Raw genomic sequence first — 57671 nt, 5'->3', positions numbered from 1 at the left:
GGGAGGGGTATGGTTGCCCCAAGGCGTGAGGTATGGTTGCCTCAATCTCTTTTCGGAGTGAAGAGACGACCTGGCAGGTCGTCTGTACTTTCGCCAATGTTTTAAGAGCTTGTTAGGTTGAAAGCACTGTTCCTGTTACCTGAGAACTGTTTAACTCTCAACGACAGAGCAAAGGACTAGCTACGCATCCCAGGGTGTCGTGACTCGAAAAACGTAGTCAGTTAAGACTGAGGCCCGTCAGAACGGCTTGTTAGATTTCTCCTTCAAGCCTCATGCCTTTAGGCTGAGGTTCCTGACAAAAAATCTCTGTGCGCTTCCGCAACAAATTATAACTTGCTTGTCCCCGATGGTGCTTGTTCCCAAAGTAAGGAAGTTTGGGGGAATTGACACTCCCACCCCGAGTGTCGGGGATGGGATTCTTGAGAGTTAGAAGAGGCTAACGCGCCACGGGTTAGCCCAAAAGCCTCGCTAACACTCGCTCCAATTCGAGGTAGGGGTTGCTTTGTACCTAAAGGTTTGCAGCTTGGCAGTATTAATACGCGACATCACACAACCTCAGCGCCGCGCACATATTCTAACATAATTTAAATCAAAATAGAAAACAGTGCTGCATTTTTGGGCGGGCATTTGGATAGCAGAGGCAATAGGAAATATTCGATAAACTCAGACGGCGACTGTTGGGATTTTCAGATTCGATCGAAAGTTTTGCGAAATAGTCGTTGGCGAGGAAGGCATTATTATCTTCACTACCGAGGGGATATTTGCTGACTTATAAAACCAAGTATTTGTCCGATCTTTTAAGGAACAAAAACAATACTAATTTGTCGCAGGTTCGGGAAAAGGCACCGTGGGATCTGCCACAGGGGGTGGCGAATCAGGTGCGATCGAACTATCTGAATTGTTGCCACTGGGACTTGGTATCGCAGGCTCAGGCGATCGCTCGATCGGCGACGCTATTACTGGCGACGGGGATTCCGACGGCGGCAGGGTTTCAGCGCTAGCACTCTCAGGAGCAGGCGGGGCGGGCGCGGCGGGCGGTTCTGCAGGCAGGGGCGCAACTTCCGGTACTGGTGCGGCTTCTGGTTGGGGAGCTGGCTCGATTTCTGTTTGAGGCTCTGGAATGGGGGACTCAGAAGGCTCCTCTGCGGGTTCCGGCGTCGGCGATGGCTCCGGTTCCGCTTCGGGTTCTGGGGCGGGAGTTTCCTGGCTTAGAGACTCAGAAGGTTCTGCGCTAGTTTCTGAGGGATCTATCTGTTCGGGAATGTTGCTGCTGTCTAAGGGGGGTTTGGGACGCTTGTTGAGTTCGATCGGGTAGAGAGGGCTGCTTTCGACAGATGGCTGCCCGAACATCGGCCCTGACAAATCGCGGGATTTGAGCAAATCTTCGAGAGATGGGAAGGACTCACTTTTGGGCCGATTACTGAGAGTCGTGCTGTTGTAGTGCGATGCTAAGTCAAAACCCATCCAGCCTGCAATTGCAGCCGTTACCACAAACGCCACAAAAGTCAACTGCGGCGGGGGAGGTGCGGGTAATCTTAGAGTTTGCTTGCCTTTTCTTTTTACTGATACTCGCTCTGTTTCTTGCAGCATGGTGAGCCAATTTTCCACTGTCTGAGGGCGGTTGTGGGGGTCGATTTCGAGTCCTTGAAGGATGGCTCGCTCGATTCCTGGGCTGAGGTTGGGCTGAAATTGCCGTAACTCAGTCAAGGGAATACGATCGCGCAGGGGTGCTGCTACGGGCGCCACGCCGGAGAGTAAGTAGTAGAGGGTGGCGGCGATCGCGTAGATGTCAGTGGCCGGTGTACATTTACCCTCATAGAGGTATTGTTCGATCGGCGCGTACCCAGGGGAGAGCAAGTTAGTGTGGGTTTGTTTGGTGCCGGCGGTAAAGCCGCGGGCAATTCCGAAATCTATTAACATTACTACGTGAGAATCGGCTCGCCGGATAATATTTTCTGGATTGATATCTCCGTGCAGCAATCCGCTGTGGTGCACTGTACTTACGGCTGAGGCTATTTGCCGAATATAGTGCAGTGCCTGGGCTTCTGGCAGTGGCTGATCGGTTTCGACTATTTGGGCGAGAGTTTGACCCGGAATGTAGTCCATTGCAATAAAAGACTGTCCGGCTTCTTCAAAAAAGTCGATTACCCTGACTATGTTGGAATGCTGACACCGCGACAGGCGTTGGGCTTCGGCAATAAACTGCTGCTGAAATTGGGCAGATTCTGGGTGTTGGCGCAGACTTTCGTTGAGGGTTTTGAGTACGACGGTTTGGTTTAAATGGGTGTGGATAGCTCGGTAAGTGATGCCGAACCCTCCTATCCCTAAAGTCGCGTTAATTGTGTATTTGCCCTGTTGCAGGACTGTTGCTGGCGCTAAGTTCATCTTCAGTTGATGCCGTTTCCCAAACTATGCTACCGCCTTTGGGTTATTTCGCAGAGTTAGGGGTGAGGTTCGATCGGCGCCCTAGTTTGAGCTTTAGCTCTGCTATATCTTTAATCTTGGCATCCCCACGTCATTTTATCTGTAGTTGGTATTGTGAAACTTAACGCTCCGGCTTTGCAATAATAAAAATCCCGCTCTTGTGGAACGGGAAAGCCATCAGGGTGCATCTATAATGATCAGACTCTAACTTATGGGGGGTACAACCCCTCATTGCTTTAGCAAGTCTTTAAAATTAGCCGATTTTTGTAAAAATTTAGGTTTTATGTTGACTTATGAGCAATCTTATGATCACTAAGATTGCCGGATGGCGATCTTGAGCTTGGGGAATTGACACTCTCAGGTCTGATGTTGCTCCCAGAGTCAAAGCTTAGAGACCAGATTACCTTTTTGGCTCAGATGAAGTTCAGGCGAGCGGCATAAAATAACAAAGAGGCATCGTATCGGGCTTAATCTTGAGACTGCAAATGGCTCAAACCTTGTAAATAAAAAGGCTGTAAGCATTCTCCAGACATTGGTAGCCCATAGCCATAAATGCTTCAATCGCTGTTCGGGTTACACACCAAGGTCTGGAGGCAAGCTCAACTTCCCCCCTGCGGGGAACTTGAGCTTAAGTTGTCACCAATGGGGTCTTGCTGGTAACGAGAAGCGATCGATTAGCAATTAGCAAATTAGTAATTACTTATTCTTTGGTTTGAATATGTCTGTTAAACAATCACATTACGAGACTTTACTAGCAGAGTACAGCGAATCTTCGGCCGCGATCGCCCTGCTGAAAAAATATCGGGTTTACATGGAAATGATTCCGAGTATCCGCCGCGCCCATGAGAGTTTAATCACAATTCCTTTGCCAATTGCGCGCTTGCGGGACGGGGTTTCTTATGCGGGAAGCAGCGGCACTAGCATATCGCCCGGACAGGCAGTTTGTTTGCCCTGCGATTTGGCGATTTTGATGTGCGATCCTGAATGGAAAGTTAAAATTGGAGTGGAAATTTTGATTTTCATTCATCGTCCGGGCGAAGAGTTTTCTGAGTTGCTCGGCCGCTGGCGGCAGTCTCAGGTTTGGCTGGATAAAGGTTACGAATGGGTGATGCCGCAGCGCTACAGACATATTTACAGCGATGAAGCTGAGGCTGTTCATCCGCTATTTGTTTTGTTTGAGGAAACGCCGGAACTGGTTCAACGGGGTTTGATGGCGGCTGGTTTGCCGTTTGTAGTGGAAAGTTTCGAGTCTGGGAGTGACGAAGTAGAGGAGGAAGAGTTTCTGGGTAGCGGGGAACTGGGAAGTATTGGTGAAGAGAGTTTTGATTTGTAGGGTGGGTGCGATCGCCTATAGCCATCGTATTGCTTGAAGTAAAAAAGTAGATATTTTTCAACGAACCGCAGAGGGCGCAGAGGGCGCAGAGAAAGAGGAAAGAGAGAAATATTGATGTTTTTGAATCCCGAATCGGGTTGTTATATGCAGATATTTAAAAATATTTTGGGTGAGGAAAGGAATGTTTATGCTCTCCCTAGATTCAGGGAGTAACTCTAAAATCTACAATCTAAAATCGAATGACCCATCTAGCTGGGCCGGAAATGTTAGCTCTCATGCTGGCTGCGTCGCCTAATGTAAAGGTGTGTCTTGATATTTTCCCCTCCAGCATGATATCATCAGGCTGCTCTATTTGGTTTGTTAATTTAGATGGGTTGTTAATAGAGAATTTACTAAATGAACCGCAGAGAACGCAGAGAGCACAGAGGGGAGAGAAAGGGCAAATTAGAATTTATTGATATGAGTATAATTTTCTATTAAACGGGAGCTATTGAGATGAGATTGTTAAAACCCTGGCGTTTAGTTTTATTAGGTATAGTTTTTGGGATGGCTGTAATTTTATCAAATTGCGGCACTCCTTCAAACACGGTTAGCAATAATTCTCCAACTCCGACAACTCCTGCGGCGGTTCCGGCTGGGGCTTTAGTTTACGGTGCGGGCGGGCAGCCGGTGAATCTGGAACCGGGAAATATTACTGATGGCAATTCGGTGATTGTTATCGACCAAATTTACAATCGCTTGACTGATTTCAAACCGGGAACTGTGGAACTTGAGCCGAGTCTCGCTACTGAATGGTCAAGTTCTAAAGATGGTAAAACTTGGACTTTTAAGTTGCGTTCTGGGGTAAAGTTTCACGACGGTACGGATTTTGATGCGGAAGCTGTTAAGTTTAATGTGGAGCGCTGGTGGGATGCGAAAAATCCTAACGGTTTTCGAGAAGCGGGCAAGACTTATCCGATTTGGAAAAATTTATTTGGCGGGTTTAAGGGAGAAAAAGATTCTTTAGTAAAAGATGTGGCGGTAGTTGATAAGTCTACAATTAAATTTGTTTTGAATCGACCTTTTGCTGCTTTTCCCTCGGCGATTGGGTCTGCTTATTTCGGGATGGCAAGTCCGGCGGCGGTGAAAAAAGCGGGTGCTAAATACGGCACTCCGGGGTCGCTGGCGGTGGGTACGGGACCTTTTGTGTTTCAGGAATGGCGATCGGGCGAGCGCATTGTTTTGGAGAAAAATCCGAATTATTGGAAAACTGGGACGCCAAAAGTCAATCAATTGGTAGTTCGTTTTGTTGACGATCCGGCGGCGAGACTGGCTCAGTTGCGTTCGGGACAACTTGATTTTACTGTGGATTTAACGCCGGATCAACTGCAAGAAGTTCAGGGAGATTCTAATTTAGAAGCTGTTGTGCGACCTTCTTTTAATGTCGGTTATTTAGCCTTAAATCCGAGTTACGAACCTTTGTCAAAACCGGAAGTCAGGCGGGCGATCGCCCAAACAATTAACAAGCCAGCAATAGTCCAAGCTTTCTGGGGAGAACTCGGAAAACATGATTCGCAATTTATCCCGCCTGCGCTGAATTGGGCGGCGTCTGATCAAGTTAAAGATTATGAATTTAACCCGCAGCAAGCTAAAGCAATGCTGGCGAAAGCCGGTTATCCGAACGGTTTTGATTTGGATTTGTGGTATATGCCCGTCAGTCGTCCCTATTTTCCCACGCCGAAGCCGATTGCTGAGGCTTTTGCGGCGGATTTGAGCGCGATCGGGATTCGGGTAAAATTGCTGACAAAGGATTGGTCTGCTTATTTAGCCGATCGCCTCAAACCTCCTGGGTTTCAAGCTTTTATGATGGGTTGGACAGGAGATTATGGCGATCCCGACAATTTTTATTATCCTCACTTCGGGCCGGGTTCGACGGCGGATTTGGGAAACTGGAAAAATCCGAAAGTTCTGGAACTTTTGGATCGGGGGAGGGCGAGTGGCGATAAAGCAGCTAGGGCGAAAATTTATGCGGAAGTTAGCGAGATTTTGCATGCGGAAGCTGTGCGTTTGCCGATCGTACATTCGCAGCCGCTTTTAGGGAAACGCAAGAATATTCAAGGTTGGATTCCGAGTCCTTTGGGGTCTGAGTCTTTTGAGGATGTTAGTAAGTCTTGAAAACGGCGGGTTTTACCTGCATATATTGGTGTAGGGGCGGGTTTTACGAGAAATATATGAAATAATTTAGTAGATTCATAAACCCGCCCTCTTCTCTTCGCGGTTCCCTAATAAAAGGCGGGTTTATCCATATCCTTCGTTACTACAAATATTTTTCGTAAAACCAGGCCCTACCAACCATATAACGATATGTGAAAATGCAGCCAAATCCGAGCAGAGCGAATCTCTATTAAAAAAATGATTAATTACATTATTAAACGTTTGCTGGGACTATTGCCCGTCCTTTTCGGAATCACTCTGCTAGTATTTATATTTTTGCATTTGATACCAGGAGACCCAGCTACAGTGCTTTTGGGAGAACGGGGAACTCCCGAACAGGTGGAAATTTTGAGAGCGAGATTAGGTTTAAATCAGCCTTTGCCTGTGCAATATTTGGCGTTTTTATGGAGTTTGCTGCGCTTGGATTTGGGAAATAGTATTATTAGCGGTATTCCGATAATTGATGAAATTACAAGTCGCTGGCCTGCTACTTTTGAACTGTCTGTGGTGGCGATGTTGGTGGCACTTGTTATCGGAATTCCGGCCGGGATTTTGGCTGCTGTTCGGAAAAATAGCTGGCTGGACAATCTCGCAATGAGCGGTTCCTTAATTGGCGTATCTTTGCCGGTTTATTGGTTGGGATTGATGTTGATTTATTTGTTTGCTGTTTATCTGAAATGGCTGCCTCCTAGCGAGCGAATTAGTGTAGATTTGGGGTTTGGTTTTAAGTCGATTACGGGTGTTTATGTTTTGGATGCGTTGCTGAGGTGGGATTTGGCGGCTTTGCGGGATGCGATCGCCCATTTAATCCTGCCAGCTTTGACTTTAGGAACTATTCCTCTGGCTATTATAGCTCGCATCACTCGTTCTGCGATGCTGGAAGTCCTTTCTCAAGATTACATCCGCACTGCGAGGGCGAAGGGATTGCCGGAATATTGGGTGATTTTGAAACACGCTTTGAAAAATGCGTTTTTGCCGATCGTCACAACTATAGGTTTGCAGTTCGGCACTCTTTTAGGCGGCGCTATTCTGACTGAAACGATTTTCTCGTGGCCGGGAATTGGTTCTTGGATTTATACGGGTATTCTGACGCGGGATTACCCCATTGTCCAAGGAGGAGTAATTTTTGTGGCTGTAACTTTTGTACTAATTAATCTGGCGGTTGATATTTCCTATGCTTTTTTCGATCCGAGAATTCAGTACCGTTAATGAAAAGAAAATCAGACACGAAATGCTTGTTTAACATCCGGCTGCAGCAGGTAGTAAATGCTAGCCACTGCAAAACCCAGAGTTAAAAAATTGACTGCTGTACCGCCGCTGCCAAACATTTTGACAATTTGCGCGAGGGTGGCAAGGATATGAACCATTAACGTTCCCGTCCAAGCCCAATTTTTGAGTTGAAACAAACCCCAAGTTAAGAGTAAGGAGAGGAGGCCTAAAATAAAACTTATCGCAGCAAAAATTGCAATGAAACCACCGATTACCGTGCCAACTTTTGCTCCGCCGAAAGCTGCACCAAGACCGCCAAAAATGCCAGCAAAAAGTAAGATGAACAAGCCATCAAGGAGGCTGAAGACGCCGCTAATTAGCTGCAATATTGCCAAAACAGTAACGCTTTGAGGACGATTCATTGTTTGGATTTTCCATTTTTAACGGATTTGAAAAATATTTTAACCTGTTGTGGGCACCGGGCGGATATGTATTCAGGACTTACGCACCGCTACCCGTGAAACCGGGTTTATGAGAATAAGTGTGTCCATACTGTCTCGTTGCGAGATTCGCACTGGCAGATCCCGCAGCGATGGGCTCGCGAGTCCGCAATGACCGAGTTTAGTCGATCGCCCGCTGCCCGATCGGCCTTTGTTGCTGCTGAGGAGCACGCCCCGATCTCCCAAAAATGATATTATTTATTAAAATATATTTTTATTTGCCAGCAGCCGGGAGCGATTTTGTTTAGATCCACCTCTTTTGGCTGAAAAAACTTAACATTTGTTAATAAATTGCAAAGATTAGCTATAATTGTTTACAGGTGCGGGTTGGGGAACTTTTTTAAATTCACCCGATCGGATGAGTCTGAAAGACGATGCCGAGCATCAGCAAAAATTTTACCTTTAAAGGTAATCCTGAGATTAAATTAGGTGAGTCGGTATGATCGTTAGCCCTAAAAAGCAAACTGCTCAGGTCAAGGTGGAAGATACTCAGACTGTAGACACCAAGACCGCAGAGACTAAAATTGCAGATAAAAAAACCGCCCAAAAGCAGTCTCCGAAGAAACCCGCGCGCAAACCGCAGCGGTGGGCGATTGGGTTGGTTGCAGCCGGGTTGCTAGCTGTACCGACCACCATATATATAGCAAAAAGTCGATCGCAGCCGAAAGTAGATGCGATCGCCACTATGACAGTGCCGGTGGAAGCGCAAAACCTCACGGTGCGGATCACATCGAGCGGCACGGTGCAGCCCGTACAGCGCGTCAATCTCAGCCCCAAAGGCTCCGGCAGGATCGCAGAATTATTTGTCGAACAGGGCGATAAAGTCGAAGCAGGACAGATTGTTGCCCGCATGGAAAGCCGCGATGTAGAAGCGCAACTAGCTCAAGCTAAAGCCCGCGAAGCCAGCGTGCGAGCAAAACTGGCCAAAATCGAAGCCGGGAATCGATCAGAAGATATCGCCAGCGCCCGAGCGCGCTTAGAGCAAGCCGAAGCCAGTCTCGCGCAAGTCCAAGCCGGCAGCCGCGTGGAAGAAGTTGCAGGAGCCAGAGCCCGCTTGCAGCAAACTCAAGCAGGTTTGCAGCGACTGCGAGCCGGCAGCCGCGTTGAAGAAGTCAGCCAAGCGCGAGCTCGTTTAGCCCAAGCTCAAGCTCGTTTAGCAGATGCTCAAACCGGCAGTGTCAAACAAGAAATTGCCCAAGCACAAACCCAAATTGACTCGAGTAAAGCCCAAGCCGAACTAACCGCTCAACGGGTAGAACGCAATCGGCCGCTAGTGGAAGAAGGTGCTCTGGCTAAAGATAAACTGGATGAATTAATTAAAGAAAATCGTACTGCCCAAGCTAAATTAATAGAATCCCAAAAACGCCTGCAACAACTGCAAGAAAGTCGGGAGTCGCAAATTCAGCAACTACAAGCTGCTGTGCAAGTCGAGCAGCAAGCATTGAACCAATTGCAAAACGGCACGCGATCGGAAGAAATTACCAGAGCCGAAGCAGAAGTTGCCGAAGCTAGAAGCAAATTAGCGCAGCTAGAAAACGGCAACCGTCCAGAAGAAATTGCCAAAGCCGAAGCAGCAGTTGCTGAAGCAAAAAGCCAATTGGCCGCACAAGAAAACGGTTCTCGCCCAGAAGAAATTGCTCAAGCTCAAGCTGAATTAGCCGAAGCTCAAGCTCAAGTCCGCTTTCAAGAAGTGCAGTTAGAAGATACGAAAGTTCGGGCTCCTTTTGCTGGAGTAATTACCCAAAGATATGCCATCCAAGGAGCTTTTGTAACTCCCGCAACTTCGGCCTCGGAAGCTACTTCGGCAACTTCGACATCGATTGTGGCTTTAGCTAGAGATGTGGAAGTTTTGGCGAAAGTCCCGGAGGCAGATATCAGTCAAATTAAACCGGGTCAAGAAGTTGAAATAGTGGCTGATGCTTATCCAGATAAAGTGTTTAAAGGCCGCGTTAAGTTAATTGCGCCGGAAGCAGTTAAGGAACGGGATGTGACGCTATTTCAAGTGCGAGTTGCAATTGATACGGGCAAAGACTCGCTGCAATCGGGAATGAATGTAGATTTGAGATTTGTCGGTCAAAAGCTGAGCAATGCTTTAGTTGTGCCGACGGTGGCAATTGTGACTAATAAAGGTCAAACGGGTGTGCTAGTTCCCGATGAGAAACAACAGCCGAAGTTTAAGCCTGTTACGGTTGGCTCGACTATTGGCAACAAGATTCAGATTTTAGAGGGTGCAAAAGCGGGCGATCGCGTTTTTACCGAACTTCCTCAAGGTAAAAAATTAGAGGATATTATCAAGAATCAGAAATAGGGCATGGGGCAGAGGGCAGAAGGCATTACCAATTGTGAATAGCAAATTGGTTGTTTCTTCTTTGTTATTTGTTATTTCATGATTGCTCCTTTTTCCCTCTTCCCTCTTCCTTCTTCCTTCTTCCTTCTTCCTTCTTCCTTCTTCCTTCTAAAAATTATGGATATTGTTGAAAGCGTCAAAATGGCCGTCACAACTTTGATGGCAAACAAGCTTCGCAGCACCTTGACGATGTTAGGAATTATCATCGGCAATGCTTCTGTCATTTCGATGATCGGTATCGGGGAAGGAGCTCAAACATTTATCGAGGGACAAGTTAACTCTCTGGGTTCAAACTTGCTATTTATTATTCCCGGCAGTCCTGAAGCGCAAACCCGCCCGGTGATTCCGCCCCAGACTTTAGTAGTGGAAGATGCAGAGGCGATCGCATCTCAAGTTGCTTCTGTCCAAGAAGTTGCACCAACTCTCAATGACAGTCAACTCGTTACCTACCGCAACAAAAATGTCTCATCTTCTATTGTTGGAACTACGCCAGAGTTTCTGACAGTCAGAAGCTTTGATGTTGCCCAAGGTCGATTTTTAAACAAATTAGATTTAGAAAGACAAGAAAATGTGGTGGCTTTAGGATCGGAAGCCGCAGAACAATTGTTTGGCAATACACAGCCAATTGGTCAATACATTCGCATCAAAAACTCGACTTTTCAAGTGATTGGTGTCATGCAGGCGAAAGGCTCAAGCTTTGGCGACAATCAAGATATGAATGTTTATTTGCCGCTGACAACAATGGCTAACAGAATTGTTGGTCGCTCGTCTCCCTACGGTACAAAAGTAACATTTATTTCGGTTGCTATCAAAGATGAAAGTATGATGAAAGCCGCCCAATTTCAAATAGAAAATTTGCTCAGGTTGCGGCACAAAATTACTAAAGAAGATGATTTTACGGTTCGCAACCAGAAAGATTTAATGAATACTTTGGGCAGTATTACTGGTGCTTTGACGTTGATGTTGGCTTTCGTGGCGGCAATTTCGCTGTTTGTCGGCGGCATCGGGATTATGAATATCATGCTGGTTTCGGTTACTGAACGCACGAAGGAAATTGGATTGAGAAAGGCGATCGGAGCTTCTCAGCAAGATATCCTGATTCAGTTTATGATAGAGTCTGTGATTTTGTCAGCGGCAGGCGGGGCGATCGGCACTGGATTCGGTATCGGCGGCGTGCTTTTGGTTGGTGCTTTTACTCCCCTGCAAGCTAGCGTTTCCCCAGTGGCGATCGCACTTGCAGTCGGTGTTTCCGGCAGCATCGGCTTATTCTTCGGCATTGTACCTGCAAAACAAGCGGCTAAACTAGACCCGATTGTAGCATTGAGAAGCGCTTAATTAGTTTGTTGACGGTTGACGGTTGACGGTTGACTGTGGACTGTAGTAATTAATTATTAAGTGTGTCATTTTCGCTGTGCGCCGCAATCCCAATGCCCTGGGATGGTGACGCACAGCAAACAATGACATAGGGCTTTTTTCCTTCTTCCTTCTTCCTTCTTCCTTCTTCCTTCTTCACAAATTATGAATTTTATTGAAAGCGTCAAAATGGCTGGTCAAACGCTGCTAGCAAACAAAATACGCAGCAGTTTAACAATGATTGGTATGATTGTCGGCAACGCCTCAGTAATTGCCATGATTGGAATTGGAGAAGGAGCTCAAAAATTTGTAGCAGGACAAGTTCAATCCCTGGGTACAAACGTATTAATCGTGAGGCCGGGAGTTCCCAACGCTAGGCGAAGTTCGCTCGCAAGTGCGCCTCAAACACTGATAGTAGAAGATGCTAAGGCGATCGCCACTCAAGTCCCCTCCGTCCAAGGCGTGTCAGCAGAACTTAACAGTTCAGAGATTGTTCGCTACAGCAACAAAAATGTTTCTGCTCTAATTTTTGGCACGATTCCAGAATTTCTAGAAGTCAGAAGCTTTGAAATGGCAAAAGGCCGGTTTTTGACCGAACTAGATGTTAAGCAAAGTAACCAAGTTGTGGTTCTCGGTTCAGAATTAGCGGAAAAACTTTTTGGCAATACAAATCCCTTGGGCGAACAAGTGCGGATCAAAAATGTCAGCGTCAAAGTAATTGGAGTATTGGCGCCCAAAGGCACATCTTTTGGTACGAATTTTGACAATTCCGCCGCTGTGCCGATCGCCACAATGGCCAATCGCATTGTCGGGCGCCGATCTCCCTACGGTTTGGCTGTCACGTCGATATTTATTTCGATTAAAGATGAATCGCAAATGGACGCGGCGCAATTTCAGGTGGAAAACCTGCTGAGATTGCGGCACAAAATTACCAGCGAAGATGATTTTACTGTCAGAAATCAGAAAGATTTAATGGCAAGAATGGGGGCAATTTCCGGCGCTTTGACTCTGATGTTAACTGCTGTGGCCAGCATTTCCCTATTAGTCGGCGGCATTGGCATTATGAACATTATGCTTGTTTCCGTTAGCGAACGCACTCAGGAAATTGGGCTCAGAAAGGCGATCGGCGCATCCCAACAAGATATCTTGTTTCAATTTATTGTCGAAGCTGTAATTTTGTCGGCTGCCGGAGGGATAGTCGGTACTTGCGTAGGTGTTGGCGGTATCTTGCTTGTAGGTAATTTCACGCCCTTGCAAGCTGGTATTTCGCCCGTGGCGATCGCTCTTGCTGTCAGTGTATCCGGTGCAGTAGGCCTCTTTTTCGGCGTTGTCCCCGCCCGCCAAGCCGCCAAACTAGACCCGATCGCAGCTTTGAGAAGTGCTTAATCAATATATACTTACTCAGTTACACAATCCGCACCTTTTATGCTGGTAAAAATTATCTTGCTCTAAATATTAAAAAAAACTGTTTTTTTGTAAAATTTTAACAAAGTTGTAGTAGCTGAAGTAGTTTTAATAACTGTATTTTTACGCACATTCAGAGCAGAAAACTTCATAAAAAGTCGGTTAAATATTAAAGATTCAATAAAGCGGGGTTGTGGTGTTTACTTCCCCGCCAGAAAGTTTAATAATATTCAACTAGGGGTAAACACACTTAAGCATCTACCGACTTTACGAAATCTTTGCGATTTAATCAAAATATCCAATAAATAAACATGGCATCTCTGATCCCCAGTCCTAAATTTGACTATCTCGAAGGAACCACCCAACCAGACAGCTTTAACGCCTTGGATGGCAACGACATCATTTATGCCAACAGCGGAGACGACAATCTCGAAGGCGGTGCAGGTAAAGACAAAATCTGCGGCGACCAAGGCAACGATACGATTCTTGGCGGTGCGGACAATGACATCCTCTGGGGAGGCAAAGGCAGCGACCTAATTGGTGGCGATTCCGGCAACGACATCATCTACGCGGGCGCAGGTAGCGATACCATGAGCGGCGGCACAGGCGATGATATATTTGCCATTGCTAAAGGCAGCGGCGGCCCCACTGTAGCCACAGCCGACTACATCGCCGACTTCGGCAACGGCAATGACAAAATTCGATTGTTAGACGGCCTCAGCTTTGAAGATTTAAACATCCAGCAAGGCACCGGAGTCAACAGCAACACCACCGTAATTCAAGACAAACTCACGGGCGAGTATTTAGTAGTATTGCAAGGAGTCAACAGCGGCACAATCAACCGCGAGCAATTCACAAATCAGCTATCGGGAAACCCTGTCATCGAGTGGAACGGAGTCATGCTGAATGCAGTGCGGACAGGCAACACCGCGCCTCCCCTCGCTTCCCGCAACATGGCAATGGTTCACGCAGCCATTTACGATGCTGTTAACTCCATCAGCAAAAAATACACCCCTTACCTCGTGGAAATAGACCCACCCGCAGGTACATCAGCAGAAGCAGCCACCGCCGCAGCCGCCCACCGCACCCTAGTCAGTCTCTACCCGGCACAAGCAGCCACATTTGACGAAGCATACGCATCGTCTCTAGCTAAAATTCCCGACGGCCAAGCCAAACAAGACGGGATTGCCCTCGGACAGCAAGTTGCCGACCAAATTATCAGTTCGCGGAGTACAGACGGCATCACGAATGTAGTGCAGTACACCCCCTCAACCGACCCCGGCAGTTGGGCGCCGGCTCCCCCCGCCCTTGCCGCCGCGCTGGCGCCACAGTGGCCCCAAGTTACTCCCTTTGCCATGACTAGCGGTTCTCAGTTCCGCCCGGACGGCCCGCCCGCCCTTGACAGCGCCCAGTACGCAGAGGAACTTAACTACGTCCAAGAAATCGGCAAAAGTGACAGTCTTACGCGCACCCCAGACCAAACAGCGATCGCCAAATTCTGGGCCAACGGCGCTGGGACGTTTACGCCTCCGGGTCACTGGAACCAAATCGCCGAAGAAACAGCGACTCTCACGGGCCAATCCTTAGAAGATAGCGCCCGCTTGTTCGCCCTGCTGAATATTGCTCTGGCCGATGCAGCTATTAGCTGCTGGGATGCCAAGTATGAGTACAACTTCTGGCGGCCGGTGACAGCTATCCGCCAAGCTGACACAGACAACAATCCCGAAACGACAGCCGACCCCCTGTGGACTCCGCTGCTAACTACTCCGCCGTTCCCTGAGTACACGTCGGGCCACAGTACCTTTAGCGGTGCCGCAGATCCTGTTATGAGTTCTGTATTTGGTTGGGATTACGGCTTTGCCGATCGGGGAGACAGGAGTGTCAACACTTTGCGAACCTATGAAAACTTTAGCCAAGCCGCCGATGAATCGGGCATGAGTCGCATTTACGGAGGCATTCATTTCATGAGTGCTAACGTAGATGGTTTGAGTGCGGGTAGAAATGTGGGGAATTATGTTGTCGAGAATTTCTTAGTCTAGGAAAGTCGGGGGGGTTTACAAGATTATGGGTTTGAGTTTACATCTTTCATCATTTTCAATAACGGGCAAGATGCCCGTTCCACAAGAAATCAATTTTCTTGTGCAATGGGCATCTTGCCCCTTCCGCAAGATGCCTGTTCCACAAGAAATTAACTCTTTGTGGAACAGGCCGAAAAGCCTGTTCCTAATTATTCCAGCAATTCTACAGTGCCGAGATACCCATCTACTCGGACTTTTTGACCGTCTCGCAAGCGAGTTGTAGCTTCAGCAATATTCATAACGGCAGGAATTTTGTACTCGCGAGCGATAATTGCTCCGTGAGATAGTTGACCGCCAACTTCGGCGATAATTGCTGTTGCTCCTAATAGCAGCGGTGCCCAACCTGCATCGGTGTAAGGAACTACTGCGATCGCATTTTCTCCTAAATCTGTGCTCGCGGTGCGGCAAATCTTGACAAAGCCTTCGACACGACCAATACTTGCTGGAATTCCCTGGATGATATTAGTTTCTGATGTTGCGGAGTCGATCGCCCTTGTCTGAGAATTTGGCAGCAAATTGCCGTAGACTACAGGGGGAATCGGACGATCGCGATCGGCTACCAGGCGATCGCGCCTTTGGCTAATTGTATCCTTAAACGAAACACTTGCACCGCTACGAATCCACTGCTGAATTTCCCCAAATTCCAGATAAAAAATATCCCCGCTTTCCTGAAACACCTGCATTGCCAAGCCGCAAGCTTCAATCTCCACAAAAGTCCAGCGCAGGTGAGCCAACAACCGCGCGTAAATTTCGCTAATTTCGTTTTTGACAATCGCTCTTTCTTGACATTTATCTAATCGCCACTTCTGCGAAAAACTCAATCCTATTTCACGTTTTTCAACTAAATTAATTTCGGCTTTTTGAGCCATATTTATTAGCAACTTTTGATAAACTTCCGGTTGTTCTCGCCAAGTAGGAACAGCAATATCCGTTCCCACCTCGCTCAAATATCCGTAGATATCAAGCCACTTTTCAAAATCTGCTTGTAAAGCCGGAGTTTCCGCAAATGTCTGTGCTAAATCTGCGACTGAACCAGTTTCGTCAGACTGCGAAACACCAGCTTGTCGCAATTTCTGAGCCAACTGCTGTAAAGCTCGCACCGAAGCAATTTCAGGAGCGCTGTCATTAGCCAGCCAGTCATCATCAACGCGAAAAATTGCCTTGCGAATAGCCAGCCCGATCGGCCCTAATATATTATAGTAAGTAATCGGTTTTAGCCACTCCTGAATTTTCTCGGATCTCTCCAACAATTCCAACAAATATTGATAATGGGGCATGGGTAATTGGGCATTGGGCATTAATATTTCTTCTTCCTTCTTCCCTTTTCCTTCTTCCTTCTTCCCTCTTCCTTCTTCCTTCTTCCCTCTTCCGACTTCCTTCTCCAAACTTTGCAGTGCCGGGAGGAAAATCGAAGTACGATCGCCCTTAAATTCTGCATTCAGCGCCCTCTCCCGCTGCACCAGACGCCACAAACCAGGCAAATTCGGCAAAATCTTCCCCAAAGGCGGCTTGCCCATTTTTTGCCCTCTCAGCAAAAATTCCAAACCCTGCTCCGGCAATCCCATCATCCGAAAAATTTCGCCCAACAAAGTCGCATTAAAATAGGCGTGAGAACCCAGCAAAGTTGCCGTTTCATTAAAGTTTAAGCCGATCGCGCGATCGCCCAAAACAACCTGAAAAATCTCTCCCCAAACCCCGCAAGTTAGCGGCCGATTAATCGACCAAGTTAGGGGGCGAATTGCACCTGGAATCACTTCTGCTGCAATAGTGCGCGTCCAAAAAGGCTGTAAATTAGTAATTGGGCGGCTTTGCAAAATCCAAACTTTTTCCCCGTCCCAACTCCACTCAATATCCTGCGGGATTCCGTGAAAAAATGCTTCAATCGCTTGGGCTTGTTTCACCAATTCTGCTAAAATCGATTGAGCAATAATTGAATTACTTTGAAGTTCAGTTAATTTTTTTTCTAAGGATTCAGGTTGACTAAAATCAATTTCTAAATGAACCGGAGTAGATTGTCCGCCGACAACAGATTCAGCCCCTCCCGGTAAAGCTTCAATAATAATCTGGGAACCGCCATCTAAAGGATTGCGACTGAACATGACTCCCGCAAATTCGCTGTCAATATAAGGCTGAATTAATACAGCCATTTGGGTGTCTGGCAATTGTCGCTGTCGGCGGTAAGCCACAGCTTCGGAAGTCCAATAAGACTGGCGGCAGCGATTAATTGCATCGAGTAATTCTGCTTCGGTGAAAACAGGGCCAATAGTTTGATATTGTCCGGCTGCAGAACTCGTATCGCCATCTTCTCCCGCAGCAGAAGAACGCACAATCATTCGATTTTGGATTTTGGATTTTAGATTTTGAATGAAAGCATTGGAAATTGACAATTCATCACTATTTCCTCGATGCCCGATGCCCGATGCCCGATGCCCGATGCCCGCTTCTGGTGATAATATCCAACCAGAGGGTACATTAAACCCGGCTCGTTTGAGTTGAGACAATTTAGCAGCTTTATCGCCGCAGATTGCAGCATCTAACGAATCATCAAGAGAAAACAATTGCTCTGATTTAGATAAAGCCATATCATCACCCTGACGAAGACTAATTGTGAAGAGTAAAAAGGCTAATCCTGCTGCTGCTAAAAATTCGGGCATTGATTGTCGCCACACCCAAACCCAGATTGGGGTACACAGACACCCGCAACGGGAAGCAAAGAGTCTCGCCCGATCGCCCTTACCCCACCACCGCTGTGCCAAACCCCACACCAGCAGCCCCCAAATGCCCGATGAAACAGCCATCGGCGGCGAAAATACCAAAAGACCCCAAACAGCGTTTGTCACCCCTCCACCTCGGGTGATCGCATATCTGCCCGCAACTAGCGGAATTAACAGGGCGATCGCGATCGCAGGTGCATCCGGGAAGCAAAATCGCCCCGCCAAAACCGGCAAAATTCCCCTGGCAATTTCCGCCAACACCGCAGCAATTCCCGCTAATTTGCCCCCGTGAATGAAAGCTGCCGACACGCCCACATTCCCCGTTCCCAGCGCCCTCAAATCTCGGCGGCTAAACACTCGCACCGCCCATCCCGTTAGCGGTAAAGCACCCAGGCTGAAACTCGCAGCCAACAGCAATGCTATTGTCCCCAACGGCATAAAATCTGCTCTCCTATTTTCAACCTCTAACCATTATGACCGCAATTCTGTCACTTTTTCTGTCTTCAGATATATCAACAAAACGGCATTAGCACTTAAGATAATGTAAAAGTAGAGTAGATAAGGATTTAGCCTAATGATAGATATCAGCTTGACCACTCCCATAGCAGTTGTTGTTGCACCCATCAAGCGAGTAATGATTGAGCTGCTGATGCAGCAGCCAGTGCCGGAATCAAGTGTCAGCTTGAGCACTCCAATATTAGTTCTTGTTGCTGGCTTTATTGCTGCAGCTACGATCGGCTCGATCGCCTGGTACAACTCCAAGCGCCCACCCGGTTGGGAAGCCAAAGAACGCCCGGATTTTGTACCGAAAGTTGATAAAGACGATTTGATTGCTGAAGTTTCTGAGTCAAAGAAAAAATAGAATAAAGCTGTTTTAGCTCGGAAAAAGCTTTGAGAGGAATAGGAATTACCCTTGCAGATCGCTCCGGTAGGGTGCGCCTTGGCGCGCCTTACGCTATTTAGAAAGGCTTTGAGTGAATAGTTTTAATTGACCGAAAGCACTAATGTCAATAAAGGGAGCGCTCATCCCGCGATCGATCGCTTTCTTTACATTGATGCCAGATATCATTAGATAGATTTAATCATAGACAGTTAGAAGTTGACTACGGCTTGGGAGTTCTCTTGAGATTAAGCCTCTTTTGGGGGGCGGCGTTTGAGATATCTCACCACTTTTTCGTAAATTTGACTGCTAATGCGATCGCCCCGCCGACAATTTTCCCGTTTCATGTCATCAGTTTATTGTTTTGAGGTATTGGCGATCGCTCTCCACCAATGCGGCTGCTTGAGGCTGTGACTCTGTTTCTACGCCTAATTCCGTCCGCTTCAAAACCAGCAGCGTAATATCATCAAACACTTTTTGATTGCCGATATGTCGCCGCACATCGTCAATCACCGCTTGCTTGATTTCCCCAGCCGATAAATGCCAGTTTTTGCTAATGACTTCACACATCGCCTCCACGCCATATTGTTTTTTCTTAATGTCTTTTGCTTCGGGAATACCATCGGTATATAGCACTATACCATCTCCTAGCTGTAGCTCCATTGAAATATGACTGATGAACTCAGCAATGTCATCCTCAAGGGCAATGGGAAAACCTAAATCCATCGTATCGATACGTTCTACCTGTCCACCGTTTCGCACAATAATTGTTTCTTCATGCTGACCGCTAATGCTGACGAGTCCTTGGGAGTAATTTAAAATCGCTAGGGTGAGGCTTTTCTCAGATTTCATGCGCTGCACGTTTTTGTAAAGGGTGCGGTTGAGCGCATCTAAGAACCGAACCGGATCAGTTTCGTGGATTTCCTTGAGGGTGCGAACGGCGGTTTGCGCCATCAGCATCAAGATACCGCTTTCGAGTCCATGTCCAGTGACATCGCCGATGCCCAGAGTGACAACGCCATCGGTGTTTAAGACATCATAGTAGTCGCCGCCGACTTCATCGGCAGCATCCATATATCCGGCAATATCGAGTCCGTCGATTTCCAGTTCATCAGGATTGGGCAGAATCATTTGCTGCATCTGACGCACAATATCCAATTCCGCACCCATGCGGAGATTGTCTTCCTTGAGTCTCTCGTTGAGGGCAATGATTTCTTCGTTAGCGGTTCCTAGTTCTGCGGTGCGTTCTTTAACTTTATCTTCCAGGGTTTCAAAGGCTTCTTGCAGTTGTCGTGCCATGCTGTTAAAAGACTTAGCGAGTTCCCCAATTTCATCATCCCGCTGGTTGTCTGTGGTACTAAAATCACCATTAGTAATTTTTTGCGTTGCATACATTAATTGGCTTATAGGAGCAGCAACTTGGTCACGCAGAACATAAAACAATATGATCACTTCAATAAGCAGTGAAATAAATCCTATTATCAGCACAAAGCGAGCCGCTTCTGTGGCTGATTTCGTCACAATTGCTTTTGGTAAAACCGTCACTAAATACCAATCTGGCTCATCTAACTTTGCTACAGCTAGGAATTCCTTGTCTTGGGAATTGTCAATAATAACTTGGTTGGGATTTCGTTTTTTTACCTGTTCAAATATCCGTTGCAGATGGCGATCGTCAGACTTCAAAATATTGAAAAAACCCGCTTCTTTGTGGATCTGATCCATTTTATCCGGGTGAGCTACTAGCCGCCCATCGGCTCGAAAAATCATGTTGTATGTGCCTTTCAGTCCTTCATTAAGAGTCCGTTTCTGTAAATCATCTATTAAAATATCATGCCCGATTGTAGCAATATGCTTGCCATCTACATCTAATGGTGTCACACAGGATGCCATCCAAGCTACAGCTACTTGGTCGTAATAAATGCCTGTCCAGACTGTTTTGCGTTCTGGATCGTGGATAGGGCGGGTAATTTGGAATGACTCATCATCTGTGACGCGGAACGATTCACTAGAAGGTGCTTTTAGCGACCAGGGATACTGGTGCATATACATGATCATACCATTCTCAGGAATTTGCGTATAGGTGTTAGCAAAGCGATTGCGCCATGCTGGGCCATAAGCATTTATTGTTTTATAAAAAGCCACTATTCGCCGCTGCATTTCAGTATTAACATTGACATTTTTACCGAGGAATAAGCCCCCTGTCTTGTCGATTTGAAACAGTTCAGGGCGATTGCGAATTGAGCCATCTGGATATTTGACAAAGTTTCGATCGAATTCAGCTTTGGGGTCGCGATCTGCTTCTGCTTTTAGTTGCTCTAATAAAGCTTGTTTGAGCAACTTATGATTATCTTCAGCTAAGGCAAATAAAGTTCGTTCCCGTTGACCCCTTTCTGTAATATATTTAGCAAGTCTATCTAGGGTTTCAGATGTCAGACTTGAAACTAAATGAAAATAACTAACTGTAGTAAAGAAAACAATCACAGCACTGATTCTCCACCCCATCTGTGTCAGCGTCTGACGGGTTAAAGATTTCTTGGGTTTGGATGTAGATAATTTCATTGTCACCATGATATTTGGGGGGACTTTTTCCAGCAGGATCTATTTATGATTCACCAGTAATAAGGTGAAATGAGTAAATATTTTTGGCTTTCTGAGTAGTTTAGTCAAAGGAATGTGTTCGTTGGCTGTTTTGTATTATTAGCTCAACGAGTCACCTTCGCCTGTATTACCTGAGTTCGACATAAGGAATAAGCCTCAAACTATTATCCTTACTTGGTTCCATCAGTTTTATAGTTTCCTTTTCTTCGGCAGTTATTGCGAATATTCGCAATAACTGCCTAGATTGTCATTAAGTGTTCTAGTTAACACATTATTGACAAGTGAGGAATTAGCTGTAACTAACACTACCAAATGATTTGAACATATTCTCTTACGTCGAACTCAGGTATATTATACCCCGTTGATATGTTCTATATCTGCGCTCTATTGAAAGCGGATTCAAAGAAATCATATTCCCTGTGCAATTTTAGTTAGGCTGAGGCTGAAAAGTCGGGCTTATAAAACTGCTCAAACAATTTATCAAAAGATATCACAGGTATAGCGGTTCACTAAGAATAATTCACACTTTCAGCATGGGTTCTAGTTGTTGCGGTGCATTATTAGGAGTTTCTAGCTGTCGCTTCAGGACCAACAAAGTGATGTCATCAAATACTTTTTGATTGCCGATATGTCGCCGCACATCGTCAATCACCGCTTGCTTGATTTCCCCAGCCGATAAATGCCAGTTTTTGCTGATGACTTCACACATCGGCTCCACGCCATATTGTTTTTTCTTACTGTCTTTTGCTTCGGGAATACCATCGGTATATAGCACTATACCATCTCCTAGCTGTAGCTCAATTGAAATATGACTGATGAACTCAGCAATGTCATCGTGGAGGCCAATAGGAAAACCTAAATCCATCGTATCGACACGTTCTACCTGTCCACCGTTTCGCACAATAATTGTTTCTTCATGCTGACCGCTAATGCTGACGAGTCCTTGGGAGTAATTTAAAATCCCTAGGGTGAGGCTTTTGTGAGATTTCATGCGCTGCACGTTTTTGTAAAGGGTGCGGTTGAGCGCATCTAGGAACCGAACCGGGTCTACTTCACGTATCTCCTTGAGGGTACGAACGGCGGTTTGCGCCATCAGCATCAAGATGGCACTTTCAAGTCCATGCCCAGTGACATCCCCGATGCCCAGAGTGACAACGCCATCGGTGTTTAAGACATCATAGTAGTCGCCGCCGACTTCATCGGCGGCCTCCATGTATGCGGCAATATCGAGTCCTTCAATTTTCAGTTCCTCAGCATTGGGCAGAATCATTTGCTGCATCTGACGCACGATATCCAATTCCGCACCCATGCGGAGATTGTCTTCCTTGAGTCTCTCGTTGAGGGCAATGATTTCTTCGTTAGCGGTTCCTAGTTCTGCGGTGCGTTCTTTAACTTTATCTTCAAGTGTTGCAAAAGACTCCTTTAATTGTCCGCTCATTTTGTTGAATGCAGTTGCTAGATCGTGCATTTCATCAGTCCCCTGGACATGAACAGTTTGATCCCAGTTGCCAGTAGACAACGAAGATGCAGCCTCGCTTAATTGCAGCACAGGCTGAGTTAGTCGCCGCGATAAGAGCAGGGCAACGATCGAACTGATTGTTAGCACCACGGCTGAAACTGTCAGCGACCATAACAGTTGATTCTGAAGCGCTGCCTGCACAGGTTTTGTGGAGAGTGAAACCAGAATTGCCCCTGTTATCTGTCCTGTCTCGTCAATTAACGGCGTGGCAACTTTCAAGAAACCATCTTCTTGATAACTTTGGGTCAGTTTTTGAGCTATACTGTCCTTCAACCTTTGGGTATCTGTTGGACTCAGTTTTTGACTCAATCCAGAATTGTCTGCCACAGCCGTTGCATTGGTGGTGGCGTTGAGACCGACCACCCAGATGCCACCGATTTCTCCACTCGTTAACAATCGCTTGATCAAGCCATTGATTCCAACTTGTTGGCGCAACCGCTCAATAAACGAAGCGTTATACCCAACCTGCACAATCCGGCGACGATCGACCCCTGCTACTGCCACATATTTGTAGATTTGCTTATCGTACTCTCTCACCTGGGCATCCTGAACAACGGTAGATTTTGCTCCTGTTAGGAGGGGCCAAAACATAGAAGCCTGGGGTTGTTTAGCCCGATCAGGACTAAACGTGAACGCGAAGGGAGCATTCTTCAAATAAGCCCGTCCAGTTTCATCCGTAATCCAGAACTCCTCCACGACGGATTTGTTGGCGATCGCACTTAACCGTTGATTGATTTGTTGGGGGCTGAGATTCGCTGCTTCAGCTATAGCAACCAGGTGAGCCGAGATCGTGGCTTGGGCAAGCATATGGTCTGCGATCGTATTTTCCACATCTTTGGGAACTTTCTCAACAAACTGAGCACTGCGAGCCAGGGATTGAGCGACTTGCTTACCTTGTGCTTCAGTCTGTGCCAGGAGAGCGTGTCGGGAAGTCCAGGTCAGCAGAGCAACGGTAGGAAAAAGGGCAAGGGAAACCAGCCCGATCGTTGTTAAGAGGATTTGTCTTTGGAGTTTCATAAGATTTCCATGAGTGGGTGGGCTATTCAAAGGGTCAATGCTGGCTACAGAAAAATTTGCCCATTGCCGAAGGAAAGATAACCCACCAACCCCACCGCCGCGACGATTTGCAGAACGAAGGGAACGACGAGGGCAGTACAAAGCTGGAATTTACCAAGAAATTGGGTCTAAAGCCCCGTCCTTCGCTCGACGGCTTTAATTAATTATCAACTTTGGTTAATTGTTTTCTTGAACTTTCTTGCATTGTGGTCATTGTAGAGTACAATAACTATACTACAGGTAGAATAACCGCCGCTACACATGAGACACCACGCTCAAACGACTGGTCCCAAAACAATAATGGTTAGTGGGTAGCGAAAACCACGAAAAACATAGCTGGGCTAACTAATGTAAGCCAAAATCAGAGACTAAACTTTTTATTTCTAAAATGTACTGTCTAAAATGTACTGTGGGGCACACAGAAACAAGAGAAGCAATTCTCGAAAGCTTGGGGAGACAAACCCTCGCGAGGCTATCTAAATTAAGCTCGATATTTGGTTCTTTTGAACGGATACCTGGTTTAAACACTGCCGCAAGGATAGATAGTTTTAAGGTAGGTCGCAGAACCAAGAATCCCCTCGCCTTCAGGCCGGGGAGTGTCAAGAGAAGTATTTTTCCAAGATTTCACGGGTATAGCGATTAACTAAGAATAATTACGCCTTTAGTATCGCTTCCAGTTGTTGCGTGGCGTTATTAGAAGTTTCTACCTGTTGCTTCAAAACCCGCAGTGTAATATCATCCCTGGCTTAGCGGGACAAAAACTGCGTTTTAAGCCAAAACAAAGCCTAAACAGGCTTTATATGAAGCTGTAGACATCCCTGTTTTCTTGCGACCCAGCATTTCTGAGATTCGCTCTCAGCCGTTTACAGACAATATGCCCTGTACTATACAACTTTTTAGGTCGCATAGGAAAAAGTTTTCCCTCGCAAGCGACACCAATCTGTCGGGAGAGATCAGGGCAAAACTTCTGATATAGAAAGATTCAATAGCACCCTGATGGCAGGGATATCTCGCTATTGTAATAAAAACTCGGTCATTTTATAAAAAGCTTTCCAATTATGTGAGAGCTACGTGGTATTTTATCCATCATTACAATGCTTCTTTACGCCTAAAAGTGTTTAGGGTTTTTCCTGGCTCAGTAAAATACTCTTAAAATTTAAGTTTTGTAACGGAACTTTCCTTGGCATCTTCAGCTAATTAACTCCGAACAAATGTCGAGTTTAGCACAGTTAGTCGGTGGAGTAGCTCACGAAATCAACAACCCAGTCAGTTTAATTTATGGTAGAATAGTTCAGGCTAATCAATATGTTTTAGCTTTATTAAAGCTGATTAAAACTTCGCAGCAATACTGTCGCTAATTCCCAGGAGAAATCCCATAAAATGTAAAATATATTGTTCTGCATCCTATCAAATAAGCATAAAAAGCGTAAATTTTGTTGAGCCGATTGCCGATATACAAGCGTTTATGTAGTTTCAATAAATTATATTATTTATGTAGGGGCTAATTTCAGACAGCCCCTACATCATTTTTGGTTCGGCTAGCTTATTTTTGCAGCGGATTGAGTTTCGTAACGGAACTTTCCTTGGCATCTTCAGCGCTATCTTTGAGGAAACCAGAAGCATCCTTAAAGGCGGCGCCTACTCTCTCTAAAATATTGGCATCGGGATCGCTGCGATCGAATACGGGTTGAGCCTTAGCCGGCTGTCCGTCTGGCGCTTCTAACAGAGTTTTATCTCCGCCGAGTTCGAGGTCAAACTTGTCAGTTTCCATCGGTGCAGAACCCGGATAAAGCAGCTTGGAGGAATTAGATTCAGCGGTAGTCGAGGCCAGGAGACGATCGCCTAAGATCGACAAATCAGCCCGATTCTTTTCTGCTTTAGCAGGCGATTGATTGACTTTCGGGTCAGTAGACATTTGATAATTCGTGTATCCATCTCCACCGGCCTTGTGGGGGTTATTCATTCCTCCCATTTGGACGGGAGGATTCTCAGGCCGAGCACCTCGAGAATCGCCCGCATTGCAAGCGGTGCTGGTAAACAGCAGCACACCTGCCATCAATACAGTCAAAAATTGACCGATACGCAGTCTTTTAAAAAAAGCAGTTACTGTGTTCACAAAATTTTTCCGATTCTTTACTACTACTTGTCAAGAGTAAAAATAAACTCCCCATGCCTGCCTCTAACGGCGGTAATATTTTGCCACTAATTGCTATCTATTTTTTTCTAACTTTAGAGGGATTTAAAAAGGGCGATCGCCTTCGAGAGATTATTTTTGGTAGGACTAACACGCCGGTATGTAGAAACCCGGTAAAAAAACCGGGTTTCTAGAGAAAGTTCGGTTGAGAAACTCGCGTACCCGACGGAGAAGAAAAGGGCGGAGGTAGTTTCAAAGCGTAGTCTTCGGGTGCGTGCGTTCCAAGAATTGCTCGATGACAAAAGCTTTTCTGTTTTTGACCCCGCCCAAAAACGGATACTTGCGAACGACTCCTGCCGTGGAGTTAGAAAAATTTTAGACTCTTGTTCAACCTCCCAGATTCATCTGTGGAGTAAACATAACATCTAAAATCTCCAATCCACTGACGCACCCTACCAGCTACTAACCTCAGAACCCTACTGCTACTCTGGGAATTTTTCGACTTTCGCTTCAGCTTGCAAAGTCAGCACACCAGCTTCCACATTTAGCTGCTGAATTCGCAGAGACATTCCCTCAATTTCAAAATTTCGCAAGTTTAAAACCTCACCAGCTTTGTCCGCCAAAGCTGCTGTTAACTCCGGCGAAAATTCCTTGTTTTCGGGATACTCGACATCCTGAAGAGAAATTGCCCAACCGCCCGCTGCGATCTGAGGTTTTGATGTAAAATAAATTTTTTCAGTAGAGGCAGTTTCCTGCACCAATACCTCAGCATTTAAAGCGATTTTTCCAGCTAGCAATTGGCACTCAATAGTTTTAACGTCTATTGTCTGCTGTTGTCCCTCAACAGTAACTTTTAAGTTTTTCAGTTTCCTGCTGATGTATTCGGAATTAAAAGCGCGGTTGATATCGCTTTCTGTTAAAACTGCGCGCGCCGCACCGAAGGCAGGCCCGTTCAGTTCAATTTTGCCAAACATAGCGGTCAGGGGATTGACAGCAATATCCTTTATGTGAATTTGCAAATCTTCCACGCGCAAATCTTGTTGCATTACCAACCCTGTGCCCTCAACCGCAACGGCCTCTACTGAACCCTGGGCTAGCTGGATCGGATCGGTATTGACTGTGACAGACAAAGTTTCGGATTCGTCTAATTTGCTCGCAATAGCAATCTCCGCCACTTTGTCGATCGCCTGTTCCCCTAAACTTCTATTTTGTTGAAGCACGCTCAGAATTCCTAATAATATTGTTTTCAAAATAGTAGTTAATACCTAAGTCATTTACCGTCTTCCTCTCGGCAGGTTTCTCGTCTGCAAAAAACTCAGCCAAAGACAGAGGGTTTCCAAAAAATTGCTAAAATTAATCAGGTACTCTTCGGCGCACTCTACATTGACCGAAAGCATCGATGATACAAGCCCCCGGATTCATCCCTCCAGAAATAAAAAACTTGTATCCGATGAAACTTGCCCCCCGAATTTATCCGTGGGGTCAATGCTTCAATTCTTTAATCTAAAATCTAAAATCTAAAATCTCAAATCGATTGACTCGGTGGCGAAGCGGGGAAAAATCAAAAACTCGGATTTTTGCCAAAAGTCTTTTCGAGAAGTTCGATCGCCCGCTACAATAAGTAAGAGCAGGCACCGCTTTTTGCAGTCAGGAACCTCAGCCTAAAGGCATGAGGCTTGTAAGAGATTCTTGCGAGCCGTCCTGACGGGCCTAAGACTTTCGAGGTCTACGTTTTTTGAGTCACGACACCCGCTTGATGCGAAGCTAGTCCCCTGCTCTGTCATTTGCAGTTAAACAGTTTTAAGGTCACGCTTTACAGTGCTGCAAGTTTAACAAGCTCTCAAAACAAAGGCGCGTGCTAACTTTACCCGTAAGGGAGTTTTGGAGAAGACCACATCTCCACGGAGGGGCAACCATACCCCTCCACCCCAATCCAATGTAAAGCCGTCCTAGAAGGACGGGGTTTCAGGCTCATTTTTCTGATGAATTCAGAATCAACTCTCGCTAGACTACAAGCTACACTTCCCGGCGGAAAACTGCCTTCTAGCTACGGGGTATACTTCAAAAACACCCTAGTAGCCCTGTGTCACGCCCTAGAAGACCACATTTTGCAAACCAGTGGCGGGGACAAGATCGAACTCAAACCCCTAGTTTTGGTGATGTTTCAGCAGGGAAAATGGTATTTACAGGAAGCCGATCGCTACCTAGATATTGCTAATGCCTCTCGGCGCGTTGTCATCGGTGCAGTAGCCGACAGTGGTTTCGCTACCCACAAAACCGGTCAATTAGAAAATGTATCTTTAATAAATCTCGATGAGAACGACCCGATAATCCAAGAATGGAATTTAATCATCCTCGCCCCGACATACAAAGCAATGGTGCTTTGCCGCGAACTTTCAGACCAGGAATACTTGCCCGATGGCAAGCCTGAAGTAGATATAGAACGAAAGTTCTACGGTTTGTGGTCGTTTGACCAGTCTTTGGTGTCGGCTGCTGCAGAAATTTTTATAGAACAGACGCGACATTACAACGCCCCCCTAGCCGAAAGTTTGCTGGAAATGCACCACGAAATCCTGGCAACCAAAGGCCCGCCCTTGGCAGACATTAGTGGGGTGGTATCGCGGATAGTCACTTACCTGCAAAGTTCTCAGCAGCAAATGGTAGCAATTAACCGCCAAACCCGCGAGTTGTGGGAATTGGAAGGTCAAGCTTTGCGCGTCAGCCGAAATTTGAACGCTAACAAACTTCAAGCTTTTCTGCGGATGGCCCAGCGCGTAGACGAACGCGATACCGCAAACCCCACAGCGTCATTGCAGGTGGCGGCTTTGTCGGAAACTTTGGGTCAACTGCTGGATTTGCCGGCTTTGCAGTTGCGGAGGCTGCGGCTGGCTGGATTGCTATTTCGAGTCGGCTTAGTTTCTGCCCCGAATGAGGTGTTTGATCGCACCCCCGATCAATTCGACCCAGCAACTTTCTCTTTTTGGCGCGATCGCAGTTTCATTGGTTCCCAACTCCTGCAAGCAATGCCGGAACTAGCACCTGTGGCGGAAATTGTCAAGCATAAACTCGAATATTGGGACGGCAGCGGCAGGCCAGACGGTTTGCGAGCCGAAACCATACCCGTTGCTTCGCGGATTTTGGGGTTGGTCGCTTATTTTCAAGAACTGACTCAACCGCGTGGCGATCGTCCGGCTTTGAGTTTGAGCGAAGCTTTGGAAGAGTGCCGGGAAATGTCGGGCACTCGCTTCGATCCGGCTTTGGTGGAAACTCTCAGCAACGTCGTCAGACTGACAGAAATTGGTGTCATGCAGTTACCAACTCGGCCCAGCCAACTGCCGAATGTATGGTTGGAGGATTTGGGCGATCGAACGACCGCGGCAGCTCCGGCATTATAAATTGACACTCCCCAGCCTAAAGGCGTGGGGATTCTTAATTCATCGACTGACCTTTAAGCACCATGTCCTTGCGGCAGTCCTTAAACCTTTCAACCGTACAATAGTACAAATTGACGAGTCTAATTCACTGTTACCCCAGAGGGTCTATCTCCAAAAGCGTACTAGGATACAAGCAAGCGAGTTTGGGTATGCCCTACCCTACTTAACAAATCAAGAAATTGTTTGTTTTTACTGGTTTAAGGATGCGTTGATCCTTTAGCTGTATGGCGAGTTTTCGCCGCTCTGCGTCCCCCGGTTTATACCTAAAAGTGTGTCTTAACTGTTTCACGATGGTAAAGGAGTTTAACCTTGACGATTTTAGTATACTACCAATACCAGCAATTCCTGATTTTTAGGAATGGATTTAAGAAATTAAAGCCGCCCTAGAAGGACGGGGTTTTAAACCCAATTTCCTGATAACTGGATTGGTAAAGGGCGATCGGTAATTGGTAATTGGGAACTTGTACAGAGCTTGTGCTGAGCGCTGCCGAAGTGCCTAGCCGAATTATTGGGCATTTAAAACTCAGCACAAAATCTTTTCCAACACTACAAAAAATCAGCCTGTGCTTGCTAAGCGCACCCTACCACTGGGAGTTGTAGCCCCTGCCTGTCTGTGCGCTAATGACTGATGACTAATGACTAATGACTCAAAACTAATGACTAATGACCTCGAAGCCATACGCAAAGGCAAAATTTTGATGTTGGTCGGCACTGATTTAGCCGGCAAAGACTTAGCGGGAGCGGATCTCGCGGGTGCTAACTTGTCTCAAGCCAACTTGAGTGGAGCTAATCTCGCCGGCGCTAACTTGCAGCGGGCAGTATTGCGAGCCAACCTCCGCGGCGCTGACTTGAGCGGCGCTGACTTGCGAGGCGCAGATTTTCGCAATGCCGATTTGCGGGGCGCTTCCTTCGCTAACGCTTTAGTCCGCGACGCAAGTTTTGGGGGTGCTTTTTTGACGGCGGCATCCATCGGCAATTTGGATTTGAGCGGTGTCGATTTGCGCGGTGCCGATTTGCGGGGCGCTGCTTTGGCTAGGGCAATTTTGCTTGGTGCCGATTTGAGCCATGCTAATTTGTCCGGCGCTGATTTGTCGGGAGCTGACTTGGAAGAAGCGATCCTGAATGGAGCCGTACTGCGGGGCGCTAACCTGACGGGGGCTAATTTGCTTTGCGCCATGATGGAAAAAACCCTTTGGGATGGAGCTTTGCTCGATCGCGCCTGTCTCCAAGGCACCCCCCTGAGCCATTAAATTTCAACAATGTTGTTTTGAAGACAGACAAAAAACAAGATCTGCTTATGAGGTGAATAAGCACAAGCGATTTTTACATTTCTTAATATGAGGTTATAATGGCGACTGTAGATGAGCAAACGAATAAATGGTAGCAGCTTTGTTTAGCGGTACATCCTTTCAAGGTCAAAGTGGCGATCGCCTTGTTAGTAAAGTAGCAGGAGCTGCGATCGCAGCCTTATTCAAGCGTTCTGAAAAGGCCGAGGCCAACATCCGAGTCGAACCAGTAGCCAAACTCTTGCAGGGAAGCATCGACGGTTTCGACTTCGTTGGCAAAGGTATGTTGATGTACAACGGCCTTCGCATAGAAGTGATGGAACTCTACCTGCAAGCACTCTCCATTGATTTTGGAGCGATTTTTGCAGGTCAAGTGAAATTGCGGCAGCCTACCCAGGCAAATATGCGAGTAGTCTTAAGTCGATCGGATTTAACCACCTCATTCAATACACCTTTTGTAGTTGAAAAACTCCAGAAGCTGAAGTACCAAGAGCAATCTCTGCACTTTCAAAACACTGAAGTCAGCTTCGGAACCGACAAATCAATTCGGCTTCAGTCCGAAATTACCGTAGGCGATGCCAGCGAACCGGTCAAAATAGATATTACTGCTCAATTGCAAGTAGAAGACAGACGCAAAATCCAATTTGTCAGCGTTACTTACGGCGGTGACGAGCAAGCAGTAGACTTGGGTCAAGCTATAATTGCCCACGTAAATAACTTGCTAGACTTAGACAAATTTGCCTTAGAAGGCACTCAACTGCGAGTAGACCGCTGCCGAGTTCAGAACGACGAGCTGGTTTTCTACGGTTGGGCGGGTATCGAACAGTTCCCCAAAGGTAAGCGGTAAACCTCAGCCTGCTGAGCTGGCCAAATCCGATTTGTTTGAGAAATTTTATAGCTTAACAGCAAAACCCGCGTAGGCGGGTTTTGCTATTTTAGCGACAGTTTTTAAGCTGTGGCCCTGCTAGCGTAAGGTCGCGCTATAGTCTCGATCGCAAAAATTGGGTACACCCAAACCTGTGTGGCCAAGCTATATGTCATTGTCAGCTATACGCGAAGCAATCGCCTAGACTATATAGCCTTTCTCACAAAAATTGGATACACCGAAACCTGTGTTGCCAAGGTTATTAAGTTTGATTTCATAGCTCATCTGCCCAAGAAATTCTATATATTCCGGCGTATTGCGCGAAGTAAGCTGTCGCGCATTTAATCGATCGACTACTGCGTACTTAAACTCTTGTGGGGTCGCCACTCCTAGCCCACCATGAAGCTTAAATTTAAATGCAAAATAGTTGATTCACTGGGATTCTATTCTCGCCTCAAAATCAGCACTCAGGTTGATGCGATCGCACAAATTACTTTGATAAACTTAGACAATTCTAAACGCAGAAACCGGGTTTGAGGAACGAAATTCTCTGGTAAAGGGCGATCGCTAGGAGTTGAACAACCCGGTTGATGAGAGTCGCGAGGGCGTAAGTCCTGTGAGAAAATAAATAACCCCAAAAGAGGAAAAATGCTCGGAATTTATTTATTTTGTATCTACGTCGCAGTATTGTCCGTGTTTGCTGGCTCCAGCCCCCGTAGCCCTGAGAAATGGTGGGTAGAAATCGTCACAGATTTGCCCCGCTGTACCTACTATTTTGGCCCCTTCGACACCGACAAAGAAGCCTCCAGCAATATTCCGGGCTACATCGAAGACCTGGAAAGCGAGAAAGCCAAAAGAGTTAGCATCCGCATCAAACGCTGTCAGCCTTCGGAACTCACGATTTGCGACAGTGAATTCTCAGAGGGTATCGCGGCTTAAGAATTTTGATAGTCCAGACTCCAGAAACCGGGTTTTTTGAGTAAATACTCCATCTATCGCGAGGGGTATCTGTTAAATAACCCGGTTTCTGAGCGTCAAGAGTGCCTAAGTTTTGTTTGAGTTTTCAATTAGCTCAAGCCTCAACAATAATATTAAGCCTCATCTTGTCCTAGTCCTTACCTTGCGGACTTGGTATTGGTAGTTGTGGCTGAAAAGTCGGAATCATCTCCATCAAAGTGCAGATTTTATCCACCATTAACTGCCCAAATTTATCGGGATCAAATCAGCACTGAGGATGAGCCGATCGCTCTCGTTGCGTTGATAAATTGAGAACAGTAAAAACTACTTAAATGTTCCCAGAGGTAAATATGTTTGAAATCTCTATGTTGGGTATGTTTTTCACGGCTTTTTGGGTGCTAGCTCAACCTGCTAGCAGCACTCGACGCGACGAATGGTGGGTAGAAGTGGATACAGATTCGCCAAAGAGTACCTATTACTTTGGGCCCTATGACAGCAGACAGGAAGCTTCCGACAACTCGAACTACTACATCCGAGACTTGGAGAACAAAGGATCTAAAAAAATTAGCATCAACATCAAACAAGGTAGTCAACCTACTCAGCTAAGAGCTAGCGAAGAGTCTTGAGAAGGTGGGAAAGTGCAAATTACGGGCGAATAAAATTTGACTTGTTAACAGGGTTTTTTTAAAATGAGAGCGCGCTTGCATACTGTAGGGACACAACAATGCTGTGTCCCTGGCGAATATTGAAGAAATGGTATTATTTGCCCCCGATAAATGCACGTTTTTTCAAAGCACCATCTGATTGAGATTACTGCGAGGATTAAAAGTACGATTTGCTTGGATTTTCTCGTAGGACTCGCGTTCGAGAGTGGTGAGTTCTTTCGGCGGCACGATCGCAATTTTTACCAACAAATCAGTCCGCTCATTTTTCTTGGGTTTCGGCCATCCTTTGCCCCGCAACCGCAAACACTGACCCGAACGAATCCCGGCTGGAAATTTCACAGTGATCATACCTTCAGGCGCGGGCACTTCAATTGAAGATCCCAACACCGCTTCGTCGGGAGTTATCGGGACTTCGCAGACCAAATTCTCTCCCTCAAACTGGAAGAAAGCGTGAGGCAAAACTTCTAATTTTAGGTACAAATCTCCCTGTTGCTTCGTGTAGGGGTCAACTTGACCTTTGCCTTTTATCCGAATTTTACTGCCGGTTTTCACTCCTGCTGGAATCGAAACTTCGCCGGTGGCGACTCGCTTAGAAGTTCCCCGAAATGCTTCCCCCAGAGTCAGGGAAATGGCGACCTCGGTGTCGAGAGAGCTTCCGGCGGTGCGGTTTTCGTACCCCGCGAAATCTTCAAATCCGCCAAAACCGGTGGGCCCGCCGCTGGTGCTGCGGTAGTTGCTGTAATTCCACTTGGCGTTGCGGGCAGTACCCGGACTACTACCTGCGCGACCTAGCAAGGCATTGATAAATTCGTCAAAACTGCCGTACTCGCTGAAGTCAACCCCGCCAAAGTCTACATTCGTACTGCCCCCGCCCGGCCATCCACCTGGAGTTGTGGCAGCTTGCTTCCAGTATTGACCGTATTGGTCGTATTTTTTGCGTTTTTCCGGGTCTGAGAGCACTTCGTAAGCTTCGTTTACTTCTTTAAAACGAGCTTCGGCTTCTTTGTTGCCGGGGTTCATGTCCGGGTGATATTTGCGGGCTAGTTTGCGGAAAGTTTTTTTAATTTCGTCAGAACTGGCAGTTTTGTTGAGTCCCAAAATAGCGTAATAGTCTTTAAAATCTGTTGCAGCCATTAAGCAATCCCCTCTTTATTAGTTGTTATTTGTTAGTTGTTAGTTGTTAGAAAGAATAAATCCCAAATTAGCCGCAGGATGGCGCATTAGTATAATGCCAGTAGCCGAAGTGCCTGCGGCATCTCATTCAAATTATAGGTTATCAAAGGTTTGGACTCGATCGAGTTCGGTTGTTGCTGGGCGTTCGATCGCAATTTCCGCACTCCGCTGCTGTTTAAGATTTTATAGCATTCCGCTCTCTCGTGCACAAGGCAGCCGGAGCAGTCGGCTCTAGAAATGATTTTGGCATTCGAGTGCAAAAACAATGCTTTCATCAATTAAGGAACGTCCTTACCCTATAGGCCGTTGCTATAGCTGTGAGCTTTGAGACGGTGAAACTCCTGCGACGAAAACTTTTGGGGAGTTTATGAGGCTTAGGGCTTTCGGGAGGCGGCTGCCCGATTGAGGTGAGGGGGGGAAAGCTGCTGCTGTTGCGGGCGCGAGCCCAGGAGGGTTGACTTGCGCGGACGATCGATCTTTTTTGCTCTTTTTTTCCGGGGCGCGGTGCGATGGCTACGCCCCGGCTTACGCCTACGAACTTCTCGATCTGAGCTTGATCACCCAATCCAAATCTTAGCAGGTTTTCATCAGCAAGTTCGGTCAAATCTGGTGTCTGAATTGTGACTATATAATACCCTAAATTGCGCCGTTTTTACATAAAATTTATAGATATTTTTTATTCACCCCAGACCCGTGCTAGAGAATTTTATTTTTACAACCTCTGAATAGATTTTAATCAAACTAATATAACATAATTTCTCCCCTGTCTGTTAGCTACATCACACACTTTTATAAAACATTAAGATAGGATAGTAGAGCGATAAGCTTTTAACTGTACCAGGGTCCTAACATTATGAATTATTTGCTAAGTTGGCCTTGTGGCTGCTGCGACGATTGGAAAGATAGTTCCGAGAGTGCTGTGGTACTCAGAAACGGGCAGCGTATTTGTCAGTCGTGCTACCAGCGCAAATACAAAAATCAGAAGCTATTCGCCAGACGCAGGCGAGCGGACATATCTGTATCGCGGCAGACAGTAACAGAGACTGTCGCTTATTAATAATGCGCGAGCCTTGGAAGAAAGCCAAGTATTTCGACAACCTCGCATCAGCGGTGGGAATTAATAATCAACAAAAAAAAGAATGAATTTCGTCATCAGTCATCAGTCATCGGTCATTGGTGATCTGTCACTAATTTCATTATTTATCATCAGTCACTTGAAAAGCAGGTAACAGATTTTAACTTAAAAAACTAATGACTGACGACTAATGACTAATGACTAATAACTAAATGATAGTTCCATCAGGAATCGTGGCATTTTTCAGAACTACGATAATGCCGCTGCGGATGTAAAAACCTTGGTTTTCGCGGTTGGCTTCTTCCACTCGGTCTTTATTAATTATTTGAACATTGCGGCCGATGCGGGCATTTTTATCCACAATCGCGCGGCGAATTGTAGTATCTGCACCGATACCGAGGGCGACGCCGCCGCTGTCCAAACTCGAATGCCGTTCGGCGTCCGGTTCGTAGAAGTCAGCACCCATCACCAGAGTGTCTTGAATCGTACATCCAGCTTCGATGCGCGATCGAACTCCCAACACAGAATGGTCGATCCGGCACTGTTTGAGAATGCAGCCTTCAGCAATAATCGATTCAGTCACGTGAGTATCTAAAAGCTTAGTCGGCGGCAAGAAACGCGGGCGAGTGTAAATCGGCGCATTTTCATCGTAGAAACTGAAAGGCGGCTGAGGCTGTTTTGTCAGAGCCAAGTTAGCCTCGTAAAAAGCCTCAATGGTTCCGATATCTTCCCAGTAATCGTCAAACAAATAAGCTTGAACGTTGTGGTCTTTTGCATTATTCGGAATAATCTCTTTACCAAAATCAGTTTGGTTGGGAGATTCTTTCAGAAGTTTAATCAGAACTTCTTTTTTGAAGACGTAAATCCCCATCGAAGCAATGTAAGGACTTTCCTGAGCCTGCTGCGCTGTCAGTCCCAGTTTAGTAGTATCCACCTGCATTTGTTTGAGCGCATCGCCTTTTGGCTTTTCGCTGAAAGAAACAATGCGGCCGCTGTCGTCGATTTTCATCAAACCAAAATCCGAGGCCCGCTTCTCGTCCATTGGCAACACCGAGAGGGTGATATCGGCGTTGGTTTCGCGGTGTCTCTGCACAAACTTCTGGTAGTCCATGCGATAGAGGTGATCGCCCGAAAGAATCAAGTATTCGTCAACGTCCCACTCTTCTAGCAGCCAGAGATATTGGCGAACTGCGTCGGCTGTCCCTTGAAACCAGTTGGGGTTTTCCTGAGTTTGCTGGGCGGCGAGCACCTCGGCAAATCCCTCGGTGAAGCCGGAAAACTGGTAGGTGCGAGCGATGTGACGATTCAGGGATGCCGAGTTGAATTGCGTGAGGACGTAGATTTTGACTATTTCCGAGTTGATGCAGTTGCTGAGAGGAATATCGATGAGGCGATATTTGCCTGCGAGGGGAACTGCGGGTTTGGCTCGCAGTTTGGTTAGGGGGTAAAGGCGGGTGCCTACACCGCCACCGAGGATGATGGCTAAAACTTTTTTCAAGGAACTTTCTCCCTAGGGTCGATTAACTCTCCAAGTACAGTGTCGGATGGTGAGGGCTTCTTGACAAGGGGGGGGAGCAAGGAAGTTTTGAGTTTTGAGTTTTGAGTTGAGTCGCTTACCCACAAACCGGGTTGTTTAATCCAAATACTTCTTCAAACTCTCAATAAGAGTTAAAAAACCCGGTTTAGAAGAGTTGGAGTGTGTCCGGGGCTGGAGTTATCGCTTTTGAGTTGTGAGTTAAAATACCCCTCAATCAACAATGGATATTTAAAAAAGTTGGGAGTTGTGAGTTAAAACACCCTTCAATAAATAAAGGGAGTTTAAGGAAAGAATAAGGTTCGGGGTTTTGGCTGTTAATAACAAGTTTTTTGGGTAAATTCCCCGTTTTCACAATTTCTCGATCGAGGCTCAGCCCGCTGTTGTTCTTTTTCAAGGCAGGTCGATGATCGCACCGCCACGCCCGCTGACCGAAAGCATCCAGGATACAAGCCCCCGGATTCATTCCGAAAGCAGACTCAGGACCCAGAAATAAAAAACCTGTATCCAATGAAACTTGCCGAACGTATTTATCCGTGGGGTCAATTCTAAAATCTAAAATCTAAAATCTAAAATCTAAAATCTAAAATCTAAAATCTAAAATCTAAAATCGATTGACGCTCTGTATGGGCCCAAAGTGCGCTCTGGTTCTGCTTGAATTTGATCCGGTTCTTTTTGCGGGCGTTCCTGTTATCTGAGTTTGCCCGACTCCACAGCACTCAGGAAGCGCCGCCCGTCGGGACGATAAATTTCTAGGTAGAGTCAGTTTTCAATCTTAGATTGACTGCAAATTTGTGTAATATTTTACAATTTGTCGATCGACAAAAAGGGATAAAATGTCTATTCTCTACCAAAAGTTAGATCCGCAACAAACATCTGCTACTGTAGCCTAAGCCGTAAAAGCTAGAAAAAGTGTATGCAAATTCAAACGCCGGACTGGGTTAAAAACGCCGTATTCTACCAAATATTCCCCGATCGCTTCGCCAAAAGCAAACAGCCTCGCAAACGCATGCTGCAAAACTTCATGTGGGAAGAATGGCAGGCAATGCCCACCCTGCAAGGCTACAAAGGCGGCGACTTGTGGGGCGTGATGGAACAGCTAGACTACTTGCAAGACTTAGGCATTAACGCAATTTACTTCACCCCCATATTTCAGTCGGCCAGCAATCACCGCTACCACACCCACGACTACTATCAAGTCGATCCGATGTTGGGTGGCAATCCGGCTTTTAAAGAGCTTCTAGACGCAGCTCACGATCGCAATATCAAAGTTGTCCTCGACGGCGTATTCAACCACGCCAGCCGCGGCTTTTTCTTCTTCCACGACATCCTCGAAAACGGCCCCGGTTCTCCTTGGCTCGATTGGTTTAAAATTGAAGGCTGGCCGTTATCTGCTTACGACGGCAATTTTCCTGCTAATTATGCCGGTTGGGATGGGAATCGAGCCCTTCCTGTATTCAATCACGACAATCCAGAAGTGCGAGAATACATCATGGAAGTCGCCGAATATTGGATTAAATTCGGCGTCGATGGCTGGCGTCTGGACGTTCCTTTTGAAATTAAAACACCGGGATTTTGGCAGGAATTTCGAGACCGAGTTAAAGCAGTTAATCCCGAAGCTTACATTGTCGGCGAAGTTTGGGAAGATGCGACCGAATGGCTCGACGGTACTCAATTTGACGGCGTAATGAATTATCTTTTTGCTGCGCCGACTATTGCTTTTGCAGCGGGCGACAGGGTAGATTTAACTCAAATTGAAGGCCGTGCTTACCATCCCTATCCACCGCTTTTTGCTAAAGAGTACGGCGACAAAATTCAGCAGGTTTTGGAACTGTACCCCTGGCCGATACAGCTAACTCAACTTAATTTGTTGGCCAGTCACGATACTGCGAGGTTGTTAACAATTGCAGGAGGCGATAAAGCTAGTGTTGAACTTGCAACTTTGCTGCTGTTAACTTTTCCCGGAGCTCCTAGCATTTACTACGGCGATGAAGTTGGTTTGCCGGGTGCTCTCGATCCCGATTCTCGCCGCAGTTTTCCCTTACAAGCTCGTTGGGAACTTGATGTTTTAGATTATCACAAGCAGTTGATAGCTTTGCGTCACAAATACGCTGCCCTCCGCACTGGTTCGTACCAAATTCTTTTTGCTGAGGGAACGGTTTACGTTTTTGCCCGAATTTTGGGGGATGAGGAAATAGTTGTTGCTGTCAATGTCGCGACCGAAGAAGCTAATATTAGCTTTGAGCCAGCTAATTTGAAATCTCCTCACGAGAAATTGCTGTTCGGTAAAGGCAAGTTTGTTTGGAAAGGTGAAGGGGAAACTCGGCAGTTAGAATTGATGCTGCCGGCGCGCTCAGGATTGATTTTAGGTTCGGATAATTAGTTCAGCAATTACGCAAGTGTCACGATCCAATTGACTTGTAGGGTGCGTCAGACCGAGTTGTGGACGGATAATCGATGGTTTGGGTTCTGAGGCACCTTACTAATTGTGACACTTGCGTAAGTTCTCTCGTTTTAAATGTAAGGTGCGCCCCTAAGCACCCTAATAAATTTAGAGATGCCGCAAGTTTGATTATGCTGCAACCAATGCTGGTATTAGCACCGCATCAATGATATGGATGACGCCATTGTCGGCAAGAATATCTGGAGTGATAACTTTAGCCTCATTCACTTTAATGCCGTCAGAAGTATCAATTCCCACCACAGAACCTTCCACTGTTTCAGCAGAACATAACTCAAGCAAGTTCTCAGTTAGTACCTCGCCAAACAGAATGTGATAAGTCAGAATTTTCTTGAGCTTGGGTATGTCTTCCAACCAAGACGTAATAGTGTTCGTAGGAATTTTGGCAAATGCCTCGTCAGTTGGTGCTAAGACGGTGTAGGGGCCCGGACTTTGCAATAAATCTAACAAACCAGCCGCTTCAATAACAGTCACGAGGGTTTTGAAAGAACCGGCATTGGTGGCAGTCTGGACAATATCAGCCATGATGTTTTTCAGGAGTGCAAATAGCAGAAAATGAATCAGAGGCGACAATCATTTTAGCAATTTACAAATAGCAGAAAATGAATCGGAGGGATGATGATTATTTTAGCCATTATAAGTTAATTCGGTTGCCGGCCCTGATGGCGAGGCGCGATCGACCTTTTTGGCTTATAGCTGGGTCCCCTCCTCTCCCTTGCGGAAAAATTGCTTTAAAATCTCTCCGGGCTCTCTGTCCCAGGTGTCGATATGTTCGTAAATTAAGCCGTCTTTATCCAGTTTATAAGTAGAGTAGCCGTTAAAAAAAATCCGAGCTTTCCAGGGAACCCGCAGTGTCCCGCGAACTGTCCAATTTGCCACAATAGTATCATGGGCTGTCTGACCTACGTCGTGCAGGTCGAAGTAAATCTCGTTAAAGAATAGCTGCCCGTGAAATCGCAGAGTCCAAAAGATAATGCGATAGTTGATTTTTCCTTTAAATTTGTTAACAGGGTCTTGAAAATAAACATCTTTTGTGTAGATGTCGTAGGAGATGTCTTTTTCAAAAAGCGTCGGGAGATCCGCTTTCAGGGTGTCTACTGCTTGTTCTACCTGCATTTGATATTCGATCGCGCTCAAACTACCACCTTGTGACAGTATTAATTTATGACTTTAAATGAATAATCTCGATCGGCAGCGGGAGGAGAAAAAAATTGATACTTCAACCAGCTCTAATCTTACCTCTAATTATATTGTCCGCCTCGGCCTTTCTGCTGACCCGGACTTGCGAAATCGAAACCTTGGCACAGATTTGACAAAACACCCCCACTCCTCTGACATTCTCGCAGAAATCAACAGCGGCAAGCTGTTGATGGTAGATAGCCGTCGCCGGAACGGCCTAATTTTGATTAAACGTTTCCACGCGGAGTTTGCCGGGCCTGGGGCTGCCGTTGGGGGCGCTTTTGATGTTGACTCTCAGCAGGCGATTCCCGTGGGCGATTTTTGTTTGGTTTGCCCTCAATCTCCCGAAGAAATACAGAAAGCTTTGGGAATTCGGCGGCAGTGGGTGCGGTTAATGGAACAGTTAACGGCAAAGCCTACAGCTTTGGAACGCGCACAAATGGTTTTAACTCAGTTTGAACAATATTTGGATTCGGAAACGGTGGCACAAATTCCCGATGAAGCTTTGGCACTTTTAGTAGGCGTATTTCCCCAAACCATTCGGGCGGCGCGACAAGAAAATGATCGAGGATGAAAATATTTTATCTATTTCCCAATTCTCAAATGGGGCAGCAAACTATCGAATCAGACGCCAAATTAAGGACACCCTAACTCTTCTATCATCCGCTGACAATGCTGTGTTATACTAACCGACAAAGCATCAATATCGAGCGGAGTATTCCCTACAGGAAGCTTGGTGGCAAAAGTGCGACCGAGGTGCAATCTATCCCATACAGAACGTTTTTGCCCTGCTCGCCCACTTCCAGGGTCATGTATCCCGAATCCCGATATTTCTCTATTCCAAACAGGGCTGAAGTGACGGATCAACACTGCTTCTCCCCATGAAACTAAATCGATTTCCATCGGCGCGACTTTGAACGCAAAATCCTCAATTTTTAGATTGTCTACAGCTTCAATAGATTTTCTATGCTCTGACAAGCGTCCGTAAAGAGTGTTGCCAATAGTTGTACGCCCCGTCCGACGACCGCCCGGAGCTGCTTTACCTACATAGATTGGCAGACAGCACTTACTCAAGTTTGCCTGTTTAATAAGGTTATACATTGAGAAGTCGCCCTGGTAGTACAGCAAATATGCTCCGCAATATTGGATCAAATCCTCCCTGACACGATCCAGTTCCTGAAGATTATAACAATTTTGCTTGCCACAGAAAGCGATTAAGTTTTCTTGTATATCTGGCGGGACTCTAAATACTTCGAGCATGGAGTAAATTCTCAAATCTAAAATCTCAAATTCATTGACTACACTCTCGCTGTTCTAACTGTCTCCAGCCGCAATCTAATGCTAGAGGCAATAACTTCTGCCAAAGCGACTGGTACAGCATTCCCCAACTGCTTCATAGTTTCTGTCCAACTGTGAGGAAAGAAGTATTCGTCAGGGAAAGTTTGCAGTCTAGCAGCTTCGCGAAGCGTAAAGTAACGCACCTCTCCCGTGCGCTCAACTAACATATTTTCTCCTCCAGGGACCCCGTGAACTCCTGCTTTTAAAGTTTTAGCTGGTTCATCTAACAAGCTGCCTGTATGGCCTGGATACTTTCTAGCTCCTGGTATAAAAATGTGATTTAGTACGCTGTTTTGGCTTTCTTTATTGCCTTCTGGTGGTAAGTCCGAAATGGCATCCCGCACAGTTCGCCAAGGCTGTTTTTGAGGTGGAAACAAGTTGAACTGAAGATTGAATATGCGCGAGGAAAGCTTGCTAGGTATGTCTGGACGATCGCTTTTAGAGATGTGATTGCGCTCCCAATAATTGCCAGTCACCCATTGCTCCCAATGCAAGGCTTCCTGAGAACAAGTCGGTTCAGGAAAAGACCACTCTAATCCTAAATCCGATCGAAAACCTACAATAAAAACCCTTTCGCGCTTTTGGGGAATGCCGTAGTCTGCCGCGTTGAGTAAGCGAAACACTACACGGTATGATAGTCCGTCACCGCGACCGGCGGTATGATGCTGTTCTAACCGGGACAGGTGATGGGGCCAATCCTCCTCTAGTCTTTGTACAACTTCTGGATAAGTGAGTTGTAGGACAATATACTCAAAATATTTAGTGAAGGAGGAACGCAATAAACCTTTAACATTTTCGATAACAAATGCCTTGGGTTTGAGTTCTCGCACGGCCCGAAAAAAGTGCGGAAACATATTTCGATTGTCCTCACTCCCGCAGTGTTTTCCTCCTACAGAAAAAGGCTGACACGGCGGCCCTCCAGTTAGGAGGTCTACCCCCTCTTTGAGTTCTAGGGATGTAAAATCGAATTTAGCGATATCTGTCTCAAAAACAGACCAGTTTGAAATCGCTTTTACACCCCGCCGCTGATTTTCTCGAATTGTCTCGCAAGCATTTTTGTCCAGATCGATAACTGCTTTGTGACAAAAGCCTGCTTTTGATACGCCTATTGCTAAGCCTCCTGCTCCGCTGAAGAGTTCTACAGAGTTCATTATTAGCATTGTATTGAGCAACGGTGGATATTAATTTTAATCTAAAATCGCTGCGATTCGATCGACTGTGCGCTGATTTTCCTCCGGGCTACCCACCGTAATTCGCAAACCTCCTCCAGTGTGCCTAATTAAAGTACCTCGATCTTTTAGCTGCTGCATGATTTGTTTGTGTTCCTCTTCGGCCGATTGGCCCTCACCAGCTTTCACCCGCAGGTAAACGAAGTTAGCCGCACTCGGCCAAACTTGTAATTTTTGATGCTGAGTTAGCGCTGCAATTAATTTGGCTCTTTCTGATAGAGTTTCGGGAATGGTTGCTAGCAATAACTGCCGCTGCGCTAGGGCTAACTCAGCTGCTGTTTGCGAGAAACTGGGAAGGTTGTAGGGGAGACGGATTTTTTCTAAGGTGGCTGTGAGTTCGGGATGGGCGATCGCATATCCGACTCTCATTGAGGCCAGTCGAAATGCTTTGGAAAATGTGCGTAAAATAATCCAATTCGGGTGATGGTGCAATTGGTCTGCTAAAGTATTTTGGCTGAATTCAAAATAGGCTTCGTCAATTACTACTAATATCTCTTCGGGTAAAGTTGACAACCATTCTATTTCATCGGTTGTCAAAGCATTGGCTGTAGGGGAATTGGGATGAACGACAAAGACGGCGCGCACGGGGGGATTTTGATTTTGGTCGATCGCCCTTTTAGCCGCCTCGATATCGATTTCAAAATTCTCCTCTTTCCGTTGAACACTCACAACGGGAATGCCGAGGGTTTGGGCCATTATTCCATACATCGAAAAGGTAGGATTCGCTACCAAAATAGAGCCTTGACCGCTTAAACAAGTAGCTATTAAGAGCGATCGAATTAGTTCGTCGGAACCGTTGCCCACAGAAATATTGTCGGCTGTAATGGCGGTTTTGGGCAGTGTAACCCCCCCTAGCCCCCCCTTGTTAAGGGGGGGGACATTGAGGGATTCATTGACGTATTGGGCGATCGCCTCTTTGAGGGCGGCGTGCCCTCCGTCGGGATAGCGATTTGTCTCAATTAACTGCTGGTAAGTCCAAGCTAGCTTTTTTTTTAATTCTTCTGGCAAGTCGTAGGGGCATTCATTGGTATCGAGGCGATCGATCGCACTTTCCGAGTGCGCTGATTCTCCTGACGCGCCGCCCGGATGGGGAGTGTATGCGGTAAGTTCGGCTAAATCTTTTCGGATAAAGGGAAGCATGGTATAGTTTACGACTTTTTATTTTAGATAATCTGGTTAGAAGCCTCTGAACTTAGCATAGAGCTTGTTCTATCTCGAAAGCAAGAGGAGAGGGAGATTTAGTTTCTGTCGATCGATTGATGCGTAGGCTGTAACAAATTGATTATTCTTAGAAAGTAACTGCTAATCTGTGGAAACCAAGTATGAAAGTCAAGCCTTCCGATCTATCTAAAAATGCCGCCGCTACCCTCATAGCTTTGAGTTTGGCTGTTCTCCCTTCAGCTATGCCTGCCTCAGCTCAAACGGAGTCAGCTCCGGCACAGAACAATACTGATTCTAATGGAGCTGTTCTAGACAGAACTCCCTTTCAAGAAAGCAAGGAAGACAACAATCATTGGGGTGCTTTGGGTTTGTTGGGCATCCTCGGTTTAGCGAATCTGTTTCGCAAGGATGAACCCAAACGCTACCGCGATCCGATGGGTGAATAATTTTTGTAAAACGGATCTCGCACCAGCCAAAAAACCACTCAACTGTCGTCGATTCAGAAACCGGGTTTTTTAGGAAAAAACTGGATTATTGCCTTTAATCCGGGCAAAAAACTCGGTTTCTTTGATTTGATATTTATGGGCATTTTTGCCACACAGTTTATTCAATCGCGCCACAAAGCAATCCCGCCCAATAAACCGCTGACATTCGGTACTATTTTAACCTGCGGCGGTAACTCAAACACAATCTTTTTAGTATTGCCCCCGCCGATGTAAATGCGATCGCAGTTAAAGAGATTTTGCAGATAGGTGAGCGCTTTTTCCAGACGGCGATTCCATCTTTTGGAACCGACTGTATCTAATGCCGATCGCCCTAATTGCTGTTCGTAAGTTTCCCCTTTGCGGAACGGGTGATGTCCTAACTCTAGATTGGGTACCAAGATACCATCGACAAATAAGGCAGAACCGAAACCTGTGCCCAGGGTAACTACTAATTCTACCCCCGTCCCAGCAATTGCTCCCAATCCTTGAATATCCGCATCGTTAGCCACTCGCACAGGTTTTCCCAAGCGATCTTTGAGGGTAGTTTCTAGGTCAAAATCTATCCAAGATGGATCTAAATTCACTGCGGTTTTGATGACGCCGAGACGCACGACGCCTGGGAAACCGACGGATACTCGGTCAAATTCCCCTTGTCCGCTTGCTAAAGAGGCGATCGCCTCTAGTACGGGTTCCGGTTTCGGTGGTTGAGGCGTTTCTAAACGGCTGCGTTCCGTTTGGGGTTCGCCTTCATTGTCCAAAACCATAACTTTGATGCCACTTCCGCCAATGTCAACGGCTAGGGTGCGAGTCGATCGATCTTGTTCAGTCATTTGAGTGTTAAGACTTGCAAGTTGGTCAAATTTTATTTTTTGAATTGGCAAAACTTTTGAATCGCTTCCCACATTTCCGCTAGGACATTTCCCAAAGAATGAGCGTCTTCTAATTCGATTAATTGCACCCAGGGACGGTTAGCGGCAAAATTTCTGCTAGCTTGAATCGGTATTATTGTATCATGCTTGCCGTGAAGAATTAACGTAGGCACTGACCGCATTAATTTTTCTTCAGGGTATTGAGCCATATCTGCCACAAACTGATAATTCAGCGGCAGATAACCTTGTTGGCCGTAGTGGTAAACGGGCAAATATTTCTCAGACTGCCACTTTTCTAACTGTTGCTGTCCCAGCAGCGGCAGCCAGTGGGAGATAAAGTCAAAAGCCGGTGCTAACAAAACTATTTGTTTTACTGACAATTGTCGCTGGGCCAACCAAGCCGCTGTCAGTCCCCCAAAACTCGACCCTATTATTGTAACTCCGCCTAATTCTTTTACCTTTTCTGCCGATTGGGAGGATTGGGTTTGCAGAAATTCTGTTTCTATTTGCTGCAACTGGCGGGTGAGAGTGAGCCCCGAAAAATCGTTTTGATTGAGATCGGGAGTTTTTAGGTCAATTCCTAGGGAAGAAAAGCGATCTCGGAAATATTTTGCCTTAAGGGAATCGGGACTTGAAGCAAATCCGTGTAAATAAATGTAACTCCAATCGTTCTGTAGATTCATCCAGAAATTTTTATGAGACTTCTCAACTAATTATTTTAACTTACAATGAGTTATCAAATAAAAAAATAAGACCCTAAGTAGATGAACATATTTACTGATTATCGGAAGAGAGAAATCCAGCGCATAGACTTGAAATTGCTTACCTTTTAGACGAATTATCCGAAGAGAGAAAGCCATCGCGTAGATTACAGAAAAGCAGCGTTTATCGATGCCTGTATTTATTGATTTATACCTGCTTACAATGAATCGCAGAGTGCGTACTGTGTACCCTGCGATTCACTCTAAACTACTCGTAAATTACTGGGGCTTTTGACCGTTTTGCATCCGGTTTTTAGCATTTTGTCGGCGCTGCTGCATCAGTTGAGCTAATTGGCTACGTTGTTCGGCAGTGAGCACTTCTCGCATTGCGAGTGTAATTTCAAATTGCACCTCTTCCAACTGCTGCCTCAATCCGATTATTTGACGGTGTTTGTCGCGTATTTGGCTGGCATTTTCCGTGCCGGACATCATCGTTTCCAATTCTTGTCTGGCTTGGCGGACTGCTTGCATCCGCTGGGAAACTTGGTCTTTGTAGCGATCGCGCACTGCCTGCATTTGCTGCTTTTGGTCTGCGCTTAAATTAAGTTTCTCGAACATCCCACCTTCGCTGCCACCTGGTCGATTGGGACGCTGGTTTTGTGCAATTGTTTCCGGTTCTAGGGGATTGGGAACTGCTATTGCTGCGGCTGTGCTGCCGAGAGTCAGCATTAAAACGGCTAGGGCAGAAATGCGACGAATTGACATGAGAATTACCTCTTTGAGATTAGTTATTTTTTTGCGGATCGCTGTCAGAGGAAACTGGGAAATTCAACCAGTTGGTTTGCGGGCGATCGGTCATATTTTCTTGGGGAGAATCATGCAGTACGCCCTCCCAGTTAGTAACTAAAAATGCTTCTAACTGAGCTGTTTCCTTATCTGGCAATTGTGCAGTCTTAAACGGACGGTAGCCCGACCAAAAAAATAGCAGGCTAGCAGCAATCGCAGACGAGAAAACCCATTTAGAAACAGAGGATATTTTTAACCTGTCACCAGACTTAGCTGAGCCACTTAATCGCGTTTTATCCCGGTAGGTTTCATGGAAAACACTCGCCTGATTACTTTCTATTGCTGCTAGAATTTTTTGCTCTAAATCTGGTGCAGCTTCAGGAATACTTGGGCGATGTTGCTTCAAGAAACTAACTAACTCTTGGTCGCTGCTGGGGTTATTCATAGCTCGCTGACACCTTCTTTTTGCAAAAATTGTCGCATAGCATTTCGGGCATAAAACACGCGAGATTTGACAGTTCCTGCTGGCAGTCCCAAAATTTGGGCTACTTCTTTTTGCGGGATGTCTTCTAGGTCGTGCAGCACCAAAACGCTGCGGTGTTCAAAGCTCAATTGATCCAGTCCCCGCTGCACTAAATCTTCATAGTGCAACTGCATCAAGTCGGATGTGTTATCTTTGAGAACAACCCCATCCATTACTTCTTGATTTTTAAGTTGGGAGTCAAAAGAATGCTGTTTAGCAAATGCTTGTCTTTGGTCGGAAGCCACATTCCAAGTGATTCGATAAAGCCAAGTAGAAAAGTTTTCCTGGTGCTTGAGTTTGGGCAATCCTTTCCATACTCGCAGGAAGACTTCTTGTGCTAAATCGTCAAGAAGTGACGGACCGCAGAGTTGGTAAAGGGTTGACCTGACTTTGTGTTGGTAACGTTTGTAAAGGTAGCGAAAGCAAGTGCGATCGCCCTTTAAACACTCAGCAACTAAGTCCGAGTCGGAACAGTCATCGGTTAAAACATTGGCTGGCACACCTAACACCTGTGAAGTCTCCCCCACCAGTTCGTTATCTGAAGTGTTTAGACAGGACAGCTCTAAAAAAGGTTCAAAGGATTTAAAATTTTTTTTCGACGAGGCGGCAGGTAGGGAAACGGCACTGCCGTGTCCTGATTTTTCCTGTAATTAACGGGTTCCGAGGTGTAAAGCCTGGGAACCCAGATCCAGAGTCCGAGCCTTGGTTGAGAAAATGGACGCTCTGACTCGCCCCAGAAGCGTTACTTTCGCTAAGCGCCTAGTAACAACTAAAACCAGTAAAAATTTGCTCAGCGGGTAGGGACATGACAATGCCCATTGGTGTCAACTTAACCTCAAATGTAGTGCGAGTCTTCTGTCGAGTGATTAAAACCCGATCGCCCCGCAACGATTCGGGGGGACAAGAATCTTCTCTTTCGTCCCCCTTTTTAAGGCTACCGCGTACATACAAGTGGATTATGAGCTAGTTTCCACTCTTGCTGTTCGACCAATGCCTTGGTCGGAGGGTAGATTAATTGTATAAGTACCCTGATAAGGCTGTTCTCTTAAGTAGGCATAAAGCAATTGTGACTTGTCTAATAACCGACGGTCTTGTACAAGTGATTTAGAAAAGGTATATATAGGTTCTCAATTAAGGGAGGTAGAAGTTTAGATTGAATAATTGAATAATTGGGGAATTTACGAATCACTTAAAAAGACCTCAATCCCCCAATTAAAAATCTCAATCTATACATCACCTACCTGAGAAAAGCTATAGTAGACTTACCGCTTTTATTAACCTGAGACTTTGAGGCGATCGCCTGTCTGCGATATTGCTCGATCCAGGATTGAATTGCCAATTTAAATTCAGCTTTTTGTGCGTCTTGAATCACTTCTGGATCGAAGCGATCGCAATAATGAATTTCAATCAACAATGCTAACTCTTCGAGACAATATAATTCCGGTTTTTCTTTTTTTAACCTCTCAATCCAATTTTTTAAAGACTCGGAAGGAGGGCGAATCAATCCCGACTCATTTAAGGCCTGTTCGATTAAATAAAATTCCGATTTCGGACTAAACGAATCTTTGTTATAAATAGCTTTTAGCCATCTTTGTTTGTTAGATAAAAGGCGTACATTTTTCTTAAAATTAGGATTAGACCTCCAAAAAAATATTAATGCCAGCAGGATGACTCCCCCATACTTCAATCCATTGCTACCTGATAAATATCGCAACCCTAGCAAAATTTTGTAACTCAAGAGCGACCATAAATCAGAGATAAATGCCCATCGGGGAGCAGCAGCATCTTCCATGCTTTCCCAATCAGAAGGCGTAGGATCAAAAGCTTGCCATTTTCCCGCGATATAAGCCAAAGTCCAAGCATGAGCATGGCGACTTCTTACAATATATTGGTTCTCCAAAGAACTAAATTCGTGAACAGAATATCCAACAGCATAACGGGCTGGAATACCGAGTTTTCTCAGGAGAAGTGTCGCAGCGGTAGCAAAATATTCACAATGTCCAGAGCGAGTGTCCAGTAAAAATGTTGATAGAGGCGTAGCATCATTATCTTTGCCCCTAAGCTTCAGTGAATAAACGAAATTTTTTAGGAAAAACCACTCTATTTTATCTAATATTTCTGGTGGCGACTTTCCTTGAGTATCCATTTGACTGAGGATTTTACTCAGTGCAGATATTTCGGATTTTGGTATTTGCAGGTCGTCTTCTGTAGGCGGGCTATCTACAGAAAAATTATTATTAAAGTAGCTTCGATAAGCCAGCATATCAACTTTTCCCACCACTTTTATTGTGCCATATTTATTTTTTTCCATCTGAGTGACAGGCAATGCGTCAATTTTAAAAGTTCCATCTGGCAGCTTTAATAAACCTTGGTTGCCTTGGAGTGTAGCCGAAATAGTAATCGTTGATGGATTGGGTAGTTGGTCGCCTAAATCCCAAGTTGTGCCATTAATCTTTGGTTGTACGGGAACAAAGTTAGGATTTAAGGCGAGCCAAAGTGAAGAGTTGTAGCGATTATAAGTGGCTTCTCTTAGCAGTCGGGGAGGAGTGTGTTTAGCTTCAGGAGCAACTCTAAAAATTATTTCATTTGACTGTTTTAACAATCCCACTGACCCGATGTTCGTTTGTTTTTTCAAAAAATCTGTTTCTTGAGAGTTCCCCTGACTAAGCCATGAGATTGCTTGCTGTTCTACTGCTAGGTGAAGTTGGTGCAGGCCCATCTGTCCTATAAATCCTATACTGCCAGCAATTAACATCAGACCCAGCCAGAGAATAGATGAAAATCTTTTAGGTCTCACAGACCACAAAGCAATAGCAGTTAAGGCAAATATCCCAGCATAAAAAGAGATCTCTCTACTGTTCGTCGCACTAGCGGATAGCAGACAACAGATAAAATATGGATAACTTAGATTCACCATCAAGGGGTTAAGTGGTGCTTTTTTTGTGGCTTTGTTGAGCCACAAAAACATTAGGCGTATATCCAGACTTTCCTTAACAGAATATACCTGAGCAGCTACCAGTGGAAAAAATACACCAGGAAGCCACTGCAACAAATTATATATCAAGTAAATAGAGCGGTTGGCGACCAGGAGATAAACCAGCAAACAGCACAAAAAAATCAGGCATAAATTAGCAATGCGCCTAAAATCACTAGCTGAAAAATCCCACCGATAAGGCAACCAGTTAGCTGCCTCTAAAATCAGAGCAATTGGCAAAGCAAAAAACCATAGTCCCGTCTGCCAGCCCCAAAAAATTACACTAACACCCAAAAGAAACACTGGCATTTTCATAATTTCATTAACTCCTCTTGTATTTTACCTAGCTTTAAAATATGGCAGCTTGTTAAGTCATCTTTAATCAACTCTAAATTTAAGCTATCTAATTGAGCATCGGCGTCTGTTAAAATTAAAACTAAGGTATGAATACCGCGACTTCTCAGATAATTTAGTAATCTTTTTCTAGGTTCGTCCCAACACAAAAATATACAAATACAACCGCTTAGGAGAGAGATTTTCTCCATCAAAACTGAGGTGAGCGAGTCAAAATCTTTATCCTGACAGGCACCGAGGGAGGCGAGAATTTCTAGCATTTTATCAGTCGAGTTCAGCCCTCTACCAAAGGTAAAACAATAAGCTTCTTGAACGACGAACATCAAATCCAATAAGGATTCTTGAGTCTGAACTTCATAGGATAATGAAGCAGCAATTGAAATTGCTTCTTCTAAAATTTCACTATATTTTACACTTTGAAATGTATCCAAAATTAGGGCGTGCCTCACAAAAAATTCATCCTGTTCTTCTTTGACCATTGGCTTACCTGCTTTTGCCCAACTTTTCCAGTGAATTTTGCGTAGCGGATCTCCCGGTCGATAATCCCGCAGAGACCTAAATTCCTCGGAATCTCCTACGGATGAAGCTAATGTTACGCCACCTGATTGATATCTTCTTGAGCCAGGAAGCTGAATTGGTGGTAAATGATATAGTTTGGGTAAAATTAAGATAGATTGGGGCAAGGAAATAGTTTTACAAGCATTCCAAATCCCAAAAGGATCTGACCTAGTAACTGTTAGACCAGTCAGGCGGATAACACCTCTGTAGGACGGCGTAATTTCACAGACCACTTCTGTTTTGCTATTGGGTAGGAGAGGAGGCAATTCTATGGGTTTAGCTGTGGCGCATTGTTTTCTAGAAATTAGCCACAGCCAACGATAATAGCCGAAGTATTTATCCAATGAATTGCGCTGTTCTTCACCTGGTTCAGGTGTTTCTGTAAATTCTTGAAAACTTGGCCAGGTGTCGGCAAAATTTTCCCCCATTTTCAAATTGTTTTGAGTCTGGCTAGTTTTGTTATGAATGAGAATACGGTATTTTAAAGTGACTCCAACAGTTGCAAACTTTGGCAAGAAACGTACTGCGTTGAAGCGGAAGCGAAAAAATCTACTGAAAATTATGGCTATTCCTATAATTGACAACAGGAAAGTAAAGATTTGATAAGTCACAGTCTGATTAGTATCTAACCCTAAAATTCCCGCTAAAAGCGTGCAGCTAAGCACTGCTAACCCATTGTTAGTCAATCGCTTCTTTCGCGATCGATTTACACGCGCACCGAAGCGAAAAATAGCGTAGAAAACACGTTTCATTTTTTACGCGGGTACAGGAATAGATTTGATAATTTCTTCAACAACACCTGGAGCCATTCTACCCGAAAAACGCGCTTGAGGTTCCATTACTAGGCGATGAGCTATTACTGATACCGCTTGTTCTTGAATATGTTCTGGCGTAACAAACTCATAGCCATCGAACAAAGCTAATGCTTGAGCAACTTTCATTAAAGCTAGGGAAGCTCTGGGACTCGCCCCTAGTTGTACGCCTTCGGCTGAGCGAGTTGCATTCACGATATCTACGAGGTAACGTTTCAATTCTTCACTAATTCTAATTTGCTTTACCTGCTGTTTTAAGCTAATTAAATCCTCTAAATTAACGCAGGTTTGAAGTGTATCAATAGGATGTTGATGGATTTGATCTCCGAGCAGGTTAACTTCGTCTTCTGGCGAGATGTAGCCTAGACTAAATTGAACTGCAAAGCGATCCATTTGGGCTTCAGGAAGTGGATAAGTGCCACGAGATTCTACTGGATTTTGAGTAGCAATAACAAAAAATGGGTCTTTAAGTTTGTGCAAATTTCCGTCAATGCTGACTTGAAATTCTGCCATTGCTTCTAGGAGGGCGGATTGGGTTCGCGGTGATGACCGATTGATTTCGTCAGCCAAGACAATATTAGCAAAAATAGGCCCTTCGTGGAAATGGAACGTGCGTTGATTGGGGTCGAGCATGGATATGCCCAAGATATCGGATGGCAAAAGGTCAGGTGTAAATTGAATGCGTTTAAAGCTGACATCTACAGATAAGGCTAGGGCTTTAGCTAGGGTAGTTTTACCTGTACCGGGATAATCTTCTAGGAGGACGTGCCCGCCACTCACAAAGGCTGACAGCAATTTCCTGATTGCTGCTGATTGCCCTTTCACCACTTTTTGAATGTTGTTGGAAATCCTTTGATAAATTTCTCTGCCCGACTGAGCGTGATTTTCTATAATTGCTTTATCCATTATTTATTCTGTTCGTAGCGTTAGGTTACTGTCCCGCTGATTGGCTTCGATGATTTAACTATTTACAGCATTTTTCCAATAAGTATAAGTTTTTAAACCAATACTTTCTTTGTTTTCGTTATAGATATCATCTAAACATTTGAAAAGAGCTAAAGCGTAATTCTTTAATCCCAACTCTGTCAAAGTTGTGAGAATCCTAGTCAGCCGCAGGTAGTTGTGATTAAATTGTTCAATCCACTCTCTTTTCCTAGACAAATATTCCTCGGATTTGGCAATTACAATTTCTGCGTTTTCCCCTTCGCGACATTCCAGCCCGTAAAACGCCAGCATGACTTTGAACGAATGGACTAAGCGATTTCTCAACTCTTCACTTGTTCTAAAAGCTTGAATCACCTCATCATTTAAAGTAGGAGCACTGGAATTAAAGCGACTCTTTTCTCTCAGGGGAAATAGCCATTGAATGTAATTGTGCACGGATTCCAGCTTCTGGTAGTCCCACGACCAAATATCCTCGATCGCCCGACCTTGTGAATCAGGCTGCTGACCAAGATAGAATGCTAAAATTTTGTTTTGTTTGGTTGAATTACTCATTAATCTGCTATACAAAACATCAAAAAGATGCTGTTCAGTCGGTTTTAACCGACTTTAGCTATTAGCCAGGGGTTTAAACCCCTGGCTGCTTCGCCCGCTTTACCGCAGAGTCACAAACTCTTCAGCAGTCGATGGGTGAATGCCAATAGTCGCGTCGAAGTCTTTCTTCGTAGCTCCCATATTAACAGCGATCGCCATTCCTTGAATAATCTCGCCCGCGTCTTTCCCAACCATGTGCACGCCCAAAACTCTGTCAGTATTAGTTTCAACGATTAACTTGACAAAAGTTTTCTCGTCTGCACCTGTCAAAGCATGAAACATCGGCCGAAACTTGGCTGTGTAGCACTTAATTGAATCGCCAAATTTAGCTCTGGCTTGGCTTTCTGTTAAGCCGACTGTAGCCGCTTCCGGCTGGGAAAATACCGCTGACGGGACATTTTCGTGAGTAATTGCTCTCGGATTGTTGCCAAATTCAGTGTCTGCAAAAGCCCGTCCTTCGGCGATCGCAATTGGCGTTAAATTGATGCGGTTGGTGCAATCTCCCACTGCAAAAATGTGCGGTTGACTGGTGCGGCTGTTTTTGGTAACTGCGATCGCACCTTTATCTGTTTCTACTCCCGCATTTTCTAAACCCAATTTTTCTAAATTAGGCTGACGCCCGGTAGCGCACAACAGCGCGTCTACTATTAGCGTTTCTTCGGCTTTTCCCGACAGAGTTAATTTTAAGCCTTCTGGGGTTTTCTCAATGTGGTTGATCGAGCTTTCTGTCAAAATGTTTATTCCGTGCTTAATCATTCCTTCTTGCACGTTGGTGCGAATTTCTGTGTCAAATTCGTTCAAAATTAAGTCACGGCGGATGATTTGAGTTACTTGGCTTCCCAACCCGTTCATAATGCAAGCAAATTCGACGCCGATGTAGCCTCCTCCCCAAATTGCCAACCGTTTTGGCTGCTCTTTTAGTAGGAAGATTTCGCGAGAGGTAATCGCGTGTTCGATGCCGACAATTGGGACTCTTTGCGCTTCTCCGCCGACTGCAATTAAGATTTTGGCTGCGGTATATTTTCTGTCACCAACTTCGACGGTGTGGGGATCAATAAATTTGGCGTATCCTGAGATTAATTCGACTCCGGCTTTTTCAAGAAAGCTGATGTGCAGTTTGCTCAGCCGCCGCACTTCTGCGTCTACCGTGGTGACGAGTTTTTCCCAATCGAAGCTGCTTTCTACTGGACTCCAACCGTAGCCCACCGCATCTTCGTAAAGGTGCGAAAATGTTGAGGCGTACACCATGAGTTTTTTGGGGACACAGCCGCGAATTACGCAGGTTCCGCCTACTAAGTCATTTTCGGCGATCGCCACTTTTGCGCCGTAGGATGCTGCTCGCTTGGAACTCGCCAATCCGCCGGAACCCGCACCTATCACAAACAAGTCGTAGTCGTATGTCATAATTGTGTTTACCTAAAATCTCCAACTTACCAAGTTTACGCTTAAATTTTCTTAATGATAGCTCAAAAATTTTGCCTTTAAGAACTTCTGATCGCTACATACATAGCTAATTGAGGGGTGAAAAAACGGGGAACTAGCCGATATTTGGTTATAGGATAGCCCCAAAATGCCATCTGTGATGAAAAGTTTAGCCGTATAAGAGCAGGTGGCCTCACTCAACCCTAGCTGCTTACTGGTATTGTCAGCTTCGTTAACTCTGCTCCTGCTTTGACTCGGTAGATTTATCTGGCTCTGTCTTCTGCTCCTTTGACGCTGTATCATCTGGTTTTTGGATTTGCTTGAGATGAATCTCATTCACCTGATTGATAAAGTTTTCTATTGCCATTTTTGTCATTTGTTGATGTTGGGCTTCGTCGGCTACATCATAGCAACGATAAGCTGGAGTCACTCCTAATACAAATTTCTCCTGTTCCGCTTCTAACAATTCCACAGTCGTGTTCGCAGAAATCCAATTCTCCTGAAAAGGAAATGAGGTAACTATACTGGCGACTATGGAGGCGACAGCGGGACAAATTACGGGCAGCCACTTGAGCAACGATTGACCTGGTTCCAATTTGTCTACCAATACTAAAATTGGTGTGACTCCCGAAAAAACAACGGTTGCCAATTGGAAAGTATAGTAAATATTTCTAGAAGTCTCTCTAGTGTTTCTATAGTCGTCAATCAACTCCTGGCAATATCGTAAAGCCTTTTCTCTCACCGGGGTGATAGAATTTTTATCCGAAACATTATTCGGGTTTAAGAGATAGTTATATAGTTCAGCTTTTCTTCTGATATCTAACTGATTAGCACTATTCCTAGATTTGTTAGCTAATTCTCTATTGGTCAGGAAAATAAAAATAAAACTAGAGAGAAAAACAGCTCCCCAAATAACGATAAGTTGATTGTCTAGCAAAACTCTGGTAAGGATGGCTGCACCCACAAAAGCAGCTAGAGATAAATACTCAACTATTTTCAGGAAAGATAACATTTGTGGACTCGATGAGACTGTATTGGAAATCTCGGTCTGGTTGGTATCGGTAGAAGTAGTCATTGCTTTGTAATCTGTTTGGCGATCGGACACAAGTTTAGCCTATTTGGGTGTCTATTTCACCCAAGCCCTGTCAACTTGGTGAAGAAGGCCCTGAAACCGTTGAAAAGTTGTTGAGGGCGATCGTTGAAATTTCATCCTTTAACAGGTGATGACCAATAAACTGGGTTTATTGGTCATCGCCAACGGGTACGATGACGTAAAACAGGGCGATCGTATTTTGACAGTAGTTGCCATACGCACCCTACAGAGAGAGTCGGTGCATAAATAGCATAGATTTTTTAGTGCTGCTGAATCAAAGTATGATTTTGCCTGTAGGGGTAATTCTAAGTCCTTACACCGTCAGCGGTGGGGCAATCATGGGGGGATTGCCTCTACAAATTTCATACCCAATTAAGCAACGCCGATTTTTTTTCCACTCAGACTTTACCTCCAGGTCGGTGTCAAAGTATTCACTCTGCCTTGAATATAGATGTTCTGTTCATTAGTATCGAAACAGCCGTCACCCCAAATGTGAAAACTGATGGGAAGTGTTAGTTTAGTAGTTAGTTGTGTCGATCGCCCAGAAAAAAATGCCTGAACTACAAACCGATACATACCAAGACCTCGACCCGCAAGTCCTCTCAAAGCCCGTTGTTGTCGGTCTGGAAGAGGTAACAAAAGTTTACGGGATTGGCGACCTGGAAGTTCGCGCCTTAAACGGCGTCAGCTTGACCGTAAGACAAGGAGAATATTGCTCGATTATGGGCGCATCGGGTTCCGGCAAATCTACAGCTATGAATATTATCGGCTGTCTCGATCGACCTACGAGCGGCAGTTACTACTTAGACGGCGTAGATGTCGCCCAAATGCCCGAAGGAGAATTAGCCGGAATTCGCAATTTAAAATTAGGTTTTGTATTCCAACAATTTCACCTGTTGCCTCAATTGACAGCCTTAGAAAATGTCATGTTACCGATGGTTTATGCCGGCATTCCCGCAGCAGAAAGACGCGAACGAGGAGTAGATGCTTTAACAAAAGTAGGCCTGGAAAGTCGCCTGCAAAACAGACCGAATCAACTATCAGGAGGACAGCAGCAGCGGGTAGCCATCGCCAGGGCTATTGTCAACCGTCCCGTCTTGTTACTGGCTGATGAACCTACAGGTGCATTGGATACAAAAACTACTCAAGAAGTAATGGATATTTTTACCGAATTCAACGAAAGCGGCATGACTGTTGTTATGGTAACGCACGAACCGGAAGTAGCGCGCCAAACTCGCCGCGTTGTCTGGTTCCGCGACGGTCAAGTTATTCACAATAATCTCAACCCCGAAGAGCTTTCACACGCTGTATTTTAGTATAATAGTCCGCGAAAAGCGAAAAGAAAATGGGGCGATTGAAATCGCTTCTAGACAAACGAAGTCGGGAGCATCCCGGTTTTGTAAATATCCGAATAAGTGTAAAATAGTTAAAATCAATAAAAGCGTCAAAAAAAGTCGAG

49 protein-coding genes are annotated in these 57671 nt (G+C 45.6%); 21 read left to right on the top strand and 28 right to left on the bottom strand.

The window, feature by feature from the left end; translation table 11 throughout:
• Positions 1 to 816: 816 nt before the first annotated feature.
• Entirely contained in the window at positions 817 to 2385 is a 1569-nt protein-coding gene (locus QUB06_RS13870) for a protein kinase domain-containing protein (RefSeq protein WP_333435734.1), read from the bottom strand.
• Between the two features lie 757 nt (positions 2386 to 3142).
• On the opposite strand from QUB06_RS13870, the gene QUB06_RS13865 reads away from it, so the two are divergent.
• The 4 genes from QUB06_RS13865 to QUB06_RS13850 all read left to right on the top strand — a co-directional run bounded on the left by QUB06_RS13865 (position 3143) and on the right by QUB06_RS13850 (position 7159).
• Entirely contained in the window at positions 3143 to 3757 is a 615-nt protein-coding gene (locus tag QUB06_RS13865) for a hypothetical protein (RefSeq protein WP_333435733.1), read from the top strand.
• A gap of 239 nt (positions 3758 to 3996) precedes the next feature.
• Positions 3997 to 4215, top strand: a complete 219-nt coding sequence (locus QUB06_RS13860; protein ID WP_333435732.1) for a hypothetical protein — start codon at positions 3997 to 3999, stop codon at positions 4213 to 4215.
• Positions 4216 to 4252: 37 nt separating this feature from the next.
• On the top strand, positions 4253 to 5911 hold the full coding sequence (locus tag QUB06_RS13855; RefSeq protein ID WP_333435731.1) for an ABC transporter substrate-binding protein: 1659 nt from the start codon (positions 4253 to 4255) through the stop codon (positions 5909 to 5911).
• Between the two features lie 237 nt (positions 5912 to 6148).
• On the top strand, positions 6149 to 7159 hold the full coding sequence (locus tag QUB06_RS13850) for an ABC transporter permease (protein ID WP_333435730.1): 1011 nt from the start codon (positions 6149 to 6151) through the stop codon (positions 7157 to 7159).
• Positions 7160 to 7170: 11 nt separating this feature from the next.
• Here QUB06_RS13850 and QUB06_RS13845 read toward each other — a convergent pair whose 3' ends face one another.
• Positions 7171 to 7581, bottom strand: a complete 411-nt coding sequence (locus QUB06_RS13845; protein WP_333435729.1) for a hypothetical protein — start codon at positions 7579 to 7581, stop codon at positions 7171 to 7173.
• 517 nt (positions 7582 to 8098) lie between these two features.
• Here QUB06_RS13845 and QUB06_RS13840 point away from each other — a divergent pair.
• Positions 8099 to 9967, top strand: coding sequence for an efflux RND transporter periplasmic adaptor subunit (locus QUB06_RS13840; protein ID WP_333435728.1), 1869 nt, complete (start codon positions 8099 to 8101; stop codon positions 9965 to 9967).
• Between the two features lie 71 nt (positions 9968 to 10038).
• Here the strand turns inward: QUB06_RS13840 and QUB06_RS13835 are convergent, their stop codons facing one another.
• On the bottom strand, positions 10039 to 10212 hold the full coding sequence (locus tag QUB06_RS13835) for a hypothetical protein (RefSeq protein ID WP_333435752.1): 174 nt from the start codon (positions 10210 to 10212) through the stop codon (positions 10039 to 10041).
• Between QUB06_RS13835 and QUB06_RS13830 the strand changes: the two genes are divergently transcribed.
• Positions 10148 to 11341: an ABC transporter permease gene (locus tag QUB06_RS13830; RefSeq protein ID WP_333435727.1), complete on the top strand. Its 1194-nt coding sequence runs from the start codon at positions 10148 to 10150 to the stop codon at positions 11339 to 11341. The two genes, QUB06_RS13835 and QUB06_RS13830, sit on opposite strands and share 65 nt — an antisense overlap.
• A gap of 49 nt (positions 11342 to 11390) precedes the next feature.
• Here the strand turns inward: QUB06_RS13830 and QUB06_RS13825 are convergent, their stop codons facing one another.
• Complete coding sequence (locus QUB06_RS13825) at positions 11391 to 11519, bottom strand: hypothetical protein (protein WP_333435726.1); 129 nt, start codon at positions 11517 to 11519, stop codon at positions 11391 to 11393.
• Between the two features lie 5 nt (positions 11520 to 11524).
• Here QUB06_RS13825 and QUB06_RS13820 point away from each other — a divergent pair, with 5 nt between their 5' ends.
• Positions 11525 to 12745: an ABC transporter permease gene (locus QUB06_RS13820; protein WP_333435725.1), complete on the top strand. Its 1221-nt coding sequence runs from the start codon at positions 11525 to 11527 to the stop codon at positions 12743 to 12745.
• Between the two features lie 329 nt (positions 12746 to 13074).
• A complete protein-coding gene (locus QUB06_RS13815) occupies positions 13075 to 14802 on the top strand; it encodes a chemotaxis protein CheB (protein ID WP_333435724.1) in 1728 nt (575 codons plus the stop codon).
• A gap of 188 nt (positions 14803 to 14990) precedes the next feature.
• On the opposite strand, the gene QUB06_RS13810 is transcribed toward QUB06_RS13815, so the two are convergent.
• Positions 14991 to 17993, bottom strand: coding sequence for a glycerol-3-phosphate acyltransferase (locus tag QUB06_RS13810; protein ID WP_333435723.1), 3003 nt, complete (start codon positions 17991 to 17993; stop codon positions 14991 to 14993).
• A gap of 211 nt (positions 17994 to 18204) precedes the next feature.
• Between QUB06_RS13810 and psb35 the strand changes: the two genes are divergently transcribed.
• Complete coding sequence (gene psb35 / locus QUB06_RS13805; RefSeq protein ID WP_333146583.1) at positions 18205 to 18417, top strand: photosystem II assembly protein Psb35; 213 nt, start codon at positions 18205 to 18207, stop codon at positions 18415 to 18417.
• A gap of 369 nt (positions 18418 to 18786) precedes the next feature.
• Here psb35 and QUB06_RS13800 read toward each other — a convergent pair whose 3' ends face one another.
• Positions 18787 to 20994, bottom strand: a complete 2208-nt coding sequence (locus QUB06_RS13800; RefSeq protein ID WP_333435722.1) for a SpoIIE family protein phosphatase — start codon at positions 20992 to 20994, stop codon at positions 18787 to 18789.
• Positions 20995 to 21553: 559 nt separating this feature from the next.
• A complete protein-coding gene (locus QUB06_RS13795; protein WP_333435721.1) occupies positions 21554 to 23569 on the bottom strand; it encodes a SpoIIE family protein phosphatase in 2016 nt (671 codons plus the stop codon).
• A gap of 17 nt (positions 23570 to 23586) precedes the next feature.
• On the opposite strand from QUB06_RS13795, the gene QUB06_RS13790 reads away from it, so the two are divergent.
• Together QUB06_RS13790 and QUB06_RS13785 are read left to right on the top strand one after the other, a co-directional pair.
• On the top strand, positions 23587 to 23772 hold the full coding sequence (locus QUB06_RS13790) for a hypothetical protein (protein ID WP_333435720.1): 186 nt from the start codon (positions 23587 to 23589) through the stop codon (positions 23770 to 23772).
• A 1047-nt stretch (positions 23773 to 24819) separates the two neighbouring features.
• Positions 24820 to 24966, top strand: coding sequence for a hypothetical protein (locus QUB06_RS13785; protein ID WP_333435719.1), 147 nt, complete (start codon positions 24820 to 24822; stop codon positions 24964 to 24966).
• Between the two features lie 185 nt (positions 24967 to 25151).
• On the opposite strand, the gene QUB06_RS13780 is transcribed toward QUB06_RS13785, so the two are convergent.
• Positions 25152 to 25724 (bottom strand): DUF6658 family protein, encoded by a 573-nt coding sequence (locus tag QUB06_RS13780; RefSeq protein ID WP_333435718.1) that lies wholly within the window; start codon positions 25722 to 25724, stop codon positions 25152 to 25154.
• A gap of 500 nt (positions 25725 to 26224) precedes the next feature.
• Positions 26225 to 26992, bottom strand: coding sequence for a DUF2993 domain-containing protein (locus QUB06_RS13775; RefSeq protein ID WP_333435717.1), 768 nt, complete (start codon positions 26990 to 26992; stop codon positions 26225 to 26227).
• A gap of 732 nt (positions 26993 to 27724) precedes the next feature.
• Between QUB06_RS13775 and QUB06_RS13770 the strand changes: the two genes are divergently transcribed.
• The 5 genes from QUB06_RS13770 (at position 27725) to QUB06_RS13750 (ending at position 32910) form a co-directional block, all read left to right on the top strand.
• Complete coding sequence (locus QUB06_RS13770; protein WP_333435716.1) at positions 27725 to 29137, top strand: HD domain-containing phosphohydrolase; 1413 nt, start codon at positions 27725 to 27727, stop codon at positions 29135 to 29137.
• A gap of 695 nt (positions 29138 to 29832) precedes the next feature.
• Positions 29833 to 30426 carry a pentapeptide repeat-containing protein gene (locus QUB06_RS13765; protein WP_333435715.1) on the top strand — a complete coding sequence of 198 codons (594 nt, stop codon included), beginning with the start codon at positions 29833 to 29835 and terminating at the stop codon, positions 30424 to 30426.
• Positions 30427 to 30553: 127 nt separating this feature from the next.
• Positions 30554 to 31309, top strand: coding sequence for a DUF2993 domain-containing protein (locus QUB06_RS13760; protein WP_333035730.1), 756 nt, complete (start codon positions 30554 to 30556; stop codon positions 31307 to 31309).
• 666 nt (positions 31310 to 31975) lie between these two features.
• Positions 31976 to 32266 carry a DUF1816 domain-containing protein gene (locus QUB06_RS13755; RefSeq protein ID WP_333198949.1) on the top strand — a complete coding sequence of 97 codons (291 nt, stop codon included), beginning with the start codon at positions 31976 to 31978 and terminating at the stop codon, positions 32264 to 32266.
• A 368-nt stretch (positions 32267 to 32634) separates the two neighbouring features.
• A complete protein-coding gene (locus QUB06_RS13750; protein WP_333139367.1) occupies positions 32635 to 32910 on the top strand; it encodes a DUF1816 domain-containing protein in 276 nt (91 codons plus the stop codon).
• Between the two features lie 162 nt (positions 32911 to 33072).
• Here the strand turns inward: QUB06_RS13750 and QUB06_RS13745 are convergent, their stop codons facing one another.
• Positions 33073 to 34083: a J domain-containing protein gene (locus QUB06_RS13745; RefSeq protein ID WP_333435714.1), complete on the bottom strand. Its 1011-nt coding sequence runs from the start codon at positions 34081 to 34083 to the stop codon at positions 33073 to 33075.
• Between the two features lie 86 nt (positions 34084 to 34169).
• The gene (locus QUB06_RS13740; RefSeq protein WP_333435713.1) at positions 34170 to 34397 is read right to left on the bottom strand and encodes a hypothetical protein; all 228 of its coding nucleotides are present in this window, start codon (positions 34395 to 34397) and stop codon (positions 34170 to 34172) included.
• A gap of 578 nt (positions 34398 to 34975) precedes the next feature.
• Between QUB06_RS13740 and QUB06_RS13735 the strand changes: the two genes are divergently transcribed.
• Positions 34976 to 35179, top strand: coding sequence for a hypothetical protein (locus QUB06_RS13735; protein ID WP_333084483.1), 204 nt, complete (start codon positions 34976 to 34978; stop codon positions 35177 to 35179).
• A 226-nt stretch (positions 35180 to 35405) separates the two neighbouring features.
• Here QUB06_RS13735 and QUB06_RS13730 read toward each other — a convergent pair whose 3' ends face one another.
• On the bottom strand, positions 35406 to 36695 hold the full coding sequence (locus QUB06_RS13730; protein WP_333435712.1) for a glucose-1-phosphate adenylyltransferase: 1290 nt from the start codon (positions 36693 to 36695) through the stop codon (positions 35406 to 35408).
• A 952-nt stretch (positions 36696 to 37647) separates the two neighbouring features.
• Here QUB06_RS13730 and QUB06_RS13725 point away from each other — a divergent pair.
• Complete coding sequence (locus QUB06_RS13725) at positions 37648 to 39114, top strand: glycoside hydrolase family 13 protein (RefSeq protein ID WP_333435711.1); 1467 nt, start codon at positions 37648 to 37650, stop codon at positions 39112 to 39114.
• 189 nt (positions 39115 to 39303) lie between these two features.
• Here the strand turns inward: QUB06_RS13725 and QUB06_RS13720 are convergent, their stop codons facing one another.
• Entirely contained in the window at positions 39304 to 39717 is a 414-nt protein-coding gene (locus QUB06_RS13720; RefSeq protein ID WP_333435710.1) for a fasciclin domain-containing protein, read from the bottom strand.
• 165 nt (positions 39718 to 39882) lie between these two features.
• A complete protein-coding gene (locus QUB06_RS13715) occupies positions 39883 to 40308 on the bottom strand; it encodes a DUF2358 domain-containing protein (protein WP_333435751.1) in 426 nt (141 codons plus the stop codon).
• Positions 40309 to 40366: 58 nt separating this feature from the next.
• Here QUB06_RS13715 and QUB06_RS13710 point away from each other — a divergent pair, with 58 nt between their 5' ends.
• Positions 40367 to 40945, top strand: coding sequence for a hypothetical protein (locus QUB06_RS13710; RefSeq protein WP_333435709.1), 579 nt, complete (start codon positions 40367 to 40369; stop codon positions 40943 to 40945).
• 62 nt (positions 40946 to 41007) lie between these two features.
• On the opposite strand, the gene QUB06_RS13705 is transcribed toward QUB06_RS13710, so the two are convergent.
• From QUB06_RS13705 to QUB06_RS13695, 3 genes are read right to left on the bottom strand one after another with little or no spacing between them, the layout of a single operon-like run.
• A complete protein-coding gene (locus tag QUB06_RS13705) occupies positions 41008 to 41631 on the bottom strand; it encodes an Eco29kI family restriction endonuclease (RefSeq protein ID WP_333282303.1) in 624 nt (207 codons plus the stop codon).
• A gap of 38 nt (positions 41632 to 41669) precedes the next feature.
• On the bottom strand, positions 41670 to 42860 hold the full coding sequence (locus QUB06_RS13700) for a DNA cytosine methyltransferase (RefSeq protein ID WP_333435708.1): 1191 nt from the start codon (positions 42858 to 42860) through the stop codon (positions 41670 to 41672).
• A gap of 36 nt (positions 42861 to 42896) precedes the next feature.
• Positions 42897 to 44078 carry a histidinol-phosphate transaminase gene (locus QUB06_RS13695; protein WP_333435707.1) on the bottom strand — a complete coding sequence of 394 codons (1182 nt, stop codon included), beginning with the start codon at positions 44076 to 44078 and terminating at the stop codon, positions 42897 to 42899.
• A 182-nt stretch (positions 44079 to 44260) separates the two neighbouring features.
• On the opposite strand from QUB06_RS13695, the gene QUB06_RS13690 reads away from it, so the two are divergent.
• On the top strand, positions 44261 to 44545 hold the full coding sequence (locus QUB06_RS13690; RefSeq protein ID WP_333435706.1) for a WGxxGxxG family protein: 285 nt from the start codon (positions 44261 to 44263) through the stop codon (positions 44543 to 44545).
• Between the two features lie 161 nt (positions 44546 to 44706).
• Here QUB06_RS13690 and QUB06_RS13685 read toward each other — a convergent pair whose 3' ends face one another.
• From QUB06_RS13685 to QUB06_RS13635, 11 genes are all read right to left on the bottom strand, one after another.
• Positions 44707 to 45414, bottom strand: a complete 708-nt coding sequence (locus tag QUB06_RS13685; protein ID WP_333435705.1) for an ROK family protein — start codon at positions 45412 to 45414, stop codon at positions 44707 to 44709.
• Positions 45415 to 45446: 32 nt separating this feature from the next.
• Positions 45447 to 46136, bottom strand: coding sequence for a YqiA/YcfP family alpha/beta fold hydrolase (locus QUB06_RS13680; RefSeq protein WP_333435704.1), 690 nt, complete (start codon positions 46134 to 46136; stop codon positions 45447 to 45449).
• A 297-nt stretch (positions 46137 to 46433) separates the two neighbouring features.
• On the bottom strand, positions 46434 to 46919 hold the full coding sequence (locus QUB06_RS13675) for a Spy/CpxP family protein refolding chaperone (RefSeq protein WP_333435703.1): 486 nt from the start codon (positions 46917 to 46919) through the stop codon (positions 46434 to 46436).
• 19 nt (positions 46920 to 46938) lie between these two features.
• The gene (locus tag QUB06_RS13670) at positions 46939 to 47385 is read right to left on the bottom strand and encodes a hypothetical protein (RefSeq protein WP_333435702.1); all 447 of its coding nucleotides are present in this window, start codon (positions 47383 to 47385) and stop codon (positions 46939 to 46941) included.
• Positions 47382 to 47972, bottom strand: a complete 591-nt coding sequence (locus tag QUB06_RS13665) for a sigma-70 family RNA polymerase sigma factor (RefSeq protein WP_333435750.1) — start codon at positions 47970 to 47972, stop codon at positions 47382 to 47384. Before QUB06_RS13665 ends, QUB06_RS13670 begins: the two co-directional genes overlap by 4 nt.
• Before the next feature lie 728 nt (positions 47973 to 48700).
• A complete protein-coding gene (locus tag QUB06_RS13660; RefSeq protein WP_333435701.1) occupies positions 48701 to 50752 on the bottom strand; it encodes a transglutaminase domain-containing protein in 2052 nt (683 codons plus the stop codon).
• Positions 50749 to 51960: a DUF58 domain-containing protein gene (locus QUB06_RS13655; protein WP_333435700.1), complete on the bottom strand. Its 1212-nt coding sequence runs from the start codon at positions 51958 to 51960 to the stop codon at positions 50749 to 50751. Before QUB06_RS13655 ends, QUB06_RS13660 begins: the two co-directional genes overlap by 4 nt.
• A gap of 144 nt (positions 51961 to 52104) precedes the next feature.
• Entirely contained in the window at positions 52105 to 53067 is a 963-nt protein-coding gene (locus QUB06_RS13650; RefSeq protein WP_333435699.1) for a MoxR family ATPase, read from the bottom strand.
• 54 nt (positions 53068 to 53121) lie between these two features.
• On the bottom strand, positions 53122 to 53658 hold the full coding sequence (locus QUB06_RS13645; protein ID WP_333435698.1) for an opioid growth factor receptor-related protein: 537 nt from the start codon (positions 53656 to 53658) through the stop codon (positions 53122 to 53124).
• A gap of 99 nt (positions 53659 to 53757) precedes the next feature.
• Positions 53758 to 55101, bottom strand: a complete 1344-nt coding sequence (gor, locus tag QUB06_RS13640) for a glutathione-disulfide reductase (RefSeq protein WP_333435697.1) — start codon at positions 55099 to 55101, stop codon at positions 53758 to 53760.
• Positions 55102 to 55351: 250 nt separating this feature from the next.
• Positions 55352 to 56194, bottom strand: a complete 843-nt coding sequence (locus tag QUB06_RS13635) for a DUF4231 domain-containing protein (protein WP_333435696.1) — start codon at positions 56192 to 56194, stop codon at positions 55352 to 55354.
• Between the two features lie 569 nt (positions 56195 to 56763).
• On the opposite strand from QUB06_RS13635, the gene QUB06_RS13630 reads away from it, so the two are divergent.
• Entirely contained in the window at positions 56764 to 57528 is a 765-nt protein-coding gene (locus tag QUB06_RS13630) for an ABC transporter ATP-binding protein (protein ID WP_333435695.1), read from the top strand.
• Positions 57529 to 57671 lie beyond the last annotated feature (143 nt).

It is taken from the genome of Microcoleus sp. D2_18a_D3 (assembly GCF_036702455.1).
Taxonomy (GTDB): domain Bacteria; phylum Cyanobacteriota; class Cyanobacteriia; order Cyanobacteriales; family Microcoleaceae; genus Microcoleus.
This window is presented reverse-complemented; position numbering and strand designations above follow the sequence as displayed.

Bases quoted from the DNA above. Each gene is read 5' to 3' on its own strand.
- QUB06_RS13870 (WP_333435734.1), bottom strand. From the start codon at position 2,385: ATGAACTTAGCGCCAGCAACAGTCCTGCAACAGGGCAAATACACAATT.
- QUB06_RS13865 (WP_333435733.1), top strand. From the start codon at position 3,143: ATGTCTGTTAAACAATCACATTACGAGACTTTACTAGCAGAGTACAGC.
- QUB06_RS13860 (WP_333435732.1), top strand. From the start codon at position 3,997: ATGACCCATCTAGCTGGGCCGGAAATGTTAGCTCTCATGCTGGCTGCG.
- QUB06_RS13855 (WP_333435731.1), top strand. From the start codon at position 4,253: ATGAGATTGTTAAAACCCTGGCGTTTAGTTTTATTAGGTATAGTTTTT.
- QUB06_RS13850 (WP_333435730.1), top strand. From the start codon at position 6,149: ATGATTAATTACATTATTAAACGTTTGCTGGGACTATTGCCCGTCCTT.
- QUB06_RS13845 (WP_333435729.1), bottom strand. From the start codon at position 7,581: ATGAATCGTCCTCAAAGCGTTACTGTTTTGGCAATATTGCAGCTAATT.
- QUB06_RS13840 (WP_333435728.1), top strand. From the start codon at position 8,099: ATGATCGTTAGCCCTAAAAAGCAAACTGCTCAGGTCAAGGTGGAAGAT.
- QUB06_RS13830 (WP_333435727.1), top strand. From the start codon at position 10,148: ATGGCCGTCACAACTTTGATGGCAAACAAGCTTCGCAGCACCTTGACG.
- QUB06_RS13835 (WP_333435752.1), bottom strand. From the start codon at position 10,212: ATGATAATTCCTAACATCGTCAAGGTGCTGCGAAGCTTGTTTGCCATC.
- QUB06_RS13820 (WP_333435725.1), top strand. From the start codon at position 11,525: ATGAATTTTATTGAAAGCGTCAAAATGGCTGGTCAAACGCTGCTAGCA.
- QUB06_RS13815 (WP_333435724.1), top strand. From the start codon at position 13,075: ATGGCATCTCTGATCCCCAGTCCTAAATTTGACTATCTCGAAGGAACC.
- QUB06_RS13810 (WP_333435723.1), bottom strand. From the start codon at position 17,993: ATGCCGTTGGGGACAATAGCATTGCTGTTGGCTGCGAGTTTCAGCCTG.
- psb35 (WP_333146583.1), top strand. From the start codon at position 18,205: ATGCAGCAGCCAGTGCCGGAATCAAGTGTCAGCTTGAGCACTCCAATA.
- QUB06_RS13800 (WP_333435722.1), bottom strand. From the start codon at position 20,994: ATGAAATTATCTACATCCAAACCCAAGAAATCTTTAACCCGTCAGACG.
- QUB06_RS13795 (WP_333435721.1), bottom strand. From the start codon at position 23,569: ATGAAACTCCAAAGACAAATCCTCTTAACAACGATCGGGCTGGTTTCC.
- QUB06_RS13785 (WP_333435719.1), top strand. From the start codon at position 24,820: ATGTCGAGTTTAGCACAGTTAGTCGGTGGAGTAGCTCACGAAATCAAC.
- QUB06_RS13770 (WP_333435716.1), top strand. From the start codon at position 27,725: ATGAATTCAGAATCAACTCTCGCTAGACTACAAGCTACACTTCCCGGC.
- QUB06_RS13765 (WP_333435715.1), top strand. From the start codon at position 29,833: ATGACTAATGACCTCGAAGCCATACGCAAAGGCAAAATTTTGATGTTG.
- QUB06_RS13760 (WP_333035730.1), top strand. From the start codon at position 30,554: ATGGTAGCAGCTTTGTTTAGCGGTACATCCTTTCAAGGTCAAAGTGGC.
- QUB06_RS13755 (WP_333198949.1), top strand. From the start codon at position 31,976: ATGCTCGGAATTTATTTATTTTGTATCTACGTCGCAGTATTGTCCGTG.
- QUB06_RS13750 (WP_333139367.1), top strand. From the start codon at position 32,635: ATGTTTGAAATCTCTATGTTGGGTATGTTTTTCACGGCTTTTTGGGTG.
- QUB06_RS13745 (WP_333435714.1), bottom strand. From the start codon at position 34,083: ATGGCTGCAACAGATTTTAAAGACTATTACGCTATTTTGGGACTCAAC.
- QUB06_RS13740 (WP_333435713.1), bottom strand. From the start codon at position 34,397: ATGAAAGCATTGTTTTTGCACTCGAATGCCAAAATCATTTCTAGAGCC.
- QUB06_RS13735 (WP_333084483.1), top strand. From the start codon at position 34,976: ATGAATTATTTGCTAAGTTGGCCTTGTGGCTGCTGCGACGATTGGAAA.
- QUB06_RS13725 (WP_333435711.1), top strand. From the start codon at position 37,648: ATGCAAATTCAAACGCCGGACTGGGTTAAAAACGCCGTATTCTACCAA.
- QUB06_RS13720 (WP_333435710.1), bottom strand. From the start codon at position 39,717: ATGGCTGATATTGTCCAGACTGCCACCAATGCCGGTTCTTTCAAAACC.
- QUB06_RS13715 (WP_333435751.1), bottom strand. From the start codon at position 40,308: ATGCAGGTAGAACAAGCAGTAGACACCCTGAAAGCGGATCTCCCGACG.
- QUB06_RS13710 (WP_333435709.1), top strand. From the start codon at position 40,367: ATGAATAATCTCGATCGGCAGCGGGAGGAGAAAAAAATTGATACTTCA.
- QUB06_RS13705 (WP_333282303.1), bottom strand. From the start codon at position 41,631: ATGCTCGAAGTATTTAGAGTCCCGCCAGATATACAAGAAAACTTAATC.
- QUB06_RS13700 (WP_333435708.1), bottom strand. From the start codon at position 42,860: ATGAACTCTGTAGAACTCTTCAGCGGAGCAGGAGGCTTAGCAATAGGC.
- QUB06_RS13695 (WP_333435707.1), bottom strand. From the start codon at position 44,078: ATGCTTCCCTTTATCCGAAAAGATTTAGCCGAACTTACCGCATACACT.
- QUB06_RS13690 (WP_333435706.1), top strand. From the start codon at position 44,261: ATGAAAGTCAAGCCTTCCGATCTATCTAAAAATGCCGCCGCTACCCTC.
- QUB06_RS13685 (WP_333435705.1), bottom strand. From the start codon at position 45,414: ATGACTGAACAAGATCGATCGACTCGCACCCTAGCCGTTGACATTGGC.
- QUB06_RS13680 (WP_333435704.1), bottom strand. From the start codon at position 46,136: ATGAATCTACAGAACGATTGGAGTTACATTTATTTACACGGATTTGCT.
- QUB06_RS13675 (WP_333435703.1), bottom strand. From the start codon at position 46,919: ATGTCAATTCGTCGCATTTCTGCCCTAGCCGTTTTAATGCTGACTCTC.
- QUB06_RS13670 (WP_333435702.1), bottom strand. From the start codon at position 47,385: ATGAATAACCCCAGCAGCGACCAAGAGTTAGTTAGTTTCTTGAAGCAA.
- QUB06_RS13660 (WP_333435701.1), bottom strand. From the start codon at position 50,752: ATGAAAATGCCAGTGTTTCTTTTGGGTGTTAGTGTAATTTTTTGGGGC.
- QUB06_RS13650 (WP_333435699.1), bottom strand. From the start codon at position 53,067: ATGGATAAAGCAATTATAGAAAATCACGCTCAGTCGGGCAGAGAAATT.
- QUB06_RS13645 (WP_333435698.1), bottom strand. From the start codon at position 53,658: ATGAGTAATTCAACCAAACAAAACAAAATTTTAGCATTCTATCTTGGT.
- gor (WP_333435697.1), bottom strand. From the start codon at position 55,101: ATGACATACGACTACGACTTGTTTGTGATAGGTGCGGGTTCCGGCGGA.
- QUB06_RS13635 (WP_333435696.1), bottom strand. From the start codon at position 56,194: ATGACTACTTCTACCGATACCAACCAGACCGAGATTTCCAATACAGTC.
- QUB06_RS13630 (WP_333435695.1), top strand. From the start codon at position 56,764: ATGCCTGAACTACAAACCGATACATACCAAGACCTCGACCCGCAAGTC.